Here is a 54,890-nt window from a genome sequence, read left to right as displayed (position 1 = left end):
CCGGCCTTTGCCGCATGTCGGGCGAACTTCGCTCCGGCATCATTCCCGAATGATTACGGACTGACCCTCCAGCCCTCCGGATACGGCGCATTCGGGTCCGCGCTGCGCTCGCTGTCCCATGAAGTGCCCTGGCCGCGATAAGGCGCGGACTTGTCCGGCACCGTCTCGAGCGCCGAGAACTCGCTGATCGGCTGATCCATCGGCCGCAGTTCGACGTACTGCTCCGGACGGTACTCGGGCCTTGCCCTCAATTCATCGGCGCCCGCGCTCAGACGCAGCTTGCCGTCCTCGTAACGCATGCGGTTGAGCGGCACGGTGATTTCCTTGTCGCCGACACCGAGAAAACCGCCTGCGGAAATCACCGCATGGATGTTTTCGTCCTGGCGGCTGCGGACGACCGTTTTCACCGAACCGATTTGTTCACCGCTCGCATCGACGACCTGGGTTCCCCGTAGTTGGCTCGGGGTCATCGACTGTACCTGTCCTGAAGCCCCCATCTGCGAGCGCATCTGGTGCTTGGTCTGGCCTTCAGTGTACGAGTCCGCAGCAGCCCCCATCGGGACCGCAACGAGCGCCGCAAGTGCGCCGGCCAGCAAAGACTTGCGATAGATCGAGCTCATATCATCCTCCTGCCTGGTGGCGTCCGTCTGACTGGTGTCTCGCCCGCATGTCCATCCGGACGAGCGTCGTATCGATCCCTGTTCCGCACCGAGCGCACCAAGTCCGGCCGATTCGGCTGCGGCCGGGGATCGAGATAAGCTTATGATCGATCGGCACCTTTCTAAGTTCCGAAGCACGCCCTCACGAGCAGCCAGTCCCGGCCCTGGGGCCCAGTAGCGGATCAGTTCCCCCATCGACTCCCGGCTGGAGACTGCGGAACGTGATCAAAATGAAACAGGCCGGGCGGCGTCCCGCCGATGCAACTACCCTGCCCCCGCGCGCCTCAGCCACGCCAGCCGCTGGTTGATCTTGTCGCGCCAGCCTGCGGCGAGACCGGGCGTCTGCGCGAGCCGTTCGAGATGCGAAAGGGATGGACGGTGTTCCTGCCACAGCAGCATCGCCTCACTCAGCGTCGGTGCGTCGAGGGCCGGAGACGACAAGTCGAGCATGTCGCCCGGTGACACTCGGCCCGGTTCGAGCACGCGCCAGTACCATCCCGTCAGGAGGCGTTCGGCAATGAAAGCCGCGATCCCTTCGCAGCCGAAACGTTCGTCGATTTTCCAGCATGGAGTGCGCGGCTGGCACACCTGCAGCCGGACCGTTCCCAGGCTCCAGATGTCTCCGATGCGAATATCGCGCTCGTCCAGCTCAAGGGAGGAGAGATTTTCGCCCAGCGCCCCCGGACGCAGGCTCTCCCTGGCTTCGGGGAAGCGGGCGGCAAGCTGTTCATAATGGCGAGCGGGGTAGAAATGGACCGCCTTGTCGGGACCGCCGTGAACCCTGCGATCGGCTTGCTGGTCGCCGATAAACCCATCGCGCGCCACTTCGGCGCTGCTCACCTGCGATTTGTACATGCCGGTCGGACGCCCCGACTCGGGCAGCGGCCGGATGCCGCCGATGAAGAGGGATACGTTGGCCATGGCTCAAGTCTCGGTGATGCGGCCATTTTAGCCCCGAAAGGCCCGCCCCCCGCTCCGGCACCAACGCGACGATGGTCACGCCCAGGTGACGGACACGTCTTACGCCACTCGAATGGAACGCTGCGCCAGCGCCTGCGCTTGCCGGGTGAATAACGCATTCCTGTCTGGAGGTAGCTGATGCCAAAAACACCAGCTATGATTTGTATAAATATACAGTCATCTTGATGGGCTGACACCCGCCGGCTCCCTCACTCCAACCTCCCGTCCTTCCGCAGACGCCCATGATTTCTCGCGCTGACCCCCTCACCACTCGCCAGACCGAGATTCTCGACTTCATTCGTCAGACCGTGGAGTGCGAAGGACGACCGCCGACCCGCGCCGAAATCTGCACCGCATTCGGCTTTCGCTCGCCGAACGCGGCCGAAACCCATCTGCGCACGCTCGCCGCGAAAGGCGCGATCGTCCTCGAGGAAGGTCGCGCGCGCGGCATCCGGCTCGTCGAGGCGCTGGGGCTGCCGCTGGTCGGGCACGTCGCGGCCGGCCGGCCGATGCTCGCGGTCGAGCACATCGAAGCCCGCTACCAGATCGACTCGGCGCTGTTCTCGCCGCGCGCCGACTACCTGCTGCGCGTGCGTGGCATGAGCATGCGCGACGCCGGAATCATCGACGGCGACCTGCTCGCGGTGCATCGCACACTGCAAGTGCGCGCCGGCCAAGTCGTCGTCGCCCGCCTCGAGGATGAGGTCACCGTGAAGACCTTCACCCGCGAAGGGCCGATCGTGCGCCTGCTGCCGGCCAATCCGGACTTCGAACCGATCGTCGTCGACACTCGCCATCAAGCGCTCGACATCGAAGGCATCGCCGTCGGCCTCGTGCGCAACGGCTCGCGGTGACGACTCCCTGCATCCCGGCTCAACCCGCAAAGCGATGTCGACCTCCCCTCTCGCGAGGCTCGCCGGGTTGCCGCCCGGTCTCGTCTGGCCGGCCGACCGGCTTGCCCGGCCGGCCGAAGCGGGCGTACCGACGGGCTTTGCCGCGCTCGACGCGCAGCTGCCCGGCGGCGGCTGGCCGCGCGGCGCGCTGATCGAGCTCCTCATTGACGCGTTCGGCATCGGAGAGCTCGCGCTGCTGCTGCCGGCGCTGCGCGCTGCTGCTGCCGAGCGCTGGATCGCGTGGATCGCGCCGCCGCATCTGCCGTACGCGCCGGCGCTCACCGCGGCCGGCGTGCGGCTCGACCGATTGTTGCTGCTCACGCCGTCCGATCCGGCCACGACCTTATGGACGATCCGGCAGGCGGTCGCGTCGGGCGGCTGCTCGGTCGTGGTCGCGTGGCTGCCGAACGCCCAGAGCGCCGCGCTGCGGCGCCTGCAGCTCGCCGCCGAAGCGTCCGCGACGTCGCTGTTCGTGTTTCGCCCGGGCAGCGCAGCGCATCGCGGACGCCGCGCTGCCGCTCGGCCTGACCACGACCCTTGCCGCCGCGCCGACGCCGCTGGCGGCACGCTGGTTCGCGCGGGCGCGCCCGGGGCACGCTCGTCCGCCCGTCGGAGGACTGGGCGCACGCGCTCGGCGCGCGCCTGCTCGGCGTGTTCGGACAGATCCGCCGCAACGACAAAGTCGTGCACCTGCTCGCACAACGCCTGGTGGATCACTCGGCACTGCTCGGGGCGCTCGATGCGCGCAGCCGGGATTTTCAATAAATCCCAGCCGAAAACCGACAAGAAGAGCCTCGATCAGGATCAGGCGCCAGAGAAGCGGAACAATCGCGCCGCGGACCATCCGTTGCAACCGGTGGCCAAGCGGCTCATTCTGATTTCTCCCCTGCAGGCGTGTGTTCGGCGCAAGTTCAGCAAGAATCGAAATTACCAACGCACCAAGCGCGATAATCTGAAGAATGGCGCGTGAAGCGTGCGCAAACTCCCACCGGTCCCGCAGGCGCCTACTTCGAGATGGTGCGGCGGTCGGATCGGAGCGGGTTGGCAGCGAAGTGCTGCTTTGACGAGTGTAGAAGTCTTTCGATTGCTGCACTTTGTCCATGGCGGTTCCAGTCCAGAGTTTCATGGGATGTCTCCGTCAACCCCTGCAATACCGGACGCCAGCGCGGTGCTCAGCCGCGTCGGGCCGCCTCGATGGCAGCGACGTCGATCTTGCGCATCGTCATCATGGCTTCGAAGGCACGCCTGGCCTCCTCGCCCCCCGCGGCCAGCGCCTCGGTCAATACACGCGGGGTAATCTGCCACGAAACGCCCCACCGGTCCTTGCACCAGCCGCAGGCGCTTTCTGCCCCGCCGTTGCCGACGATGGCGTTCCAGTAGCGGTCGGTCTCTTCCTGGTCGTCGGTAGCGATCTGGAATGAAAAGGCCTCGGTCTGCGGGAACCCCGGGCCACCGTTGAGGCCGAGGCAAGGGATGCCCGCAACCGTGAACGCCACTGTCAGTACGTCGCCGGCTTTGCCGGATGGGTAATCAGCGGGCGCGCGATGGACGGCAGTCACCCGGCTGTCGGGGAAGGTCGCGGCGTAGAAGCGGGCGGCCTCCTCGGCGTCCTTGTCGAACCAGAGGCAGATCGTGTTCTTGTGCATGGTTTCTCCTTTCGTATCGGAACCGCGGGTCCTGGACAGCCGGTTAAGGCTGCACTGCGGGTTGCAACACCGCCCACTTGATTGCCGAACGGGTCTTCGAGCAGACCCCAGTCGTCGCCCCAGAACTGGCGTTCGTAAGGGGCGCGTCAGGGCTCCAGCCACAGAGCCTTGTCGCTCTGCGGGTCGAACGGGGCGGAGAAGTGTTCGTGCACGACCCGCCATTCGCCGTGCTGCTTTCGATAGCAGGCGGTCATGCGCATCCAGCCGGACATCTCCTTGCCGTCCGGTCCGGTGCCGCCGCAGCGGTTGAGGCCGTGGACGAAGGCCAGATCGTCGCCCGCGGTGATCTGAAGGTCGTGGAGTTCGAAGATCATCGGGCCGGTGCACATCGTCAGACAGGTTTCCCAGTGCTTGCGGTAGGCGTCGGCGCCCTTGAACTGCAACTGGGCAATGGCGTCGAAGGCGACGATGTCCGGCGCGTAATGGGCGAAGATCCGGTCGATGTCCTTGGCGCGAACCGCGTGCGCCCAGTCTTCCAGTTGGCTGCGAAGCTCGGTTTCAGTGGGTGCGAGGGTGGATAGGGTGTCCATGACAGGTCTCCTTGGTATGGGTGAAACGGGTGGGTGTACCTGCTAGTCGATCGACGGGTGGTCAAATCGACATCGGTTTGCAGGTTCAGCGGGCGGATTCCGCCGCGACGAAACCCAGCGCCTGCAGCGTCTGCAGATCCTCCGCGACCGGTCGCACTTCGACGCAGCCGAACTTCGCCCCCGGAATGCGGGACGCCACCTGAATCGCCTCATTCAGGTCCCGGGCCTCGATGAGGTAGTAGCCGCCGAGTTGCTCCTTGGTCTCGATCCAGGGCCCGTCGGTGACCGAAACCCGGCCGTTGCGCACCCGGACCGTGCTGGCGGCATCGGGCGGTAGCAGCCGGTTGCAGCCGACGTAATGGCCGCTTTGCCGGATGGCGTCGGTAAACTCGCGGTACTCCTCGAAGTGCTTGTCCGCATCGGCGCGGGGCATCTGCTCCATCACCTTCTCGGCACAGATCAGGCACAGGTATTTCATCGCTTTGCTCCTTCGAGGGTCGTGTTCAAGTGCGGCTTCCGTACCCCTTGGTCGAATAACACGCCGCAAGATCGACATCACGCCCCCAGCTCCGCGAGCCGCCGCTCGAGGAAGCGACGCTCGGGTGCCTGTCGGGCCAGTGCAAGCGCGCGTCGGTAGGCCGCCCGCGACTCCTCGGTTCTGCCCAGACGTCGGCACAAATCGGCGCGGGCGGCGTGCGCGAGGTGGTAGTCGGCAAGCTCGCCGCGCGCGAGGATCGCATCGACCGCTGCCAGCCCGGCTGCTGGCCCGTCGTGCATCGCCACCGCCGCGGCGCGATTCAGCTCGACCACCGGCGACGGGTCGAGCCGCAGCAACACATCGTAGAGACCGACGATCTGCGCCCAGTCAGTCGCGGCGCCGGTGGGCGCCTCGGCATGCACCGCCGCGATTGACGCCTGCAGCGCATAGGGGCCGGCGCGACCCGAGACCAGTGCGCGCTCGACCAACTCCATGCCTTCGATGATCAGCGCCCGGTTCCACCGCGAGCGGTCCTGCTCGTCGAGCAGGACCAGATCGCCCTCCGCCGTCGTGCGCGTCTCACGGCGCGACTCCTGCAGCAGCATCAGCGCCAGCAGCCCGATCGACTCAGGCTCGGGGAGCAGTTGGGCGAGCAGCCGGCCGAGCCGGATCGCCTCGCCCGACAGCTCGGCGCGCGTCAACGAATCGCCGGCCGAAGCCGAGTAGCCCTCGTTGAACACCAGGTAGACCACGCGCAGCACGCTGTCGAGGCGGGCCGGCAGCTCCGCCTGCGGCGGCACTTCGTAGGGGATGCGCGCATCGCGGATCCTGGCCTTGGCACGCACGATGCGCTGCGCGAGCGCCGGCGGCGTGACGAGGAAGGCGCGCGCGATCTCCTCGGTGGTGAGGCCGCACACTTCGCGCAGCGTCAGCGCCACCTGCGCTTCGGGCGACAGCGCCGGGTGGCAGCAGGTGAAGATCAGCCGCAGGCGATCGTCCTCGACGCTGTCTTCGTCGGCGGCCTCCTCGCTCGCCGGGTCGGGCCGGTCGTCGAGGTCCTCGACGAAGTCGAAGCGTGCGCGCCGCCGCAGGCCGTCGATTGCCTTGAAGCGACCGGTCGACACCAGCCAGCTGCGCGGGTTAGCCGGCATGCCCTCCCGCGGCCACTGCTCGAGCGCGGCGCGAAAGGCATCGTGCAGCGCCTCCTCAGCGAGGTCGAAGTCGCCGAGCAGGCGAACCAGCGTCGCGAAGAGCCGGCGTGACTCGGTCCGGTAGATCACTTCCAGTTGCTCACGCACCGTCCCGGCCGCTCCGCCGGGCGCTACCGGCAAGAGCGGGTGCGATTCGTCCGGTGAATCCTTACGGTCGTCCATTCGCGCCTCCCGGGAGCGTTTCGGCATTCGGAGACTTTCGTGCATCAGACCGTTGGCAGTCCGGTATGCCCGCAAGCGGCCGGTTTCGAGCAACAGCATTGCCGCCCTGCAGTGGTGTCGATTTCAGAAGGCGACTGCTCCAGTTCACGGGGCTGACCGTGTGTGGAGCGGACTCAGGCACGGCGTGCGTCAATATAGGCATCATCGACACTGCCACCAAGGAACGCGCCGCGAGCGCGCTCGAAGCGATGGGGCTGTCGATTTCCGATGCCATCCGTCTGCTGATGTTGCGCATCGCTGACGAACACCGCCTGCCCTTCGATGTGAAAGTGCCTAACGCCACCACGCGCAAGGCCATTGCTGAACTGGAAACGGGCAAGGGCAAGAAGTTCGCCAGCGTGGACGACCTGCATGCGGACGATTGATCGCTCGTCTGCATTCAAGCGCGATTACAAGCGGGAGGCCAAGGGCCAGCATCGCACCACATTCGATCACGCGCTCAAATCGGTACTGATCGCGCTGGCGACCGATCAGCCCTTGGGTGCCCGTTACCGGGATCACGACCTGTCCGGCGATTGGGCGCGTAGGGCGAAAGCGAGCCGGTCGCGGCCTGCTGGCGCTTGAGCGCGTCGAACACGATCTGGCTCATCTGGATCTCGCGCTGACTGCCGTCGGTCTTGGTGTACCCCTCCTCACCGTTGACGACGGTCTCGCGCACGAGGATGAGGCGGTGCTCGGAGTCGACATACTTCCACTTGAGCCCGTCGGCCTCGCCCGTGCGCAGCCCGGTGAAGAAGCGCACCGTGAAGTAGTCGCGGAAGTCCGCGCGGACCGTCGCGAGGATCCGCTTCACGTCGTCGATCGAGAACGGATCGACGTCGGTGCGCTTGATGCGCAGCTGTTTGATGTTGTCGAAGGGCGTGCGAAAATCAAATCGGTCGGCCGCTTCGTTGAGGATCTGGCGCAGCGGATTCAACAGCTTGTTGATCCGGGCTGCTGAAAGCGTGGTCTGCTTGCCCCGTGCGGTCACTTTCCCGAGTTCGGCACGATAGGCAAGTACGTCAGCCTTGGTGATTCTGCCGACCGCCGGTGAGCACGGGTCAGTTTCCAAGGTGAGCCCTGCCCTATAAATTTTGCGGGCCAAATCCGGGCCAGGCTTGGGCCAAAAATCGGCCAAGAACAAAAATGGGCTAGGCAGACATGACCTAACCCATTGAATTTTTTGGCGCGCCCGAGACGATTCGAACGTCCGACCCCTGCCTTCGGAGGGCAGTACTCTATCCAGCTGAGCTACGGGCGCGGGGGCGATTACGAGTTTTTGCTCGTAATCAAGCGCGCTAGCTTATACCGGTTTTCCTGCGAAGTCCATGCCGGTCCCGGAGTCATCCCCGGGACGGTTCGAAGCTTCGACCGGAAACTCGGCGTCCGCGGAGAACCGCTGCAACCAGCGGGTGTTTGCAGGGTGCCGTCCTGCCGGAATCAAGGGGCCGGCGGGATGCGCAGCACCTGACCGGGGTAGATCTTGTCCGGGTGGGTCAGCATCGGCTTGTTGGCCTCGAAGATCACGTTGTAGTTGTTCGGGTTGCCGTAATACGTCTTCGCGATCGCCGACAGGGTATCGCCGCGCGCAACGGTGTGGAAACGGGCTTCGGGCGCGGCCTGAACGACCGACAGTTGGTCGTCGACCTTGCCGACGCCATGGACGTTACCGGCGGCAAGCAGGATCTTTTCCTTCGTTGCCTGGTCGGGCGCCGTGCCGGACACGGTGACGACGGAGGTCGCGGCATCGAATTTCACGCCGAGGTCGGAGGGAGCAAGGTTCATTGACATGATGTACTGCTTGATCGCTTCGGCCGCCTTGGCATTCGCGGCACTCGTATCTGCCGTTGCCGCAGGAGCGGCCGCGTTTGCCGGTGCTGCCGGGGCAGCCGCCTTGGCCTCGCCGTCACCGAAGAGTTTCTCGCCGGCATCCTTGATGAACGAAAAGAGTCCCATCCTTGCCTCCGTCTGGAAAAGTCACGTCGAACGCATCCAGCATAGACGAGACGGGCGCGAAGGTTTTTACGTTTGCATCACTGTTACAACCGCGGCGCTCCCGTGCGGCGCAGTGTTTCGGGCGGCCCAAATCATCCGACATCCGCAGCTTGGCCGATGTGCCCGGATATACTTCGCACCTGGCTCGTCCCCAACCCCAGACAGGAGCAAGCATGTCGAGACACCGAGTTCAGTTCGTGAGGCGCCCTGGCCGCCTGATGCTTTCCGCTGCCGCGGCGTTCGCCGTCGTCCAGCTCGCCGGCTGCGGCAAACAGGCCGCGCCCGATCCCGAAACGACCGCCACGCTGATCCAGCCGGTGGCAAAACTCGAACTCAAGGTTGCAAAGGTTGCGCCGGGGAGCCGCAGCGGCGAGCAGATCTACCAGAGCGTCTGCATGAGCTGCCACGCAGCCGGGTTGCTCGGCGCGCCGAAGACAGGTGACGCCGCCGCCTGGGCGCCGCGCATTGCGCAGGGGTTTGATACGTTGACGACGAATGCGATCAACGGACTCCGCGCGATGCCGCCCCGCGGCGGCGGCACGGACCTGACCGATACCGAGGTCCGCCGCGCGGTAGCTTACCTCGCGAACACCGCCGGCGCGGACTTCACCGAACCGCCGGCCGGGCAGTAATCACGCCGCTGCCGCGGTTTTAGCGGTTCGGTCCACCGCCGGGCCCGGCGCCCATACCCCCTCCGGAACCCATCCCGCGCGGGCCCATCCGGTCAGCAGGACCGAGGCGCTCACGGTCGCCGGGGCCGCCCGGTCCCATCCCGCCGCCGGCACCGCCACCGGGACCCATGCCGCCACCGGGGCCCATCATTCGTCCGCCGCGCATCGGCGGCTCTTCAGGCAACGTCACGCCGCGCTCCTTCGCTCGGCGAACCATCTGCTCGTGATGCTCGGCACGGATCTGCTCGCGCTCTTCCAGCGTTTTCGCGGCGCGCATGCGCTGGCGGTGCTCGGCGCGCTCTTGCGGCGTCATGATCTGGGAGCCGTAGATCGGCGTGTTGTCGTCGATCGCCGGCAGATCGCCTGCGGGTTGCGCGAGCGCGCCACCGGAAAACAGCACCGCCGCGAGCATCGCCAATAGCGTCCTGCGTTTCATCGTAACCTCCATCTCGTCGATAGGATCGGGAATGCCTCGCCGCCGGCGCCCCCCATGAACGTGTGACGACCGGGCCGGCCGCGACGGCAGGGTTCAATTCAATATAGACCCTCGTACTTGCATTCGTCATCGCGTTACATTCCGTTTTGCTGTTACGGGATCAGCTCCGCTCCAGCTTCGCGGGCAAGCCGTTGTGCGCCGGCGAGTGCGACACCGCCTCGATGACGAGGACGTCAGCCGCCGCGCCCTTCGAGCATCGCCATCAGGTTCGCGATGCGCGCGCGGCCCTCTTCCTTCGACACCGGCGCGTTCGACTTGCGGTCGTTCAGTTTCACGTCACCGCCCATCTCCTCGATGAAGCGCGACGGTTCGCAGGTGCGCACGTCCTTGCCGGCCTTGCGCCGCTCGCACCAGGTGATGTTGAGGCTCCGCTGCGCGCGCGTGATGCCGACGTACATCAGGCGGCGCTCCTCGTCGATCTTGTCCTCGTCGATGGAGGACTGATGCGGCAGCAGCCCTTCCTCGACGCCGACAAGGAACACGTGCTTGAACTCCAGCCCTTTTGACGCGTGCAATGTCGCGAGTTGCACGCCGTCGAACTCGCTGGCGTTCTTGTCGAGCATCGAGATCAGCGCGATGGTCTGCGTCAGCTCGATGAGGTTCTTGCCGTCCTCGTCGCCTTTCCTGCCGAGCCAGCCGACGAAGTCGCGCACGTTGCTCCATTTCGACTCCGCCTCGCGCGGGTCGAGATGCTCGAACAGCCAGGCCTCGTAGCGGATCGCCGCGAGCAGGTCCTCGAGCAGACGCGACGCCGGCTCGCGCGTCGCGCGATACTGCAGGCGGTTGATGAAATTGCCGAACTCCTGCACCTGCTCGAGCTGGCGCGCGTTCAGCGCCTGCGCCGCGCCTTCCTCGAACGTCGCGGCAAAGAGGCTGACGTGGCGCCGCCCGGCATAGCTGCCGAGCGCTTCGAGCGTGCCGGCGCCGATGCCGCGGCGCGGCGTCGTGATCGCACGGATGAACGCGAGGTCGTCGTCCTCGTTCATCAGCAGGCGCAGGTACGCGATCAGGTCGCGGATCTCCGCCTTGTCGAAGAACGACTGGCCGCCGGAGATCACGTACGGGATCTTCTGGTTCCGGAGCTGCTGCTCGATCAGCCGCGCCTGGTGGTTGCCGCGGTACAGCACGGCGTAGTCGGAAAACTTCGTGCGGTGCTCGAACTTGTGCGCGCTGATTTTCGACGCGACCCATTCGGCCTCGTGCTCGGCGTCGCGGCACGCGGTCACCGTGACCTGGTCGCCCGCGCCGTGCTCGGACCACAGCCGCTTTTCGAACAGCTTCTCGTTGTTCGCGATCAGCGTGTTCGCCGCGCTGAGGATCCGTTTCGACGAACGGTAGTTCTGTTCGAGCTTGATGACCTTGAGCTTCGGGTAGTCCTGCTGCAGGAGCTTCAGGTTCTCGACGTCGGCGCCGCGCCAAGCATAGATCGCCTGGTCGTCGTCGCCGACCGCGGTGAAGGCGCCGCGCACGCCGGCGAGGTGGCGCAACAGCGTGTATTGCGCCCGGTTCGTGTCCTGGTATTCGTCGACGAGGAGATAGCGCAGCCTGTTCTGCCAGCGCTCGCGCACCTCCGGGTGTTCGTCGAAGAGGCGCACCGGCAGGCTGATCAGGTCGTCGAAATCGACCGCCTGGTACGCGCGCAGCGTGCGCTCGTATTCGGCGTACAGCAGCGCCGCGGCCGACGCGAGCTCGTTGTCGGCGAGCTGCGCCGCCTGCTCCGGCGTCACCATCGCGTTCTTCCAGCCCGAGATCTGCCACTGCATCGCTTTCGAGCGCGCCTTGTCGGCGTCGCGCGTGATGTCGGCGACGATCTGCACCGTGTCGGAGGCGTCGAGGATCGAGAACTGCGGCTTGAGCCCGCAGTGCTTCGCTTCCTGGCGCACGATCTTCACGCCGAGCGCGTGGAAAGTGCACACCGTCAGCCCGCCAGGCACGCGCCCGCCCATCAGCCCGGCGACGCGCTCCTGCATCTCCTTCGCCGCCTTGTTGGTGAACGTGATCGCGGCGATGTTCACGGGATTCAGTCCGCATGCGTTGATCAGGTGCGCGATCTTGTGCGTGATGACGCGCGTCTTGCCGCTGCCGGCGCCGGCGAGCACGAGGCTCGGCCCGTCGAGGTAATGGATCGCGTCGCGCTGCGGAGCGTTCAGATGAGCGGACATGGGCGTCGAGCCGGAAGGACTGCGGGAAAAGGATGCCGCCGGCAGGCGGCATGCCGGCATTCTAGCCGATCAGCCCGGCGCCCCCGGCTCTGGCCCTGGCCCCCGGAGATGACAAGGGAGGCGAAAGCTTTCAGAATGGACCGCGTGATGATCTCCAACGACGGGATTCCCGTTTGATCGGAATATTCGCCGCTCTGGCAATCGCGATGCCGGGAATCGAAGCGATTTTGCAACCTTGCAGTGCCGTCCTGCGAATCCTGCCGGCCGGTATGGAAGTAACACGGAGAGCTCATTATGAATAATCCATCACCCCGAAAACGCCCCCTGTCGGAGGCCGAACTGCTCCGTATGTCGGCGGACGACTACATGAACGATGCGCAGCTCGAGTTCTTCCGCGAGCGGCTGCTCGCGCTGCAGGCGGAACTGCGCGAGAACAGCGAGGAAACCCGCACCCATCTGCGCGAAACGATCGCCACTCCCGACGAGGCTGACCGCGCGACCCAGGAAGAAGAGCAGGTGCTGGAGCAACGCATCCGTGACCGCGAATTGAAGCTGCTGCACAAGGTCGAAGCTGCGCTGCGACGTATCGAGGACGGCACTTACGGTTATTGCGAAGCGACCGGCGAACCGATCGGCGTCGGCCGCCTGCTCGCGCGGCCGACCGCGACGCTGAGCCTCGAGGAGCAGGAGCGGCACGAACGGACCGAGCGGTTGTTCCGCTGAGCGCGCCCACCGTCCGGTCTCATGCTGGAACGACACGGCGCGAACGGGGCCGCATGAGGGCGACCGCGTGGCGCTAGCGCCACGCCCGGCAGCTCAGACGACGCCCGCGCCGTGCGCCTGCTGGTCGGCCCAGTAGCTCGAGCGCACCATCGGGCCGCAGGCAGCGTTCTTGAAGCCCATCGCGAGCGCCTCGGTCTCGAACATCTTGAACGTGTCCGGATGCACATAGCGCAGCACCGGCAGGTGTCCGGTCGACGGTTGCAGATACTGGCCGATCGTCAGCATCTCGACGTCGTGCGCGCGCAGGTCGCGCAGCACGTCGAGGATCTCGTCGTCGGTCTCGCCGAGGCCGACCATCAGGCCGGACTTCGTCGGCACGTCGGGATGGCGCGCCTTGAATTCCTTCAGCAGCCGAAGCGAATACGCGTAGTCCGCGCCCGGGCGCGCCTGTTTGTAGAGCCGCGGCACCGTCTCGAGGTTGTGGTTCATGACGTCCGGCGGCGCCTGGTCGAAGATTTCGAGCGCGAGGTCGAGCCGGCCGCGGAAGTCCGGCACGAGCACTTCGATGCGTGTCTTCGGTGACGCCGCGCGCGTCTCGCGAATGCAGTCGACGAAGTGCTGCGCGCCGCCGTCACGCAGGTCGTCGCGGTCGACACTCGTGATGACCACATAGTTGAGCCGCATCGCGCCGATCGTCGCCGCGAGCTCCTGCGGTTCGTTCGCGTTGAGCGGCTCGGGCCGGCCGTGGCCGACGTCGCAGAACGGGCAGCGACGCGTGCAGATGTCGCCCATGATCATGAACGTCGCAGTGCCTTTGCCGAAGCATTCGTGGATGTTCGGGCACGACGCTTCCTCGCATACGGTGTGCAGCTTGTGCTCGCGCAGGCTCGACTTGATTTCGTTGAAACGCTCGGCTTCGTGGCCGGCACCGAGGCGGATGCGAATCCACTCGGGCTTCTTCAGGCGCTCGGCGGGAATGATCTTGATCGGGATGCGCGCGGTCTTTTCTGCGCCGCGCTGCTTGCGTGCCGTGCTGTCCATGCGGGTCTCTCGTGTCGTGACGGGTCGGGGCGGGTAAGCCGTTCAGGGTTCAGGCCGGCGGCCGGCCGGCGGGGTACACCGGTGGCAGCAGGCGCTGCAGAGCGGCGAGCAGGTGCTCGCCAACACTCGCTACATCGTCGGCGATGCCGAAGTCCTTCATCCGCACTGTGCGGAGGCCTTCGTAACCGCAGGGGTTGATCGAGGAAAACGGCGCCAGGTCGACGTCGACGTTCAGCGCCAGGCCGTGATAGCTGCGCCCGTTGCGCACGCGCAGCCCGAGCGCGCCGATCTTCGCGCCGTCGATATAGACGCCCGGCGCGCCGGCCTTGCGTTCGGCGCCGACGCCGTAGCCGGCGAGGCAGTCGATGACCGCCTGCTCCATGAGCGTCACCAGCTCGCGCACCTTGAGGCCGCAGCGGTGCAGGTCGATCAGCAGATACGCGACGAGCTGGCCGGGGCCGTGATACGTGATCTGCCCGCCGCGGTCGATTTTCACGAGCGGGATGCCGACGTCGCGCAGCAAGTGTTCCGGCCGGCCCGCCTGGCCGAGCGTGTAGACCGGCGGATGTTCGAGCAGCCAGATCTCGTCCGGCGTGTCGGCGTTGCGGGCATCGGTGAAGGCGCGCATCGCGTGCCAGGTGGGCTCGTAATCGACGCAGCCGAGGCGGCGGACGACCAGCGCCGGAAGGCGGGCAGGCTGGGGTGCCTGCGCGTGAACGCCCGCCAGCTCGCCGCCGACGATCATCTAGAGCACCACCTTGACGAGGGGATGCGCGGTCAGTTCGCGATACAGCGCGTCGAGCTGCGACTGCGACACCGCGCGGATCGTGCAGGTCAGCGCGAGGTAATTGCCTTTGCGCGACGGACGCATCTCGACCAGCCGGGCATCGAAATCCGGGGCGTGACGCAGCACCACCTCGACCACGGCCTGGGCGAATTCATCGACCCGCGCGCCCATGATCTTGATCGGGAAGTCGCACGGGAATTCGAGGAGAGTCGGTCGCGTTTCGTCAGCCACTGCGCATCACCGTGTTCTTGAAGTCCTGGTACCAGTCGTACATTCGGCGCGCGACGGGGCCGGGAGTTCCGTTCCCCACAGCCAGGCCGTCGAGCGTCGTGATCGCGAGCACTTCCTTTGTCGACGACGTCATCCACACTTCGTCGGCGGTCCGCACCTCGTCTTCGAGGATCTCGCGCACCTGATACGACAGGCCGTGTTGCGCCGCGAGCTCGAGCACGACGTCGTACGTGATGCCGGGCAGCATCAGATGGCTTTTCGGCGGTGCGAGCATCGTGCCATCCCTGACGATGACGATGTTCGACGCCGCCCCTTCGGTGAGGAAACCGTCGCGGAACAGCACCGTCTCGACACAGCCGCTGTCGATCGCGACCTGGCGCAGCAGGCAGTTCGCCAGCAGCGCCGTGCTCTTGAGGTCGCAGCGCAGCCAGCGGAAATCGGCCGCGCTGACGGCGGCGACCCCGCGCGCGAGTTGCGCTGTCGGTGGCGTGACGAGTTCGTCGCTCATCAGGAACACGGTCGGACGAATCGGCACCGGGAACGCGTGGTTGCGCCCGTCGCCGCAACCGCGCGACACCTGCAGATAGACCGACTGGTCGTCCCACGGGTTGCGCGCGACGATCTCGTTGATGATCGCGGACCATTCGGACGGCGCGTGCGGATTCGGCAGGCGGATCGCCTCGAGCGTATGGGCGAGCCGCTCGAGATGCTGCGCGAGGCGGAACGGCCGGCGCGAATATACCGGGATCACCTCGTAGCCGCCGTCACCGAACAGGAAACCGCGGTCGAGCGGCGAAATCCGCGCGTCGGCGAGCGGCTGGAACGTGCCGTTCAGAAAGCAGATGCTCATGGGCGTCTCCGCATCGGCGTTACACGCTCTGTTACAGGCTCTTGATCCACAGCAGCAGCGTATCCCACAGGCGGCCGAAGAAGCCGGCCACGGGCACGTCCTGCAGCGCGACGACCGCGTGTTCGCCGAGCGGCTTGCCGTCGAGAGTCAGGTGCAGCGTGCCGATCGGCTGGCCTTTCCGGATCGGTGCGATGACCGGCTGCTGGCTGACCAGCGAGGCCTCGATTTTTTCCGACTGCCCTTTCGGCAGCGACATCACGAAGTCGCCGAGGAAGCCGACCGCGACGTCGTCGGCCTGGCCTTTCCACACCTGGAAGCGCGACAGTTCCTGGTCGGCCGAATAGAGCTTGACGGTGTCGTGGAACTGGAAGCCGTAGTTCAGCAGTTTCAGCGACTCCTGCGCCCGGATGGTGTCCGAATCGGTGCCGAGCACGACCGAGATCAGCCGCCGCGGACCGCGCTGCGCCGACGAAATCAGGCAGTAGCCGGCGCTGCTGGTGTGCCCGGTCTTCAGGCCGTCGACGGTCGTGTCCAGCCATAGCAGGCGGTTGCGGTTGGGCTGGGTGATCTTGTTGTACGTGTACTCTTTCTGCGAGTAGTAGCGGTAATACTGGGGGAAATCGCGCACGATCGCCGAAGCGAGCAGGCCCAGGTCGCGCGCGGTCGTGTAGAGCTGCGGGTCGGGCAGGCCGGTCGAGTTCGTGAAGTGGGTGTTCTTCATGCCGAGACGCTGGGCCTCGGCGTTCATCATGTGCGCGAACGCTTCCTCGGAACCGGCGAGGAGCTCGGCCAGCGCGACGCACGCATCGTTGCCGGACTGGATGATCATGCCGGGGATCAGTTCGCCGACGGTCACGGGCCGGTTCGGTTCGATGAACATCCGCGAGCCTTCGCTGCGCCACGCTTTCTCCGATACCGGCACCACCTGATCGAGCGTGACCGTGCCGTTCTTCAACGCCGCGAACGTCAGGTAAGCGGTCATCAGCTTCGTCAGCGAAGCCGGTTCGATACGCGCATCCGGTTCCTGCGCCGCGAGCACCTGCCCGGTGGCGTGGTCCATCAGCAGCCAGGCTTTGGCCGCCAGCGTCGGCGCGGGGACATTCTGGGCTGAGGCGGGAAAGGCGAGCAACGCGAGAAGCAGGACAATGAATAAACGCATGAGGACCTGATGGAGAACCGGAACGTGAGGAAGGGACAGCGGAGCCTGCGATTATAGTGGGTCGAACGGGCAAAGCCGGCGCGGATCCAATGCCGCGCGGGTGATCATGTTTCAGCGTGTAACAACGAACGGGCGGATGTCCAGCGCTGCCGCGATGCGGCCGGCTTCGTCGCGGGCCTCGTCGGCGGACGCGAACGGCCCGAGCTGCACGCGATAGCGGCTGCCGTCTTCGTGGAGTTCGAGGCGGTCGGCGAGCGTTTCGAACTCGTCGCGCACCCGCGCGCGCAGCCCCTCGGCCTTCGCCGCCGAAGAGAACGTGCCGAGCTGAAGGAACACGCCGCGCCGCGCAGTCAATCCCTGAGTGGGCTGTGACGGTGTGCGCAGCGCGATCTCGTCCGGCAGGATTGCCTCGACCTCGACCGCGGCGCTGCCGGCATTCACGTAGCCGAGCCGGTGCGCACCGACATACGAGAGGTCGATGATGCGGTCCTTGTGGAACGGGCCGCGATCGTTGATGCGGACCACGATCGTGCGACCGTTCGCCGGGTTCGTCACGCGCGCATAGCTCGGGATCGGCAGCGTCGGGTGGGCCGCCGTCATCGCGTACATGTCGTAGGGCTCGCCGCTCGACGTCGGCTGGCCGTGAAAGCGCCGGCCGTACCAGCTCGCGCGCCCGCGCTGACGGAACGCGGTCAGCTCGGTCGCGGGGACGTACTCCTGGCCGAACACGCTGTATGGCCGGTTGGCGAAACGGTGCAGCGGCTCGAGGCGCGGTTCGGCGTCCGCGATGGCGTCGAGGTTCGCCGGGATGTCGCTGCCGGGGCCGTCGTCCTTGTAATAAGCACCGCGCCGCGCCGCCGCGCCGGCGCTGGCGGGCGCCTGCACCGTCGTGTCGCGCGACGGGGTCGAGCCGCAGCCCGACAACCCCAGCGCAAACGCCCCGGCAAGCGCCAGCCCCAGCGCCAGGGAGCGGACGCCGGCCGCAGTCATCGGATCGCAATCGTTCGAACGCACTCGAATTCCTTTTTTTCTTTCAACCTTGCTTTCAACTTTTTGCGAGTGTCCGGCTGCGCTGGATGCTCATGAGGATACCGATACCCAGGCACAAGGTCACCAATGCGGTGCCGCCGTAGCTGATGAACGGCAACGGTACCCCCACGACCGGCAGGATGCCGCTGACCATGCCCATGTTCACGAAAGCATAGGTGAAGAAGATCATCGTGATCGAACCGGCCAGCAGCCGGGTCGCCAGCGAAGGCGCCTGCGCCGCGATGACGAAGCCGCGCAGCAGCAGCAGCAGGTAGCTCGCCAGCAGCACCAGCGCGCCGAGCAGGCCGAATTCTTCGGCGAGCACCGAGAAGATGAAATCGGTGTGGCGCTCGGGGAGGAACGCGAGATGGGTCTGCGTGCCTTCGGTCCAGCCTTTGCCGAGGACGCCGCCGGAGCCGATCGCGATCGTCGACTGGATGATGTGAAAACCCCGGCCGAGCGGATCCTGCGTCGGATCGAGCAGCGTGCACACGCGATGCTTCTGGTAGTCGCGCAGCACCTGCCAGTCGACGCCGGGCTGGCACAGCTGGTCGCCGAAGCCGACGATCGCGCCGATGCCGACGATGCCGACCAGCGCGACCGGAACGATCAGCTTCCACGACAGGCCGGCGAAGAAGATCACGTAGAAGCCGGCGGCGGCGACGAGCAGGCTCGTGCCGAGGTCCGGCTGGACCAGGATCAGCGCGACGGGCACCGCCAGCAGCGCGCCGGCGACGACGAACTCGCGCAGCCGGATGTGCCCCTCGCGCTGCTGGAAATACCACGCCAGCATCAGCGGCATGGCGATCTTCATGATCTCGGACGGCTGGATGCGGGTGATGCCGATGTCGAGCCAGCGCGTCGCGCCTTTCGACGTCTCGCCGAACAGATCGACCGCGATCAGCAGCAGCACGCCCGCGGCGTAGAGCGGCAGCGCCAGCGACAGCAGCCGTTGCGGCGACAGGCGGGCAGCGAGCCACATCGCTGCGAGCGCCACCCCGGCATTGACGAGCAAGGATGCGATGCGCTCCGGCGAGGCGCTGTGCATCAGCACGAAGGCATAGCCGAGCAGCACCGCGAGCAGGCCGAACAGGATCGGGTCGATCGGCCGGATGGCGGCGACGAGCAGACGCAGCGGGCTGAAGCGCTGTTCGGTCACGGGCTCGGCTCCGCGTCGTGCTCCGCGTGCGGGTCGGCCTCGGTGTCCGCGGCCTCGGCGTCTTCGCGCGCGGGGGCGTCGAGACGCGCGCCGAGGAGGTGATAGTCGATGACCTGGCGCGCGATCGGCGCCGCCGACTGGGCGCCGAACCCGCCGTTCTCGACCAGCACCGCGAGCGCGATCGTCGGGTTGTCGGCCGGCGCGTATGCGATGAACCACGAGTGGTCGCGCAGCCGCTCGGTGACCCGGCCGGCGACGTATTTCGACCCTTTCAGTGAATACACCTGCGCGGTGCCGGTCTTGCCGCCGGCGCTGTACGGCGCACCGGTGAAGGCCCGCGCGCCGGTCCCGGATTTATTGACGTCGACCATCGCCTGGCGCACCGCGGCCAGATGCGCCGGCTTGATCGCGAGCTGCCGGATCGGCTCGGGCTGGATCGCGCGCCGCTCGCCGCTCGCCGTATCGATGACGTGGCGCACGACATGCGGGCGGAACACCTTGCCGCCGTTGACGATCGTGGCCAGCGCGTTCGCGAGCTGCACCGGGGTGTAGGCGTTGTACCCCTGGCCGATGCCGACCGAGATCGTCTCGCCGCCGTACCAGCGCTGCTGCTCGGGCTTCTTGAAACGGCTGCGCTTCCATGCCGGCGACGGCAGCACGCCTTCGGCTTCGCCGGGAATGTCGATGCCGGTGCGTGAACCGAAGCCGAGCGGCGCCATGAAGCCCGCGATCCCTTCGATGCCGAGATCGTTCGCGAGCTGGTAGTAATAGGTATTGCACGACACGACGATCGACTTGTGCAGGTCGACCGTGCCGTGGCCGCCGACCTTGTCGTCCATGAAGCGGTGCCCGGCGAAGCTGAAGTAGCCCGGATCGGCGATCGCCTGGTTCGCGGTGCGCTTGCCGGTCGTCAGCGCCGCGAGCGCCATGAAGGGCTTGAACGTCGAGCCGGGCGGATAGGCGCTGAAGATCGCGCGGTTGAGCAGCGGATGGTCCGGGGAGTCGTTGAGCTCGTTCCAGTCGGCCGTCGAGATGCCATCGACGAACAGGTTCGGGTCGAAAGTCGGTTTCGACGCGAGCGCCAGCACGCCACCGGTGCGCGGGTCGATCGCGACGAGGGCGCCGCGCCGGTCGCCGAACGCGGCCTCGGCGACTTTCTGCAGCTCGATGTCGAGCGTCAGCTCGAGATCGCTGCCCGACGTCGCCGGCGTGCGCGACATCACCCGCACGGCACGCCCGCCAGCGTTCACCTCGACCTGCTCGACGCCGGTCACGCCATGGAGTTGCGCCTCGTAGCTGAGCTCCAGCCCGCTCTTGCCGATGTGGTCCGAGCCGCGATAGTTCGCGGTGTCGCCGCGTTCCTCGATGCGGTCCTGGTCGCGCAGGTTGATCCGCCCGATGTAGCCGATGACGTGCGAAGCGACTTCGCCATGCGGGTAGTCGCGGAACAGGCGCGCCTGCACCTCGACGCCGGGAAAGCGGTAGCGCCGGGCGACGAAGCGCGCCACTTCGGCGTCGTCGAGGCGGGTGCGGATCGGCACGCTCTCGAAGTTGCGGCTCTCCTCGAGCAGCTTGCGGAAGCGCCGCCGGTCGCGCGCGTCGATCGTCACGATCTCGCTCAAGGCGTCGATCGTCTCGTCGAGGTCGGCGACCTGCGACGGCGTGATTTCGAGCGTGTAGGCGGCGAAGTTGCGCGCCAGCGTCACCCCGTTGCGGTCGAGGATCGCGCCGCGCGTCGGCACGATCGGCACGAGGCCGATGCGGTTATCTTCGGCGCGCGTGTGGAAGTATTCGTGGCGGACCACCTGGAGGTAATAGAAGCGCGCCGCGAGCAGGCCGAAGCACACCAGCGCGACGATGCCCGCGACCAGCACCCGGCGGCGGAAGCGCCCCAGTTCCTCCTCGGGAGTGCGGAATTCGGTCATCGTCAGATCGGCCGGTTATCGTCCCGGTCCACCGGCCGATACTGCGGCAGCAACAGCAGGAAGTGCAGCGGAATCCACAATGCGGCGCTCGTGAAGCTCGACAGGAAATACCCCCAGCCGGGAAATTCGGCACCGGCCACGAGCCGCACCAGCACCATGATGAGCTGCGTCAGGAAAAACAGCGGCAGGATGTGCAGCGCCTGCTGCAACGGCGGAAACCACAGCACGCGGCGCGCGACGGACGTCGCGAGGTAGGCGAGCACGACATAGGCGAGCGCGTGCTGCCCCATCGCCGCGCCCTGGCCGATATCGACCAGCACGCCGAACACGAAAGCCGTCCCCATGCCGACGCGCAGCGGCTCGCGGATGCACCAGAAGGCCAGCACCAGCGGCACCCAGTCGGGGACGCCGGGCAGCCGGCCGGTCGGGATGTACGCGAGCCCGAGCGCGACGAACAGGCTCAGGAACACGAACCAGTTCTTCGCCGGCTGCAGGATGCGGCTCGATCGATGGGTCGGCTGCACGACTATCCTTTCCGCTCCGTGCGGCGCAGCGGCGGGGAGTGCGGCTGCGGCTGCGGCCGCGGCGGCGGGGCTTCGGCACGTCCGAGCACCAGCACCTGTGTCGTGCGCTCGACCGCGGCGACCGGATCGCACAGGACGACGGCAAAAGTCTGCGACTCGCGATCGACGCTGACGACTTCGGCCACCGGCAGCCCGGCGAGGAAGAGGCCGTCGAGCCCCGACGTTTCCAGCCGGTCGCCGGCGCGCACATCGACTCCGGACAACGTGAAGCGCAGCTCCATGCGCCCTTGGCCCGCGCCGAACAGCACGCCGCGCAGGCCGTTGCGCGCGACCTGCACCGGCACGGCCTGGTCCTTGTCGGTCAGCAGCGTGACTTCGGCCTGCACCGGGTACACGCGCGTGACCTGCCCGATCATGCCCTGCGCGTTGACGACCGCCATCCCGGCCTCGACGCCGTGCTGGCTGCCGCGATCGAGGATCACCTTGCGCGAGAACGGGTCGGGCGCGTCGTAAAGGACTTCGGCGGCGACGCTGCGCACGCCCGGCGCCGGCGCCATCTGCAGCAGTTCCCGCAGCTGCGCGTTGTCGCGTTCGAGCTGCTCGAAGCGCAGCAGCCGTTGTGCCGCATCGAGCTGACTGCGCCGCAGCTCGGCGTTGTCCTGCTGCACTTCGACGAGCGTCGCGAAATAGACTGCCGCGTTACGGACGAAATCGACCGGTGCGGCCGCCGCCATCTGCAGCGGCCAGGTCGCAACCGAAAGCCCCTGGCGCACCACTTCGAGGTAACGGAACCGCAGATCCGCCACCAGCATCGCCAGGCACACCGAGACGAGCACGAGCAGCCGCACGAGCGGCGTCGGGCCTTGCTTGAAAACGGGCGGAGACTGATGGCCGGCCAGCGACATCGCGGCGACTAGGCGGGGCGAGCAGCGCGCGGCAGGCGCCGCGGCCCGGGGTTCGTCTTATTCCGAAGCGAAGATGGAACCAAGCTTGTCCATTTTCTCGAGCGCCATGCCGCAGCCGCGCGCGACGCACGTCAACGGCTCGTCGGCGACGATCACCGGCAGGCCGGTTTCTTCCATCAGCAGCCGGTCGAGGTCGCGCAGCAGCGCGCCGCCCCCGGTCAGCACCATGCCGCGGTCGGCGATGTCGGCGCCGAGTTCGGGCGGCGTCTGTTCGAGCGCGATCTTCACCGCGGAGACGATCTGGTTCAGCGGCTCGGTCAGCGCTTCGAGGATCTCGTTGCTGGAAATCGTGAAGCTGCGCGGGATGCCTTCGGCGAGGTTGCGGCCCTTGACTTCCATCTCGCGCACCTCGGAGCCCGGAAAAGCGGAGCCGATTCCCTTCTTGATGTTCTCCGCGGTCGTGTCGCCGATCAGCATGCCGTAGTTGCGGCGGATGTAATTGACGATCGAGTCGTCGAACTTGTCGCCGCCGACCCGCACCGAGCCGGCGTAGACCATGCCGCCAAGCGAGATCACGCCGACTTCGGTCGTGCCGCCGCCGATATCGACGACCATCGAGCCGGTCGCATCCGACACCGGCAGCCCCGCGCCGATCGCCGCCGCCATCGGCTCCTCGATCAGGTACACCTGGCTTGCGCCGGCAGCGAGCGCGGCGTCGCGGATCGCGCGCCGTTCGACCTGCGTCGAGCCGCATGGGACGCAGACGATGATGCGCGGGGAGGGCGAGAACATCCGCGAGTCGTGAACCTTCTTGATGAACTGCTTGATCATCTGCTCGGTCACGACGAAGTCGGCGATCACGCCATCTTTCATCGGCCGGATCGCGGTGATGTTGCCGGGAGTCTTGCCGAGCATCTGTTTCGCCGCGTGTCCGACTGCCTGGATCGTGCGCTTCGCGTTCGGGCCGCCTTCGGTGCGGATCGCGACCACCGAAGGTTCGTCGAGCACGATGCCTTTGCCCCGCACGTAGATCAGCGTGTTCGCAGTGCCGAGGTCGATCGCCAGATCGTTGGAAAAATAGGAGCGCAGGAAACCAAACATGGACAATTCCGAGACCAATGAAGACGGGCAGCTGTACCGGCCAGAACAGGCGGCAAACGAATATGATAACCTACAAACCTTTGTGACTTAAGCAGGTTTTGTTACCTCATGTCGCTCTCCACTGAACAGGTCCGGCGCATCGCCACGCTCGCCCGGATCGAACTCTCCGCCGCCGAAGCCGAAGCGACCCGCGGCAAGTTGAATGGCATTTTCGGCCTGATCGAGCAGATGCAGGCCGTCGACACCACCGGCGTCGAGCCGATGAGCCACCCGCAGGACGTCGCGCAGCGCCTGCGCCCCGACGTCGCGACCGAGCCCGATCGCCGCGACGCGTTCCAGCGCATCGCGCCGCAGACCGAAGCCGGACTGTATCTCGTTCCCAAGGTTATCGAGTAAGGAACAGCGGGCGCCCGGCAGCGGCACGGATCGCACGAATCATTTCCGTCCCGGCTGCGCGGCGCTCCCACGACATATGATCAACGCCAGCCTCACCGAACTGCGCGCCGCGCTCGACGCCGGAAAAATCTCGAGCGTCGAGCTCGCGACGCTCTTCCTCGACCGCATCGAGCGGCTCGATCCGAGCCTCAACGCCTTCATCACCGTCGACCGCGACGGCGCGCTCGAAGCCGCCCGCGCCGCCGATGCGCGCCTCGCCGCGGGCGACGCCGGGCCGCTGACCGGTATCCCGCTCGCGCACAAGGACGTGTTCTGCACCGAAGGCGTATTGACGACCTGCGGCTCGAAGATGCTCGCGAACTTCGTCAGCCCGTACGACGCGCACGTCGTCAGCCTGCTGAAAGCTGCCGGCGCGGTCAGCCTCGGCAAGACCAACATGGACGAGTTCGCGATGGGCTCGTCGAACGAGAACTCCCACTTCGGCCCGGCGAAAAACCCGTGGGACACGACGCGCATTCCGGGCGGCTCGTCCGGCGGCTCGGCAGCCGCGGTTGCCGCGCGTCTTGTGCCGATCGCGACCGGCACCGACACCGGCGGCTCAGTGCGCCAGCCGGCGGCACTGACCGGCGTCACTGGGATCAAGCCAACCTACGGCGTCGTCAGCCGCTACGGCATGATCGCGTACGCGAGTTCGCTCGACCAGGGCGGCGCCTTCGGCGCGTCCGCGGCCGATTGTGCGCAGCTCTTGACCGCGATGGCGGGTTTCGATCCGCGCGACTCGACGAGCCTCGAACGGCCTGCCGAAGACTATTCGCGCGAACTCGCCGCGCCGGCCGCCGGCCGCCCGCTCGCCGGCCTGCGCATCGGCCTGCCAAAGGAATTCTTCGGCGCCGGCATGGCCGACGATGTGCGCGCCGCGGTCGAGGCGGCGCTCGACGAATACCGCGCGCTCGGCGCGACGACCGTCGACGTGAGCCTGCCGAACGCGCAGCTCGCGATCCCCGCCTATTACGTCATTGCGCCGGCCGAAGCGTCGAGCAACCTGTCGCGCTTCGACGGCGTGCGCTACGGCCACCGCGCCGCCGAATACCGCGACCTCGCCGAGATGTATTCGAAGAGCCGCGCCGAAGGCTTCGGCGCCGAAGTCAAACGCCGCATCCTCGTCGGCACTTACGTGCTGTCGCACGGCTATTACGACGCGTACTACCTGCAGGCGCAAAAGCTGCGCCGCCTGATCGCGCAGGATTTCCAGGCTGCGCTCGCCGGCTGCGACATCATCGCCGGCCCGACGAGCCCGACGACCGCGTGGGCGATCGGCGAGAAGTCCGACGATCCGGTGCAGATGTACCTGTCGGACATCTACACGATCGCGGTGAACCTCGCCGGCCTGCCCGGCCTGTCGCACCCGTGCGGTTTCGGCGCGGGCGAGCTGCCGGTCGGCCTGCAGCTCGTCGGCGACTACTTTTCCGAGGCGCGCCTGCTGAACGCTGCGCACCGCTTCCAGCAGGCGAGCGACTGGCACCTGCGCCGGCCGGCGATCGCCGCCTGAACGAGAGTTTGACACCATGAGCAGAAACGACTGGGAAGTGGTCATCGGACTGGAAGTCCATGCCCAGCTGAACACCGCGTCGAAGATCTTTTCCGCCGCCTCGACCGCGTTCGGCGCCGAACCCAACGCACAGGCGAGCGCCGTCGACATCGCGCTGCCGGGCGTGCTGCCGGTCCTGAACGGCGGCGCGGTCGAGCGGGCGATCCGCTTCGGCGTCGCGATCGGCGCGACGGTCGCATCGAAAAGCGTTTTCGCGCGCAAGAACTACTTCTACCCGGATCTGCCGAAAGGCTACCAGATCAGCCAGTTCGAGCTGCCGGTCGTGCAGGGCGGCGCGATCACGATCCGCGTCGGCGACGGTGACAAAGCCTACGAGAAAACCGTGCAGCTCACGCGCGCGCATCTCGAGGAAGACGCCGGCAAGTCGCTGCACGAAGACTTCCACGGCATGAGCGGCATCGACCTGAACCGCGCCGGCACGCCGCTGCTCGAAATCGTCTCCGAACCGGACATGCGCTCATCGGCCGAGGCGGTCGCTTACGCGCGCGCGCTGCACGCGCTGGTGCGCTGGATCGACATCTGCGACGGCAACATGCAGGAAGGCTCGTTCCGCTGCGATGCGAACGTCTCGGTGCGCCGCCCCGGCGGGCCGCTCGGCACGCGGCGCGAGATCAAGAACCTGAACTCGTTCCGCTTCCTGCAGCAGGCGATCGATTTCGAAGTGCAGTGGCAGATCGACACGATCGAGGACGGCGGCAGGATCCAGCAGGCGACGGTGCTGTTCGACCCCGACACGGGCGAGACACGCATGATGCGCTCGAAGGAAGACGCGCACGATTACCGCTACTTCCCCGACCCCGACCTGCTGCCGCTGGTGATCTCGCCGGAATGGATCGCACGGGTGCGCAGCGAGATGCCGGAGTTGCCGGGCGCGATGAAGGCGCGGCTCGTCGCCGAATACGGTCTGTCCGCGTATGACGCCGCGAGCCTGACCGCATCGAAGGAAGTCGCCGCGTATTACCAGGCGATGCTCACCGCGGCCGACGCGAAACCGGGCAGCCAGCTGCCGAAGCTGTGTGCGAACTGGACCATGGGCGAGCTCGCCGCGCAACTCAACCGCGCCGAATGCGACATCGCCGACTCGCCGGTCGCGCCCGCGCAGCTCGCCGGCCTCGTGCAGCGCATCGCCGACGGCACGATTTCGAACAACATCGCACGCAAAGTGTTCGCCGCGCTGTGGAACGGCGAGGGCGGCACCGGCGCGGATGCCGCCGACCGCATCATCGCAGCGCAGGGCCTGCGCCAGACGAACGACAGCGGCGCGATCGAATCAATCATCGACGAAGTGCTCGCCGCGAACCAGAAGTCGGTCGACGAATTCCGCGCCGGCAAGGACAAGGCGTTCAACGCGCTGGTCGGCCAGGTCATGAAGGCGAGCCGGGGCAAGGCGAATCCCGCGCAGGTCAACGAGATGCTCAAGCGCAAGCTCGAAGCCTGAGCGGCGCAGACCCGCGCAGGGACAGGTCCGGCCCTGGGGGGAATGACCCTTCGCGCCGCTCGCTATAATGGCAGGTAGCGATCAGCGACCTGAGCAAAGGACCGGCGATGTGTCAGCTCCTCGGCATGAACTGCAACGTGCCCACGGACATCTGTTTCTCGTTCGCAGGCTTCCAGGCGCGCGGCGGCGTCACCGACCACCACCGTGACGGATGGGGCATCGCGTTTTTCGAAGGGCGCGGCGTGCGCGTTTTCCTCGACCCGCAGCCGAGCGCGAATTCCCCGGTTGCCGAACTCGTCCGCAACTACCCGATCCGCTCGCTCAACGTCATCGCCCATATCCGCAAGGCGACGCAAGGCCAGGTGCGCCTCGACAACACGCACCCGTTCCAGCGCGAACTGTGGGGGCGCTACTGGATCTTCGCGCACAACGGCAACCTGCTCGACTACGCGCCGGCGCTCACCGGGCGCTTCCTGCCGGTCGGCGGCACCGACTCCGAGGCCGCGTTCTGCCACATCCTGCAGTGCCTGGCGCAGCGGTTTCCGGACGGCCCGCCGAGCGCCATCGCGCTGCACGAGACGCTGCGCGAACTGACGATCGAAATCGGACAGCACGGCGAGTTCAACTACCTGCTGTCGGACGGCGAACACTTGTTCGCCCATTGCTCGTCACGGCTCGCGTTCATCGTGCGCAAAGCGCCATTCACGGTCGCCCACCTCGCGGATCAGGACATGACCGTCGACTTCAGCCGGCACACCACACCGAACGACCGCGTCGCGGTCATCGCGACCGTGCCGCTGACCGACAATGAAACCTGGCAGCAGATGACGCCGGGCTCGCTCGTGGCTTTTCGGCACGGCGCCCCCGTACCGCTCGGCGACACCCGCACCGTCGCCTCGCAACCGTCCCGCGCGACCGGAAGCAGGTAAATTTTGCTTCATCGCGGAATGTTGAAAGGCTAGAGTTGGCGTTTGCCAGATTCCGATGACTGCGGAGCCCCCAATGGACTGCACCTTGTGTCTTGCCGAAATGGAAACCCCGATCTGGCGCGACGGAAGCTGTCGCGTCATCCTCGTCGGTGATCCCGACTACCCCGGTTTCTGCCGCGTCGTGTGGCATGAACACGTCGCCGAAATGAGCGACCTCACCGCGCCGGCGCAGCGCCACCTGATGAATGTCGTGCTCGCGACCGAGACCGCGCTGCGCCAGCTGATGCGGCCGGACAAGATCAACCTCGCCAGCCTCGGCAATGTCGTGCCGCACCTTCACTGGCACGTCGTTCCGCGCTTCCGCGACGACAAGCATTTCCCGCAGCCGGTCTGGGGAATCCCGCAGCGCGAAGGGGCCCGACGCGAAGCCCCCGCGGTCGAGGCGCTGGCCGGCGCGATCGTTACCGCGCTGACCGAGCTGACCGCGGGCTGAAGCCGGCCCGCTCCCGCTCATCGCGACGACTATCGGCAACCCAAGGATCGCATGGCGCACGAATCTCCGGTCGACTACGGCAGTCCGGCCGAATGCCTCGATGTGCTCAAGCGCATGCGCCTGCTCGACATCGACGCGACGCAGCGCACGCTCGCGGACATCGTCGCCGGGCTGATCCGCGCGTTGCCGGCACCGAACCAGCACCTCGAGGTCCTCGAAGCGGTGCGGGCGCAGGTCGACTTCGTGCAGGCCGAGATGGCGAAGCGCTACGCCGCGCACCCGCTCCCTCCCGACAGCAGCGAAAACGCGACGCTCGCGCGGGTGGTTGCGCTGTGGCGCGGGATGGCGCGTTCCTACGCGCAGATAAGCCGCCAGGACGCGGCCGCCGGCACCCTCGACGACCAGCGCGCGCTGCTCGCGCAGCGGCGCGTGGATTACACCGGCAGGGCGCTGCTGGAGTACTTCCGGGCTCACCGGGCGCCGCCGCACGGCACGTGGGCCGAGTTGCACGACAGCTATTCGGTGGCGGAGGCGCGCGGCGTCGCCGGCATTCGCGTGCCGGATTCGCTCAACGAGGTGTGGAAAGCGCAAAGTGCGCTCGAAGCTTACGTCTCGGCGGTGCTCGTCGACCTCGCGAATCCGTTCGGCCGCGGCGAGCGGGAGTTCAAATGGGTACATCGCTGGGCGCAGCGCTTCGCCCCCTATTGCAGCCTCGACGCAGGGCCCGACACCGAACGGACGGGGGCCGCCGCGTTTGGCATCGATCTCGCCGGCGACCACGGGCCGCGCCCGCTGTGGTTGATGGCGCAACCAGGCGCAGGCGTGCGCCGCTTCGATGCCGGTCGGCTCGCCGGACAGATCCGGGCGGTGCTGACGCAATTCAGGCGGGGCGCCGCGCCGGCTTCGCTCGGCCTGGGCGCGGACTGTCCGGCCGATGCCGGTGCGGCGCTGCTGCTGTCCCTTTATCGCCCGTGGGGGCTGGCATCGGCCGCGCGACGCTTTCCGCGCCGCGGCGGCAAGGGCAGCGCGCAGCTGTGCGGCGACTGGCTGACGATCGGTTTCCACATCGGCGGCAGGATTTTCGAGCAGCCGGCCGGGAGCGCGACAGCCGGCAGCGTGGCACGCGATATTTCGCTGCTGACCTTCGGCGAGCGGGCGCCGGAGGCGGTCCGGGGGTGGTCGGAAAAGCAGCGCCAGCGCGTCGCCGCGACGCTCGGCTTCGTCTGCGGACACTGGGACATGGTCGATCATTCGGTGAACGGCTTTCGCCTGCAGCAATACCCGCATACCGAGCGTCTCGAGCATCACCAGCTCGTCGGTATCCGCCCCCCCGACGGTGAACGTTTCCTGCTCGGCCAGGTGACCTGGCTGATGTACCGGGAGGACGGCGTGATGGAGGCCGGTATCCACGTTCTGGCGGGGCTGCCGAAAGTCGTCGCCGCCCGCCTGTTCGGCCTGAACGTCAATGCGCATGTCGCCTACCAGCAGGCCTTCCTGCTGCCGGCGACGCCGGCGCTGAAGGCCCCGGCGTCGCTGGTGCTGCCCGGCGGGTGGTTCCAGGAGCAGCGCGTGATCGAGGTCCACGATGGCGAGGCGATGCAGTTGCGGCTGACCGGGCTGCTGGCGCGCGGCACGAATTTCGATCAGGTCAGTTTCGAACCGCTGACCGCTCCCGCGCGAGACGCGCCGCAGGAAACCGCGCACTGAAGCGGCTGCCCTTGCCATACTCGCTTTCGATAAGCAGCTGCGCGTCATGGCGCGACAGGATGTGCTTGACGATCGCGAGGCCGAGCCCGGTCCCGCCGGTTTCGCGCGAGCGTCCGCGGTCGACGCGGTAGAAGCGTTCCGTCAACCGCGGAAGATGGCGGGCTTGGATACCGATCCCGGTGTCTTCGACCGCGAATTCAGCCCCGCCGCCGATCCGCCGCCAGATCAGGCGAATCTGCCCGCCGTCCGACGTGTAGCGCACTGCATTGCTCGCGAGGTTCGCAAACGCCGAACGCAGCTCCTTCCCGCTGCCGAGCAGGACCGCGCCTTCGCTTTCTGGCGCGACGGCGAGACTGATGTCGTGGCGCCCGCCCGACAGCAATTCCGTGTCGCGGACGATGTCGGCGAGCAACGGGCCGACCGCGATTTTCTCTTCTGCCGCCGCCGGAGCGCCGGTCTCGAGCGCGGACAGCGTCAGCAGGTCTTCGATCAGGAACTGCATCCGGCACGATTGCTCGAACGCGAGCCGAAGATAACGCATCGCTTCGGCGGGCTCGAGGTCCTCGTGCCCGTCGATCAGTGTTTCGAGGAAGCCGATGACGACCGTCAGCGGCGTGCGCAATTCGTGCGAGACATTCGCAATGAAGTCGCGGCGCATGGTTTCGAGTTTTTCGAGCTGGCTGATGTCGCGCGACACGATCATTTTCTGCCCGTCGCCGAACGGCACGGCCTGCACCAGCAGCGTCAGGCCCGGCCGGCGACCCGAGCGGAGGACCACCGGCTCGGCGTCATTCCGCGTCCCGAGCAGGCGCACGAACTCGGGTTCGCGCACGAGGGTCGTGACCGGCGCGCCCTGGTCCCGCGAACCGTCGAGGCTGAAATGCTGCCCGGCCGTGGTGTTGATCCACTCGATCCGATCGCTGGCGGAAAGGTACATCACGCCGTCGGGCATCGCCTCGCTCGCTTCACGAAAACGCTCCAGCGCGACCGAGAGCTGCTCGCGCGCCTCGTCGCCGAGGCGCGCCCGCCGTGCGAGGCCGGCAAACGCGTACTGCCAGGTTCCCGTTCCGTGCGGCGGCGGCGTGCCGACCGGTTTCTGCGTCCATGCAGCGAGGCGGCAGAGATTGCGCACATGGTGCACATACAGCAGCAGCACGCTACCGCTCATCGTCAGCAGCCCGGCGAGCGGACCCGCGACGAGCCCGACGGCCAGCGCCGCGAGGGCGATGAGCGCAAGCGTACCGGCCGCAACGCTCCAGACGTAACGGGCAGAAAGGGTGATGGCGGGCTCCGGCAGGCGGTCAGAGGCCGGATTATTGCACGCTGCCGCCCTCGACCCGCAGCGAGAAACGGTAGCCGCTGCCGCGCACCGTCTGGATCAGCTGGTCGTGCCCGCTCGGCTCGAGCGCCGCACGCAGGCGCCGCACATGCACATCCACGGTGCGGTCCTCGACGAAGACATGGTCGCCCCACACCTTGTCGAGCAGCTGGGCGCGCGAATGCACGCGCTCGGGATGAGTCATGAGGAAATGCAGCAGGCGGAATTCAGTCGGGCCGAGCGCGACCGGCCTGTCCCCGCAGCCGACGCGGTGCGTCGCGGGGTCGAGCCGCAGGCCGCCCGCCTCGACCGCGTCCTCGGTGGTTTGCGGTGCGCGCCGGCGCAGCACGGCCGTGATCCGGGCTGCCAGCTCGCGCGGGCTGAACGGCTTGGTGATGTAGTCGTCGGCGCCGCTCTCGAGGCCGGCGACTTTGTCCTGCTCTTCGCCGCGCGCCGTCAGCATGATGATCGGGATCGCGCGGGTCCGTTCGTCGGCCCTGAGCCGGCGCGCGAGTTCGATGCCCGTCATGCCCGGCAGCATCCAGTCCAGCAACACCAGGTCGGGCAGCGCGTCGCGCAGGAGGCGCTGTGCCGCCTCCGCGTCGGATGCCCGCACGACGCGGTGGCCGGCACGGGTCAAGCTGGCGGCGATAAGCTCCTGAATGGCCGATTCGTCTTCCACTAGCAGAATGTTCGCAGGCATCGATGCATCACTCCATGTTGGCCGACGCAGTGTATTGCAGCCATTTGAATTTTTTGTGACAAGTCATCCCGGCGCAATCGAAGCGCGGCCCGCCGGGCGCCGCTCGGCCGCGCCGATTCGGGTATGATTGGACTCCCGACATCGCCCGACTCACCAGTCACCATGGCCGGACTCGACGACAAAACACCCACCCCCACCGCGCTCACCTTGCACCGCAAATCCCGCGTGCTCGAAATCGCGTTCGACGATGGCAGCGAGTTTTCGCTGCCGTTCGAGTATCTGAGGGTGTATTCCCCCTCGGCAGAGGTGCGCGGACACGGAGCCGGCCAGGAAGTGCTGCAGGTCGGCAAACGCGATGTCGACATCGTCGATCTCGAACCGGTCGGCAACTATGCCGTGAAACCGGTGTTCTCCGACGGACACGACAGCGGCCTGTATTCCTGGGACTACCTGTACTGGCTCGCGACGCAGCACGACACGCTGTGGCAGCAGTATCTCGACCGGCTCGCGCAGGAAGGCCGCAGCCGCGATCCCGCCGAAAATCCACCCGTCCCGCCCAAATCCGGCTGCGGCGGTCACAAGCACTGAGCATGAACGAAAAGACGACCCATTTCGGCTTCGAGACGGTGGCGGAAGGCGAAAAACACAAAAAAGTCGCCGAGGTGTTTTCCTCGGTCGCCCGCCGCTACGACGTGATGAACGATCTCATGTCCTTCGGCCTGCACCGGCTGTGGAAGGCATTCACGATCCAGATATCGGGAGTCGGCTGCGGCGACCGCGTGCTCGACGTCGCCGGCGGGACAGCAGACCTGTCGCTCGCATTCGCGAAACGGGTCGGCCGCGACGGCCAGGTGTGGCTCACCGACATCAATCACGCGATGCTGTCGCGCGGGCGCGACCGGGTGCTCGACCGCGGCTTCGCGCTGCCGGTCGCGCAATGCGACGCCGAGAAGCTGCCGTTCCCCGACAACTGGTTCGACTGCGTGACGGTTGCGTTCGGCCTACGCAACATGACCCACAAGGACGTCGCGCTCGCCGAGATGCGGCGCGTGCTGCGTCCGGGCGGCCGTCTCCTCGTGCTCGAATTCTCGAAAGTCTGGGCGCCGCTCGCGCCGGCCTACGATTTCTATTCGTTCAAGATCCTGCCCTGGATGGGCGACAAGGTCGCCCACGACGCGGACAGCTACCGTTACCTGGCCGAATCGATCCGGATGCACCCCTCGCAGGACGAACTGAAGGAGCTGATGGAACGAGTCGGCCTGAAGCGAGTCGATTACTTCAACCTGACCGGGGGCGTCGTCGCCCTGCACCGCGGCTACAAGCTCTGATTCCGCTGCGCGCGCCCGCTTCCTTTCCTGCGGGGCGAGCGGCCGGTTTCGCACCATGAACGGAGACATATCACCCATGAAAAACCTGCTTCTCGGCCTGATCGCGGTCATTTTCACCCTCGGTTTCGGCATCCCTGACGCCGACGCCAAGCGTCTCGGCGGGGGCGGCAGCTTCGGCATGCAGCGCCAGATGAGCCCGTCGGCGCCGCGCCAGCCGTCGGCCGCGCCGCAGCAGACGCCGCAGGGCGCGAATGCCGTGCCGCAGAAGCGGTCGTGGATGGGCCCGCTCGCCGGGCTGGCCGCCGGCCTCGGGCTGGCTGCGCTCTTCTCGCATCTGGGCCTCGGCGCCGAAATGGGCTCGTTCCTGATGATCGCGCTGCTGGCGCTCGCTGCCCTGATGCTGTTCCGCATGCTGTCGCGTCGCAATGCCGCAGCGCGCTCGGGCGGCGCGATGCAGTACGCCGGCGCTCCTGCCGGCGGGAGCTTCCCCGCTTCTGCGCCGGCAAGCTTCCCCGCTGCCAGCAGCGCGGTGGCGCCTGCGCCAGCGGGCAACATCCCCGCGAACTTCGATGCCGAAGCGTTCGTGCGGCAGGCCAAGGTCCAGTTCATCCGCCTGCAGGCCGCCAACGATGCCGGCAATCTCGAAGACATCCGCGAATTCACGTCACCCGAGATGTTTGCTGAAATCCGCATGCAGCTGACTGAACGCGCTCCGGGGACGCAGCGCACCGACGTCGTGGAGCTGAACGGCGAAGTCATCGAAGTCGTGGAGGAAGCGCAACGCTACGTCGTCAGCATCCGCTTCTCCGGCCTGCTGCGCGAAGAAGAAGGCGCGGCACCAGTGGCGTTCGACGAAGTGTGGCATCTGACCAAACCCAGGACCGGAAACGCCGGGTGGGTCGTCGCGGGCATCCAGCAGCTTTCCTGAATCCTCTACGGCGGACCCCGGAATGCCGGGGTCCCGCAGAAAACGATGTCAGTCGCACGCCGCGGTTTCCTCACCGCCATCAACCACCTGCTGGGCCCGGCGCCTTGGGCCCGGGAACGGCTTTCGCCCCATGCGGGCCGGCATGCGCTACTACATGCCGACCCGTTCGACATCATGTTCACGGTCCTGCCGGACGGTTTTCTCGCCGCGGCGGACGCAGCCACGACGCCTTCGATCACGCTTTCGCTTCCGCTCGGCGCGCTGCCCGGCCTCCTCACCGGAGATCCCGGGAAGGCAATGAGCGAAGTGCGGATCGACGGCAATGCCGAGTTCGCCGATGCGCTCGGCTTCGTGTTCCGCAACTTGCGCTGGGACGCCGAGGAAGACCTGTCGCGCGTGCTTGGCGACATCCTCGCCCACCGCGTCGTGCTCGGGGCGCAGGCCGTCAGGGACGGAGGTTTGAGGGCGTGCCAGGCGTTGGGCGGCAACGTCGCCGAATATCTCACCGAAGAGCAGCCGCTCCTCGTCACGCGTGCGGCACTCGAAGGGCATGGCGGAGAACTGGGGGCGCTGCGCGACGACCTGGCGCGCCTCGACAAGCGCGTTGAGCGGCTCTGCGCCTCCCGACAGTCCCCGTCGCGCCATGGTCAGCGGGCATCCGCCATGGCCGTTCCGCCGGACGGGCGCTAACTTCGCCGCAGGCAGGAAAGCACCCAAACAAAAAGGGCAGTCCTGACGGATCTGCCCTTTTTCTTTCGCCCAATGCCGGCGGCTTCGCCCGCCGTCCGGCTCAGTGGCCGCGCTTGCGCAGCTTCTGGATGGCCGCGATCTGTGCGATCGCTTCGGCGAGTTCCGCCTGTGCCTTGGCGTAATCGAGTTCGGTCGACTGATTTTTCAGCGCCTCTTCCGCGATGCGCTTGGCTTCGAGCGCTTTCGCCTCGTCCAGATCCTTGCCCCGGATCGCGGTGTCCGCGAGCACGGTGACCAGTCCCGGCTGCACTTCGAGAATGCCGCCGGCGACGAAAACGAGTTCCTCCTCCGCCTGGTCGGGACGCTTCACCCGTACCGCACCCGGCTTGATCCGGGTCATCAGCGGCATGTGGCCGGGCAGGATGCCGAGTTCACCCGCTTCACCCGGGAGCGCGACGAACTCCGCCAGGCCGGAAAAGATCTGCTCTTCCGCGCTGACGATGTCGACGTGGACCGTCATTGCCATAGTGATGTCCTTTTCAAGGCCGCACGACAGCGAGCTGCCGTGCGGCGGGCTCGATTACTGGAGCTTCTTGGCCTTCTCGATGGCCTCTTCGATACCGCCGACCATATAGAACGCCTGTTCGGGCATGTGGTCGCACTCGCCGTTCACGATCATCTTGAAGCCGTTGATCGTGTCCTTGAGCGACACGTACTTGCCCGGCGAGCCGGTGAACACTTCCGCGACGTGGAACGGCTGCGACAGGAAGCGCTGGATCTTGCGCGCCCGGGACACCGCGAGCTTGTCTTCCGGCGACAATTCGTCCATGCCCAGAATCGCGATGATGTCGCGCAGTTCCTTGTAGCGCTGCAGCGTCACCTGCACCTGGCGCGCGACGTTGTAGTGCTCTTCGCCGACCACCAGCGGGTCGAGCTGGCGCGACGTGGAGTCGAGCGGATCGACGGCCGGGTAGATACCCAGCGCGGCGATGTCACGCGACAGCACGACGGTCGAGTCGAGGTGGAGGAAGGTCGTCGCCGGGGACGGGTCGGTCAAGTCATCCGCCGGCACATACACGGCCTGGATCGACGTGATCGAGCCGACCTTGGTCGAGGTGATGCGCTCCTGCAGGCGGCCCATTTCTTCCGCTAGCGTCGGCTGATAGCCCACCGCGGACGGCATCCGGCCCAGCAGCGCGGACACTTCGGTACCGGCCAGCGTGTAGCGGTAGATGTTGTCCACGAAGAACAGGATGTCGCGGCCCTCGTCGCGGAAGCGCTCGGCCATCGTCAGGCCGGTCAGCGCGACGCGCAGACGGTTGCCCGGGGGCTCGTTCATCTGGCCGAACACCATCGCGACCTTGTCGAGAACGTTGGAGTCCTTCATCTCGTGGTAGAAGTCGTTCCCTTCACGGGTCCGCTCGCCCACGCCGGCGAACACCGACAGGCCCGAGTGCTGCTTGGCGATGTTGTTGATCAGTTCCATCATGTTCACGGTCTTGCCGACGCCGGCGCCGCCGAACAGGCCGACCTTGCCGCCCTTCGCGAACGGGCAGATCAGGTCGATGACCTTGATGCCGGTTTCGAGCAGCTCCACCGATGGCGACAGCTCGTCGAACTTCGGCGCCTTCGCGTGGATCGGGCGCAGCTCGTCAGCCTCGATCGGGCCCGCCTCGTCGATCGGGCGACCTAGCACGTCCATGATGCGGCCGAGGGTGCCGTGGCCGACGGGGATCGAGATCCCCTTGCCGGTGCTGGCGACTTTCATGCCACGGCGCAGGCCGTCGGACGAACCCATTGCAATCGTACGCACCACGCCGTCGCCGAGTTGCTGCTGCACCTCAAAGGTCAGCCCCTCTTCGGCGAACGAACCGACGGCGCTCTCGAGCTTGAGCGCGTCATACACCTTGGGCATCGCTTCGCGGGGGAACTGGATATCCACCACGGCGCCGATGCACTGAACGATCGTTCCTTGACTCATCGTCGTTTCCTTAAATCAGTTATGCGTTACACCGCGGCGGCGCCGCCGACGATCTCCGACAGCTCCTTCGTGATCGCTGCCTGGCGGGTCTTGTTGTAGACCAGCTGCAGTTCCCCGATCACGTTCTTCGCGTTGTCGGACGCGGCCTTCATCGCCACCATGCGCGCGCTCTGCTCCGAAGCCATGTTCTCGGCGACTGCCTGATAGACCAGCGCCTCGACGTAGCGCACCAGCATCTCGTCGATGACGACCTGCGGGTCGGGCTCGTACAGGTAGTCCCACGAACCTTCCGGCGTGCCGAGCTTCTCGCCGGTCAGCGGCAGCAGCTGCTCGAGCACCGGCTCCTGCTTCATCGTGTTGATGAAGCGCGTGTAAGCCACATAGACCGCGTCGAGCTCGCCGTTCTGGAACGCGTCGAGCATGATCTTGACCGGGCCGATCATCTTTTCGAGATGCGGCGTGTCACCGAGCTGAACGACGTGCGACACGACTTTCGCGCCCAGCCGCTGCATGAAGCCGAAACCCTTGTTGCCGATGCAGCAGGCCTGGATCTCGGTCGCGCCGGAGGCGTCCCAGCCCTTCATCGCGTTCAGCGCGACGCGCTGGATATTGGTGTTGAGACCGCCGCAAAGACCCTTGTCGGTGGTGACCAGAATCAGACCCACCCGCTTCACCTGGTCCTTCTGGACGAGGAAAGCGTGCTTGTAATCGGTCACATTGGCCTGGGACAGGTTCGCGGCGAGGCGGCGGATCTTCTCGGCATAGGGACGAGCGGCACGCATCCGGTCCTGCGCCTTGCGCATCTTGGATGCGGCCACCATTTCCATGGCCTTGGTGATCTTGCGCGTGTTTTGCACGCTCTTGATCTTGGTACGGATTTCCTTACCGCTAGCCATATTCCGTCTCCGTCCGCGGCCTTAGGCCCAGCTCTTCTTGAACTCGTCGATCACCGCGACCAGTTGCTTCTCGCCGTCGGCGTCGAGCTCCTTGGAGGTCATGATCTTGGTCACGAGAGCCGGATTCTTGGCCTTGACGTACTGCTGCAGCCCGGATTCGAACGCCAGCAGGCGCGGCACTTCGACGTCGTCGAAGTAGCCGTTATTCACCGCGTACAGCGTGATCGCCATGTCGGCGACCGACAGCGGCGCGTACTGCGGCTGCTTCATCAGTTCGGTGACGCGGCGGCCGCGCTCGAGCTGCTTGCGCGTCGCGTCGTCGAGGTCGGACGCGAACTGCGCGAACGCGGCGAGTTCGCGATACTGCGCGAGGTCGGTACGGATACCGCCGGAGAGCTTCTTGACGACCTTGGTCTGCGCGGCGCCGCCGACGCGCGACACCGAGATACCGGCGTTGATCGCGGGACGGATACCGGCGTTGAAGAGGTCGGTGTCGAGGAAGATCTGGCCGTCGGTGATCGAGATCACGTTCGTCGGAACGAACGCGGACACGTCGCCGGCCTGGGTTTCGATGATCGGCAGCGCCGTCAGCGAACCGGTCTTGCCCTTGACTTCGCCGTTCGTGAACTTCTCGACGTGATCGGCGGACACGCGCGACGCACGCTCGAGCAGACGCGAGTGCAGGTAGAACACGTCGCCGGGGTAGGCTTCGCGACCCGGCGGGCGGCGCAGCAGCAGCGAGATCTGGCGGTAGGCCCACGCCTGCTTGGTCAGATCGTCATAAATGATCAGCGCGTCCTGGCCGCGGTCGCGGAAGTATTCGCCCATCGTGCAGCCCGAGTACGGGGCGATGAACTGCATCGCGGCCGATTCGGAAGCCGTCGCGGCGACGACGATGGTGTATTCCATCGCGCCGTGCTCTTCGAGCTTGCGCACCACGTTCGCGATCGTCGAGGCCTTCTGGCCGATCGCGACGTAGACGCAGAACATGTCCTGGCCTTTCTGGTTGATGATCGCATCGACCGCGACGGCGGTCTTGCCGGTCTGGCGGTCGCCGATGATCAGCTCGCGCTGGCCACGTCCGATCGGCACCATCGCATCGACCGACTTCAGGCCGGTCTGCACCGGCTGCGACACCGATTGGCGCCAGATCACGCCCGGCGCGACTTTTTCGATCTTGTCGGTCAACTTGGCGTTGATCGGGCCCTTGCCGTCGATCGGCTGGCCGAGCGCGTTGACGACGCGGCCGATCAGTTCGGGGCCGACCGGCACTTCAAGAATGCGGCCGGTGGCCTTGACCGGATCGCCTTCGGTGATGTGTTCGTATTCACCCAGGACCACCGCACCGACCGAGTCGCGCTCGAGGTTCAGCGCGAGGCCGAAGGTATTGCCGGGGAACTCCAGCATTTCGCCCTGCATGACGTCGGCGAGACCGTGAACGCGCGTGATGCCGTCGGTAACCGACACCACGGTGCCTTCGTTGCGCGACGTGGCTGCGAGCTGCAGGTTCTGGATCCGGCTCTTAATCAGGTCACTGATTTCAGAGGGGTTGAGTTGCATGTATATGCTCCTAGTTCTTTAGCGCAGCGGCCATGTTCGCGAGCTTGCCGCGGACCGAGGCGTCGATCACTTCGTCGCCGATCGCGATGCGGACCCCGCCGATGAGTTCGGGGTCGAGGCTGACCTTGATGTTCAGCCTGGTCTTGAAACGCATCTCAAGATCGGCTTTCAGGTTCGCCAGCGTGGCATCGTCGAGCGGGAACGCGGAGGCGATTTCCGCCTCCTGGACGCCTTCGTGTTCGTTCTTGAGTTCAACGAACAGGTCACGGATCTCCGGAAGCACCTGCAGACGCTCGTTGTCGACGAGGACACGAACGAAATTCTGCAGCTCGGGAGTGAAGCCTTGTCCCGCAACGTCGATGAACAGCTGATACAGCTGGTCCGCGGACAGCTTGGGATTACTGATGCAGGCTTTCATCGACGCATCCGCGGCAGCGGCGGCGAGACGATCGAGTGCTTCCGACCAAGGCCCCAGCGCACCTGCCCCGCGAGCCAGCTCGAAGGCGGCATCCGCATAGGGGCGCGCGATGGTGACGTTCTCGGCCATGGCTTATTGCAGTTCCGTTTTCAGGTTGGCGAGCAGGTCGGCATGCACCTGCGCGTTGATTTCGCGACGCAGGATCTTCTCGGCGCCGGCGACAGCCAGATGGGCGACCTGGTCACGCAGTGCTTCCTTGGCGCGCTGGGCGGCCGTGCCGGCTTCGGCTTCGGCAGCTTCGCGAGCCTGGGCGATGATGCGGGCAGCTTCGGCACGGGCGTCGTCGAGGAATTTCGCCGCCTGCTTTTCGGCGGAGGTACGCACGTCGCCCGCGGATTCGCGAGCCTTGCGCAGTTCATCGACAACTTTCTTCTCGGCGAGCGAGAGGTCGGCCTTGGCCTTGTCCGCAGCTGCCAGCCCGTCTGCGATCTTCTTCGCGCGCTCGTCGAGCGCCTTCACGATGGGGGGCCACACGAACTTCATCGTGACCCACGCCAGAATGAAGAACACAACGAGCTGAGCGATCAGGGTTGCGTTCAAATTCACTGTTCTTGTCCCTCGGTTGTGGTCGGAGAGGCCGAAAGAGGCGAAATAAGCGAACCGATCAGACGAGCTGGAACGGGTTGGCGAACGCGAACATCATTGCGATACCGACGCCGATCAGGAACGCTGCGTCGATCAGACCAGCCAGCAGGAACATCTTGGTTTGCAGCGCGTTCATCAGCTCGGGCTGACGGGCGGAAGCTTCGAGGTACTTGGAGCCCATGATGCCGATACCGATACAAGCACCGATGGCGCCCATACCGATGATGAGGCCAGCAGCCAGAGCAACAAAACCCAGAACGTTTTCCATGACGACTCCTTGAGTAAAAGATTGATGAAGTTGAAAAAACCAGGTACTGCAATAAACCGTTAGTGGCTCTCGTGAGCCTGGCCGATATAGACCAGCGTCAGCATCATGAAGATGAAAGCCTGCAGCGCGACGATCAGGATGTGGAAGACCGCCCAGATCGAGCCGGCGACGATATGGCCGAGGAAACCGAACACCGTGGCGGTGCCGCCGAGCAGCGCGATCAGCATGAAAATCAGCTCGCCGGCATACATGTTGCCGAACAGCCGCATGCCGTGGGAGACGGTCTTGGCGAGGAACTCGATGATCTGCATCAGGAAGTTGACCGGCCACAGCAGCGGGTGGCTGCCGAACGGCGCAGTGAAGAGTTCATGCACCCAGCCCGAGAAACCCTTGATCTTGACGTTGTAGTAGAGGCAGATCAGCAGCACGCCGATCGACATGCCGAGCGTGCCGTTCAGGTCGGCGGTCGGCACGACGCGCAGATAGGCATGCTCGTTGCCGGAAATCATCGCCCACAGCCGCGGCAGCAGATCGACCGGCAGGAAGTCCATCGAGTTCATGAGGAAGATCCACAGGAACACCGTCAGCGCGACCGGTGCGACGAACTTGCGCGATTCGGCGCTGTGGATGATGCCCTTTGCCTGGTCGGCAACCATTTCGACGAGGATCTCGACGGCTGCCTGAAACCGCCCCGGAACGCCGGGAGTCGCCTTGCGGGCGGCGCGGATCAGGAAGAACAGCGTGATGACGCCGAGCGCGATCGAGAAGAACAGGGTGTCGAGGTTCCATACGCTCCAGTCGATCACTGCCTTCTGGGCGTGGCCGGTGGAGTTCATATGGGTCAGGTGGTGGACGATGTATTCGCCGGAGGTCGGTGCTTCGGTAGCCATGGTCAGGTCTTCACCAAAAATGCAAATAAATTCGCCTTCAGTGCCAGGATCAGGCCGATGAAGATGCCGCCCCAATGGACGTCTTCATAAAACTGCCCGACCAGCACCAACAATCCCACGATCGACGCGATCTTGAGGAACTCGCCGATAAAGAAAACGATCACATTCGCTCCGCCCTGCCGCTTCGAGGCCAGGTGCAGCCGGAGCGCGAAAACCGCATTCGGCAAAACGCAGGAAAGTCCCCCGAGGGCTGCGGAAATTCCGCCGCGCAGGCCGAAAAAAACGGCCGCGATGGCCGTAGCTGCGATCGTCGCGCCAAGCTGCAGGAAAACCATTTTGAACATGGGATCCGCCGAGGCGATGCGCAGCATGCGCAGACCGCTTCAAAAATTCCGGCAATACTAGGGGTTAACCGCAACGAAGTCAAACCGATATTGCATCTCGCGACCTGTGTCGCGTCAGGTCATGCATCTTATACAAGATATCGAATCCGGTCGCGAAAAATTGCGCGCAGCGTGGCCCGGCAAAGCCGTCAGCATTCCTGCGGCGACCGGGCCTCCGGCGCGGAACAGGCTGAAGATATCTTCATCTGCTGCCGGGCGGGGACGAAAATGCTACGCTACTCGGCGCCGCAATACCTCGCGGACGTTGCGAAGTGCGGAGGGTTACGGTCCGATGCGAAGAATCCCCTGTCCCGTGAGTCATGCGATGAACCCCAAGACGATGCGCTGCGGCGCCAGACGCCGTGAGCGAGCAGCCTGAAGACGCGCTCCGGCGCGTCGTCGAGCACGAACGCGAAGGGCGGCGCATTCCGGCAGCCTCCGCGACCACGTCGAGCAATGAGCACAAATCGTTCGAGATGCTCGACTTGCTGAAGATCCGCCTGAAGCGGACGTTCGACCTCTACAAGGCGGGCAGTCTCGACACCGGATTCGTTCCGCGCATCGAAAGCATTGCGCTGACGGTCCAGCAGGCCTGCACGCATGACTCCGACGCCGCGCTCGCGAACCTGCACCTCGACTACGAGACGTCGTATGCGGTGGTCCATCACCTGCAGGCAGCGATCCTGTGCGAGCTGATCGGCAGGAAAATGGGGGTCGGCGAGGCCTCGCGGCTGTCGCTCGTCAAGGCCGGCCTGACCTATGACGTCGGTCTGATCGACATCCAGGACACGCTCGACCGCCAGCTGACGCCGCTGACGTCGCTGCAGCGCGAGCGCATCGCGCGCCATCCCGTCGACAGCGAATGGATTCTGACGAGTCTCGGCGTGACCGACGCCGCCTGGCTCGACTCGGTCCGCCACCACCACGAGCGTCTGGACGGCAGCGGCTATCCCGATGGCCATTTCGACGACGCGATCAGGCTGCCGGCGCGCGTGCTGGCGATCGCCGACATCTATAGTGCGATGGTGCGCGACCGCCCGTACCGCAAGGCGATGGTGTCCGGCAAGGCGATGCGCAAGTTGATGCTCGACCAGGGCAAGCAGACCGACAACCGGCTGATCCAGATGATGATCAAGGAGATCGGCGTTTTTCCGCCGGGGGCGATCGTGCGGCTTGCGAACGGCGAGGTCGCGGTCGTGAAGAAGCGGACGGCAAACAGCGCCTGCCCGCTCGTCCACGCTTTTGTCAAGCCGGATGGCATGCCGATGCTGGGCACGATTCCCCGCGACACCTCGACGGCCGATTTCCACATCGAGGGGATGGTTCCGTTTTCGAACTACCGCGGCTCGATCGTCATCATCCGCAATCTGTGGAATCGCCCATGAGCCGGGCAAGCCGTGGCGCCGCAAACGGCAGGACCGGGCAGTCCGATACCGATGGCATTCCGCGCAAACCCGACCAAGGAGTCTTTCCATGACCCTCGCGTTAAATGACCCCGACCTCTTCCGCACCCGCTGCCTCGTCGGCGGCACGTGGGCCGATGCCGACAGCGGTGCGACGATCGCGATCCACAACCCGGCCAGCGGCGAGCAACTCGGCACGATCCCGAAGATGGGCGCCGCCGAGACGCGCCGCGCGATCGACGCGGCCAATCGCGCGTGGCCGGCGTGGCGGGCGCTGACTGCCGGCGCCCGCGCGAAGGTGCTGCGCAAGTGGTTCGACCTGATCGTCGCACACCAGGAAGATCTCGCGCTGCTGATGACCTCCGAGCAGGGCAAGCCGCTCGGTGAGGCGCGCGGCGAAGTGCTGTACGCGGCGTCCTTCGTCGAGTGGTTCGCCGAAGAGGGCAAGCGCATCTACGGCGACGTGATCCCCGGCCACCAGCCCGACAAGCGCATCGTCGTGACGAAAGAGCCGGTCGGCGTCTGTGCGGCGATCACGCCGTGGAACTTCCCGCTCGCGATGATCACGCGCAAGGCCGGGCCGGCGCTCGCCGCGGGCTGCACGATGGTGCTGAAGCCGGCGACGCAGACGCCCTATTCGGCGCTCGCGCTCACCGTCCTCGCCGAACGCGCCGGCGTGCCCGCAGGCGTGTTCAGCGTGCTGACGGGCTCCGCGACCGAGATTGGCGGCGAACTCACCGCCAACCCGGTGGTGCGCAAACTCACGTTCACCGGGTCGACCGAAGTGGGCATCAAGCTCGCCGCGCAATGCGCCCCGACGATCAAGAAGCTGTCGCTCGAACTCGGCGGCAACGCGCCGTTCATCGTCTTCGACGACGCCGACCTCGACGCCGCCGTCGAAGGCGCGCTGGCGTCGAAATACCGCAACACCGGCCAGACCTGCGTGTGCGCGAACCGGCTGCTGGTGCAGGACAGTGTGTATGACGCGTTCGCCGAAAAGCTCGCCGCCGCGGTCGCGAAGCTGAAAGTCGGCAACGGCCTCGATGAAGGCGTCACGCAAGGACCGCTGATCGACATGCAGGCGGTCGAGAAAGTCGAGGAGCACATCGCCGACGCGCTGGCGAAAGGCGCGCGCGTCGTCACCGGCGGCAGGCGCCACGCGCTCGGCCGCAGCTTCTTCGAACCGACGATCCTCGCCGACGTCACGCCGCAGATGAAAGTCGCGCGCGAGGAGACGTTCGGCCCGGTCGCGCCGCTGTTCCGCTTCAAGGACGAGGCCGAGGCGATCCGCATGGCGAACGACACCGAGTTCGGCCTCGCCGCCTATTTCTATGCAGCGGGAATGAACCGCGTGTGGCGCGTGTCCGGCGCGCTCGAATACGGCATCGTCGGCATCAACACCGGCATCATCTCGACCGAAGTCGCGCCGTTCGGCGGCATGAAGTCATCGGGCCTCGGCCGCGAAGGTTCGAAATACGGCATCGAGGACTACCTCGAGATCAAGTATCTGTGCATGGGTGGCGTGCAGTAAGGCCAGGCCGTGCCGGGGTCGATCGCGGGGAAGGGCCGCGCCCCGCTTTCCGTGCGGTCGCGAGAACGTTCCGGTGCCGCGCACCGAACGGCTCGCGAGCACACCGCTCACCCCAGTCCGGCCGCCACCCGGTATTGCGCCGCCGCCTCCAGCAGCCAGTCGCGGAACGCCGCAAGCGCGGTGGTTTCGGCCTTGCGCTCGGGAATGATCAGGTAGTACGCCTTGTCGCTGAGGTAGCCGTGGCGGAACGGGGTCACGAGGCGGCCGCTGTCGAGTTCTTCCTGGATCAGGAACGGCGGGATCAGCGCGACGCCCATGTCGTACATCGCGGCCTGCGCGAGCATCGTGAAGAGTTCGTGGCGCGCGCCGGTCAGGTCGTGCGCGACGCGCAGGCCGAGCGACTCGAACCACAGCCGCCACGCGTACGGGCGCGTCGTCTGCTGCAGCAGCGGCAGCGCAGCGATCTCGTCCGGCGTCAGCGCGGGTTTGCCGGCGAGCAGGCGCGGGCTGCAGACCGGCACCGGATTCTCGCGCATCAGGAAATGTCCTTCGGTGCCGGGCCAGCCGGCGTCGCCGAAATACAGCGCCGCGTCGAGCTCGGTCTCGGCGAACAGGAACGGGCGGCTGCGGTTCGTCAGATTCACCGTGACGCCCGGATGGCTGGCGAGGAAGCCGCCGAGCCGCGGCAGCAGCCAGCGCGTCGCGAACGTCGGCACGACCGCGAGCTCGATCGTCGCGCCGCGGCCGTGGTGCGCCATCACCGACAGTGTGTCGCGCTCGACCGCATCGAGCCGCGCCGTGATCTGCCGGCTGTACGACAGCCCGGCCTCGGTCAGCGTCACGCCGCGCTTCGTGCGCCGGAACAGGCGCAGGCCGAGAAATTCCTCGAGCCCGGCGATCTGGCGGCAGATCGCGCTCTGCGTCAGCGACAGCTCCTCGGCCGCGCGCGTGAAGCTTTCATGCCGCGCCGCGAGCTCGAAAGCCAGCAGCGCCGCGGTACTGGGGATCCTGCGTCGCATTCGCGAACCTCCTGAAAATGCACGATGTGCAAGCCAGACGCTTACGAGCGGGCGCCGGGTGACGCGGGAACGCCCGGAAGCACACGGTTTCATGGTTGCATCTTACCCGCGTCGGCGTTCTCGACAATTCACGGAGTGATTTTTCTGCACAACGTGTGACGGAATTTTCGGTTGTCCCGAACGTCGTCGATTCGCTACAGTGCAGGCACAGGCAAAGCGTGGCGCACCTTCGCATCGCGCCGGCGCATATTCGAACATCCGCAGCATTGAGGAGACTTTTTAAATGGCAACGAACCGCGTGACCTTCAATTGGGCAGATCCCCTGCACCTCGACGAGCAGCTGACCGAAACCGAGCGCCTGGTGCGCGACACCGCGCGGGCGTACAGCCAGGAACGCCTGCTGCCGCGCGTGCAGGAAGCTTTCCGCCATGAAAAGACCGACCGCGCGATCTTCAACGAGATGGGCGAACTGGGCCTGCTCGGCGCGACGATCCCCGAGGAGTACGGCGGCTCCGGCATGAACTACGTGTGCTACGGCCTGATCGCGCGTGAAGTCGAGCGCGTCGATTCCGGCTATCGCTCGATGATGAGCGTGCAGTCGTCGCTGGTGATGGTGCCGATCAACGAATTCGGCACCGAAGCACAGAAGCAGAAGTACCTGCCGAAGCTCGCGACCGGCGAATGGATCGGCTGCTTCGGCCTGACCGAGCCGAACCACGGCTCCGATCCCGGCAGCATGGCGACCCGCGCGAAGAAGGTCGATGGCGGCTACAGCCTGTCCGGCGCGAAGATGTGGATCACCAACAGCCCGATCGCCGACGTGTTCGTCGTCTGGGCCAAGGACGACGAAGGCCAGATCCGCGGCTTCGTCCTCGAAAAAGGCTGGAAAGGCCTGTCCGCTCCGGCGATCCACGGCAAGGTCGGCCTGCGCGCGTCGATCACCGGCGAAATCGTCATGGACGAAGTGTTCGTGCCGGAAGAGAACGCCTTCCCGACGGTGCGCGGCCTCAAGGGCCCGTTCACGTGCCTGAACTCGGCGCGCTTCGGCATCGCCTGGGGTGCGCTCGGCGCCGCCGAAGCGTGCTACGAGACCGCGCGCCAGTACACGCTCGACCGCAAGCAGTTCGGCCGCCCGCTCGCCGCGAACCAGCTGATCCAGAAGAAGCTCGCCGACATGCTGACCGAGATCACGCTCGGGCTGCAGGGCTGCCTGCGCCTGGGCCGCATGAAGGACGAAGGCACCGCCGCGGTCGAGATCACGTCGATCATGAAGCGCAATTCCTGCGGCAAGTCGCTCGACATCGCCCGCATGGCCCGCGACATGCTCGGCGGCAACGGCATCTCCGACGAGTTCTGCGTCGCGCGTCACCTCGTGAACCTCGAAGTCGTCAATACCTACGAGGGCACGCACGACGTGCATGCGCTGATCCTCGGCCGCGCGATCACCGACATCGCGGCGTTCTCGAACTGATCCACCCCATGTCGGGCGCCCTGTCGCATATCCGGGTGCTCGACCTGTCGAGGATTCTGGCCGGCCCGTGGGCCGGCCAGATCCTCGCCGACCTCGGCGCCGACGTCATCAAGGTCGAGCGTCCGGGCGAGGGCGACGACACCCGCCACTGGGGTCCGCCGTTCCTCAAGGACACGCACGGCAACGACACCGACGTTGCCGCGTATTTCCTGTGCGCGAACCGCAACAAGCGTTCGATCACGGTAGACATGACGAAGCCGGACGGCCGGCAATTGCTGCGCGATCTGGCCGGCAAGTGCGACGTCGTGCTGGAGAACTTCAAGCACGGCGGGCTCGCGCGCCACGGCCTCGACTACGCCTCGCTGAAGGTCGTCAATCCGCGCCTCGTGTATTGCTCGATCACCGGTTTCGGCCAGGACGGACCGTACGCGGCGCGCGCCGGCTACGACTTCCTGATCCAGGGCCTCGGCGGCCTGATGAGCCTGACCGGGCGGCCCGACGATGAGCCGGGCGGCGGTCCGATGAAAGTCGGCGTCGCGCTGACCGACATCCTGACCGGCCTGTACGCGGCCAACGCAGTCCAGGCGGCGCTGGCGTCGCGGGACAAGACCGGCGAAGGCCAGCACATCGACCTGGCGTTGCTCGACGTGCAGATCGCCTGCCTCGCGAACCAGGCGATGAATTACCTCACCACCGGCGTGTCACCTGGCCGGCTCGGCAACGCCCATCCCAACATCGTGCCGTACCAGGACTTCCCGACCGACGACGGCTACATGATCCTCGCCATCGGCAACGACGCGCAGTTCGCGCGCTTTTGCGAAGCGGCCGGCGACGCCTCGCTCGCGGCCGACGCCCGATTCGCCACCAACAAGGCCCGCGTCGGACACCGCGCGGTGCTGATTCCGCTGCTCAACAAGCTGACGATCCGGCGCACGACGGCCGACTGGATCGCGCGGCTCGAAGCGCTCGGCGTGCCCTGCGGACCGATCAACACGCTCGCCGACGTATTCGCCGACCCGCAGGTGCGCTCGCGCGGGCTGCGCGTCGACCTGCCGCACCCGCTCGCCGGCACCGTGCCGCAGGTCGCCAGCCCGATGCGCCTGTCGGCGACACCGGTCGAATACCGCCGCCCGCCGCCTCTCCTCGGCGAACATACCGACGAAATTCTCTCCTCGCTGCTGGCCCTGCCGGCCGAGCGCATCGCCCGCCTGAGGAATGACAACGTGATCTGAGCACGTCGTGACGCCCCGCGTCACGCCGCCGATTCGCCATCCGGCCCGACGGTTGACGGATCGTGCTGCCGCAGCGTCGCCCAATCGGGCTCTGGATTTCGCTTGTAGAATCCCGATCTGAGCGATCGAACTCGAGCAGGGGCGCCGGACCGGCCGGTGCGGAACCGATTTCAGGCGAGGATGAGTGGATGTACAACGCCTTTGTCGCGGCGGCCTTCGGCCTCGCGATGATGTTTCTTGCCGGCTGCAGCGAGGCGCCCCCGCTGCCGCTGAGCGTCGGCATCTATCCGTGGCTCGGCTACGACCCCTTCGTGTTCGCCTACGAGCGCCGCTACGTTGACCGCAGCCGCGTCAAGGTCGTCGAACTCGCGTCGAGTTCCCAGGCGTTGCGCACGCTCGACAACGGTCTGCTCGATGCGGCGGCCCTGACGCTCGACGAGGCGCTGCGGCTCGCGGACAAGGGCGCGGCGATCCGCATCGTCGCCGTACTCGCGATGTCGCACGGCGCCGACGCGGTCGTCGCGCGATCGCCGATCACCAGGCCGGCGCAGCTCAAGGGCAAGCGCATCGGCATCGAGGACAGCGCAGCCGGCAGGCTGGTGCTCGCGCGGATGATGGAGACGAGCCAGCTTCGATCGAACGACGTGCTGCTGCTGCGGCTCGAAGCTTCACAGCAGGAAGACGCGCTGCGCGACGGCTGGGTCGATGCGATCGTCACGTTCGAACCGATGAAGTCGCGCCTGCAGGGCGATGGCTACCAGGTGATATTCGACAGCAGCGCGATGTCTGAGGATCTCATCGATGTGCTGGTCGTGCGTGCGGACGTACTGGAACGTCGTCTCGAGGACATCGTGGACCTGCTGGCGGGCTGGCAACGGGGCGTCACCGCGCTGCACACGACCCCCGAGGCCTTCGCCGACCTGCTCGCCCCGAGCACCAGCCTCACCCCGGCGCAATACCGCGCGGCGCTCGACGGGCTAACGTTCGTGACCCTCGAGCAGAGCACGGAACTCCTCTCCGGCCAGCCGGCGCCGCTCGCCGCCCGTCACACCGGACTCGTAAAACTGATGGTCGATCTCGAGATGATCGACGGGCCGCCGGACTGGCGAACGCTGATCGTCGACACGGCGGCGCGCGCGGCCGTGAAACGGACGGAAAGCGGCCCATGACTTGGGGAGGCCTCACGCTCTTGCCCGGCCGCATCCTCGCGCCGCTGCTGCTGGCCGGGTTTGCGCTGCTCGGATCCGCACTGAATTACGTGATCAAGGTGCAGGAGTTCCGCCACCAGGTCGCCAGCGACCAGCGGCGGCGCCTCACCGAGATCCTGAACTTCGAACAGAACCGGCTCGAGATCCAGGCCGGACTGGGAAGCCGTTTCCACGTCAGCCGTATCGTCGCCAGCATGGGGCTTCGGTCGGCGATCACGAATGCGTTGCTGGTCGATGCCAACGGCCAGGTTGTCGGCACAATGTTTCGCGCGCGGCTCCACCGCCCCCTCACCGATGCGATCGCATCCGAGGCTCCGGCGGTTCGCGCCGGCCTGCTGGCGATCGCTTCGGGCCAGGGGAAGAGGATCGAGATCGTCCAGCCGCCCGGCGATTTCGCGCTGCTGGGCCGGGTTGCGATCCGTCCCGACATGACGCTGATCGTGCGCAGCGATCTGGGCATTCCGCTGGCGCTGCGCACCGCCGCGGGCCACCAGGAGCTCTGGCGGGAAACCGCGCTGATCCTGCTGTTTGCCGCGGCGCTCGCGATACTGCTGCATGTGCTGTGGTTCGGCCGCAGCGCCCGGCTCACCGCGGCGGTCGCCGCGATCGGGGAAGGGCGGTTCGATGCGCGCAGCGGCCTGACCGGGCACGACGAGTTGGGGCAGATCGGCCAGGCACTCGACCGCATGGCCGCCGATCTCAAGGCACGCCACGCCAACCTCGAGCAACTGTCCACCCTGATCAACCGTTCGCCGGTCGTCGCGATCGAGTGGCGCAAGGAACCCGGCCTGCCCGTCACCTATGTCAGCGACAGCGTCAGGCGATGGGGTTATACGCCGGAGGAGCTGCTGTCCGGCGCGGTCCGCTACCGCGACCTGATTCATCCGGAAGATCGCGCGCGCATCAGCGCCAACCTCGCCCGCCATCTCGCCGACGGTCCGGACGATTACCGCGGGGAACACCGCGTGCGCCATGTGAGCGGCCAGTGGATCTGGCTCGACAGCCGCACCTGGCTGATCCGCGACGCGGGCGGCAGGGTCACGCACATCCGCAGCGTGCTGCTCGACGTCACCTCGCTGAAGGAAACCGAGGAGGCGCTGTTACGCCTCAACGCGACGCTCGAAGCGCGCGTCGTCGAGCGCACCGCGCAGCTCGAGGCGGCCAACCGCGAGCTCGAATCGTTCTCGTACGCCGTCTCGCACGATCTCAAGGCACCGCTGCGCGGCATCGACGGCTACAGCCAGATCCTGCTCGAAGACTACCGCGACCGGCTCGACGACGAGGGGCGGCAGTTCCTTGCCAACATCCGCCGCGGCGTCGCGCAGATGCACGAACTGATCGAGGACCTGCTCGCGTATGCGCACATCGAGCGCCAGGCGCCCCAGCCCGAGCCGGTGTCGCTGCAGCAGCTCGTCGACGAGGTCCTCGACAGTTACGCCCACGAAATCGCCGCGCTCGGCGCGAAGATCGACGTCGACGTGCGCGGACCGGAACTCTCGATCGACCGCAGCGGGCTCGCGCTGGTGCTGCGCAATCTCGTCGGCAACGCGCTGAAGTTCAGCCGCAACGCGGCCCCACCGCACATCGGGATCAGCAGCCGCGAGGAAGCAGGCACGATGCTGCTGCGGGTTCGCGACAACGGCATCGGTTTCGACATGAAATACCATGACCGCATATTCGGCATATTCCAGCGACTGCACCGCGCCGAAGACTACCCCGGTACCGGCGTCGGCCTGGCGCTGGTGCGCAAGGCGATCGAACGCATGGGCGGGACCGTGCGGGCCGAAAGCGAGCCCGGCAAAGGCGCCATCTTCCTCGTGGAGTTTCCCCTATGACCACTGAAGCCGTTTCCGGCCCGATCCTCCTCGTCGAGGACAACAACGTCGACCTCGATCTCGCGCTGCGCGCCTTCGCGCGCCGCGACCGCTCCAGCTCGATCGCGATCGAGGTTGCACGCGACGGCGAAGAGGCGCTCGCCTTCCTGCCGCGCTGGGAAAGCGGCCACCCGACGCCCGCGGTGATCCTGCTCGACAACAAGCTGCCGCGCGTCAGCGGCCTCGAAGTGCTGCAAAAGCTCAAGACGCACGAGCGCTTCCGGCGCATCCCGGTGGTGATGCTGACCTCGTCGGCCGAAGACGAGGATGTCAGGACGGCTTACGATGCCGGCGTGAATTCCTACATCGTCAAACCGATCGATTTCGGCAAATTCATCGCGGTGGCCGAGCAGATCAAGCTGTACTGGTGCACCTTGAACCACAGCCAGAGGTGAAGACGATGCGCGTCCTCTACATCGAGGACTCCGAAGCGGATGCGGATCTCGCGCGGCGCAGGCTCGCGCAGCGGGCTCCCGATATCGCGCTGGAAGTGGTCACGACGCTGCAGCGCGGGCTGTCCCGCCTCGCCGCGCAACCGCCGCCGTTCGACGTCGTGCTGTCGGATCTCCATCTCCCCGACGGCAGCGGCCTCGAACTGCTTGCGCACGTGCGCATGAATCATCTGCCGGTCGCGGTGGTCGTCCTGACCGGCGCAGGCAACCACGAGGCAGCAATGGCGGCGTTGAAAGCCGGCGCGGATGCATACCAGGTCAAGCGCGACGACTATCTCGAACAGCTGCCCACCACGCTGCGCGGCGCACTGGCGCGATTTCGCGATCCGGCCGCGCGGCGCACCCGCCCGCTGCGCGTGCTGTATGGCGAACATGATGAACTCGAGGCGCTGCGAACCCAGCGCCACCTCGCGCACTATGCGCCACAGATCCGCCTGACCATTGCGGCGAGCGCCCCCGAAGTGCTGGCACGCCTGCCGGCCGGTCCCGACGCGGCGTCCGACTTCGACGTGCTGCTGTTCGATCATGCCGCCTGCAGCTTCGACGGCCTGGAACTCGCGCGCATCGTGCGGCACCAGCACCGCCTCGCCCTGCCGATCGTGCTGGTCTCCGCCCACGACGGCGAAGACCTCGTCGCGCGGACGATGGAACTGGGCGTCGATGATTTCATCGCGAAATACCCCGGCTACCTGCACGTGCTGCCGGCGACGCTGGAAAAAGTGCGCGAGCGCGCCGAACTGATCCACGAACGGGCCGAACTGCGGGCGACCACGGCCCATCTCGCGCACCTGCTGTCGGCGAGCCCGACGGTGCTCTACACGCTGCAGATCCGCGACGACGGCAAGGCGCAGGCAAGCTGGGTCAGCGACAACATCGTGTCGATCCTCGGCGTCCCCCCCGCGGATGCCCTTTCACCGGGCTGGTGGCTCGCGCACGTGCATCCGGACGACCGTGCGGCGTGGGTCGCGACCCAGACGGCGCTGCTGCGCGAAGGGCATCGCAGCTACGAATACCGCCTGCTCAGCGGCAAGGAGCAGGCGATCTGGATCCGCGACGACTCGCGCGTCCTGCGTGACGACAGCGGCGCGGCGGTCGAAGTGGTCGGCACCTGGACCGAGATCACGGCGCAGAAGCAGACCGAGCTGCTGCAAGCCGCGCGCAGCGCTGTGCTGAACCGGCTGGTCAGCGACGATCCGCTGCCGGTGATCCTTGACGATGTCGCGCGGCGGCTCGAAAGCCTGGCACCGGAAATGCGCGTCTCGATCCTGCTCCTCGACGAATCGGGTACCCGCCTCGTCCATGGCGCCGCGCCGAGCCTCCCCGCCTTTTACGTCGACGCGGTGGAAAACCTCGACGTGGCGGAAGGACAGGGGTCCTGCGGCACCGCGATGGCCCGCGGCGAACCGGTGTTCACCGAAGACGTGTTCGCCGATCCGGACTGGGACGCTTATCACGACTTCGCACGCAGGGCGAATTTTCGTGCCTGCTGGTCCTTCCCGTTCCGCGACGACGGCGGCAAGCTGCTCGGCGCCTTCGCTGTCTATTTCTACCGGCCGCGCCCCGTCGACCCGGCGATAGTCGAACTGATCGGCGAATTCTCGGCCCTGACGTCGCTCGCGGTGCGAAAATTCCGCGTCCTGGCAGCGTTGCGGCAGACGGCGGCGGTCATCGAGAGCACGCGTGACGGCGTGATGGTCACCGACCTGTCGCAGCGCATCGTCAGCGTCAATCGGGCGTGGTGTGAAATCACCGGCTTCTCCGAAGAGGAAGCGCTCGGGAAAACTCCCGGCATGCTCAAATCCGGCCTGCAGGACGACGGGTTCTACCGCCAGCTGTGGAACGCGGTGGCGCGCACCGGCCACTGGCAGGGCGAGATCTGGAACCGGCGCAAGAGCGGCGAGCTTTATCCGCAGTGGCTGAGCGTCAGCACCGTTTACGGCGAGGACCACAGCCCGGTCCGCTACGTCGGCGTGATGACCGACATCAGCCAGTTGAAGCAGTCCCAAGCCCAGCTCGAGCGCCTCGCGCATTACGACCCGCTGACCGACCTGCCGAACCGTCTGCTGGTGCAGTCACGCCTCGAACACGCGATCGAGCAGGCCGGCCGCCAGCAGCTCGGCCTCGGCGTGCTGTTCGTCGACCTGGACCGCTTCAAGAACATCAACGACAGCCTCGGCCACGCCAGCGGAGACGAGCTGCTGGTCGCAATCTCGTGGCGCCTGCGCACGCGGCTGCGACCGGAGGACACGCTGGCGCGCTGGGGCGGCGACGAGTTCCTCGTCATCATCGATAACCTCAGGAAACCCGACGAATCGGCCAGCGTCGCGCAGAACCTGATCGACCTGATGCGCGAACCGTTCTCGCTGCCCGACGGCGAGGTCGTGTATGTCGGCGCGAGCGTCGGCATCAGCCTCTATCCGCAGGACGGCACGAGCGCCGCCGAACTGATCCAGCACGCCGACGCCGCGCTGAACCAGGCCAAGGTGCAGGGACGCAACACCTTCCGCTTCTTCACCGAGGCGCTGAGCCAGGCGGCGCAGCGGCACGTGGACCTCGAGCGCCGCCTGCGCGTCGCGCTCGAGCAGCAGGCGTTCGTGGTCCATTACCAGCCGCAAATCGACATCTTCAGCGGCCGCGTGGTGGGCTGCGAAGCCCTGGTGCGCTGGCCCGATGCGGAAGAAGGCGCGGTGTCGCCGAACCGCTTCATCCCTTTCGCCGAGGAAA

The 54,890-nt window shown here is 66.4% G+C and carries 55 protein-coding genes, 1 tRNA gene and 2 pseudogenes (1 of these 58 only partly in view); 25 read left to right on the top strand and 33 right to left on the bottom strand.

Annotation, left to right across the window (positions count from 1 at the left end; genetic code table 11):
- Positions 1 to 53 precede the first annotated feature (53 nt).
- Together GO606_RS12105 and GO606_RS12100 are read right to left on the bottom strand one after the other, a co-directional pair.
- Positions 54 to 620 carry a PRC-barrel domain-containing protein gene (locus GO606_RS12105; RefSeq protein WP_169116835.1) on the bottom strand — a complete coding sequence of 189 codons (567 nt, stop codon included), beginning with the start codon at positions 618 to 620 and terminating at the stop codon, positions 54 to 56.
- 303 nt (positions 621 to 923) lie between these two features.
- The gene (locus tag GO606_RS12100; protein WP_169116836.1) at positions 924 to 1,580 is read right to left on the bottom strand and encodes an MOSC domain-containing protein; all 657 of its coding nucleotides are present in this window, start codon (positions 1,578 to 1,580) and stop codon (positions 924 to 926) included.
- A gap of 281 nt (positions 1,581 to 1,861) precedes the next feature.
- Here GO606_RS12100 and lexA point away from each other — a divergent pair, with 281 nt between their 5' ends.
- The 3 genes and pseudogenes from lexA to GO606_RS22120 all read left to right on the top strand — a co-directional run.
- Positions 1,862 to 2,473, top strand: coding sequence for a transcriptional repressor LexA (lexA, locus tag GO606_RS12095; protein ID WP_169116837.1), 612 nt, complete (start codon positions 1,862 to 1,864; stop codon positions 2,471 to 2,473).
- A gap of 34 nt (positions 2,474 to 2,507) precedes the next feature.
- Positions 2,508 to 2,975 (top strand): annotated as a pseudogene (imuA, locus tag GO606_RS22125) (translesion DNA synthesis-associated protein ImuA); the annotation flags it as partial.
- Positions 2,976 to 3,142: 167 nt separating this feature from the next.
- Positions 3,143 to 3,277: pseudogene (locus GO606_RS22120) on the top strand (error-prone DNA polymerase); the annotation flags it as partial.
- Positions 3,278 to 3,684: 407 nt separating this feature from the next.
- Here GO606_RS22120 and GO606_RS12085 read toward each other — a convergent pair.
- The 4 genes from GO606_RS12085 to GO606_RS12070 all read right to left on the bottom strand — a co-directional run bounded on the left by GO606_RS12085 (position 3,685) and on the right by GO606_RS12070 (position 6,599).
- Positions 3,685 to 4,158 (bottom strand): VOC family protein, encoded by a 474-nt coding sequence (locus tag GO606_RS12085; RefSeq protein WP_169116838.1) that lies wholly within the window; start codon positions 4,156 to 4,158, stop codon positions 3,685 to 3,687.
- A 146-nt stretch (positions 4,159 to 4,304) separates the two neighbouring features.
- Positions 4,305 to 4,748, bottom strand: coding sequence for a YybH family protein (locus GO606_RS12080; RefSeq protein WP_169116839.1), 444 nt, complete (start codon positions 4,746 to 4,748; stop codon positions 4,305 to 4,307).
- An 85-nt stretch (positions 4,749 to 4,833) separates the two neighbouring features.
- Positions 4,834 to 5,226: a YciI family protein gene (locus GO606_RS12075; protein ID WP_169116840.1), complete on the bottom strand. Its 393-nt coding sequence runs from the start codon at positions 5,224 to 5,226 to the stop codon at positions 4,834 to 4,836.
- A gap of 77 nt (positions 5,227 to 5,303) precedes the next feature.
- The gene (locus GO606_RS12070) at positions 5,304 to 6,599 is read right to left on the bottom strand and encodes an RNA polymerase sigma factor (RefSeq protein ID WP_169116841.1); all 1,296 of its coding nucleotides are present in this window, start codon (positions 6,597 to 6,599) and stop codon (positions 5,304 to 5,306) included.
- Positions 6,600 to 6,664: 65 nt separating this feature from the next.
- Between GO606_RS12070 and GO606_RS22115 the strand changes: the two genes are divergently transcribed.
- A complete protein-coding gene (locus tag GO606_RS22115; RefSeq protein WP_211166448.1) occupies positions 6,665 to 7,024 on the top strand; it encodes a type II toxin-antitoxin system RelB/DinJ family antitoxin in 360 nt (119 codons plus the stop codon).
- Entirely contained in the window at positions 7,011 to 7,223 is a 213-nt protein-coding gene (locus GO606_RS12060; protein WP_169116842.1) for a type II toxin-antitoxin system mRNA interferase toxin, RelE/StbE family, read from the top strand. Before GO606_RS22115 ends, GO606_RS12060 begins: the two co-directional genes overlap by 14 nt.
- Before the next feature lie 599 nt (positions 7,224 to 7,822).
- Here GO606_RS12060 and GO606_RS12050 read toward each other — a convergent pair.
- Both GO606_RS12050 and lysM read right to left on the bottom strand, forming a co-directional pair.
- Positions 7,823 to 7,899: transfer RNA gene (locus GO606_RS12050), tRNA-Arg, on the bottom strand.
- Between the two features lie 179 nt (positions 7,900 to 8,078).
- Complete coding sequence (gene lysM / locus GO606_RS12045; RefSeq protein WP_169116843.1) at positions 8,079 to 8,594, bottom strand: peptidoglycan-binding protein LysM; 516 nt, start codon at positions 8,592 to 8,594, stop codon at positions 8,079 to 8,081.
- A gap of 212 nt (positions 8,595 to 8,806) precedes the next feature.
- On the opposite strand from lysM, the gene GO606_RS12040 reads away from it, so the two are divergent.
- Positions 8,807 to 9,265: a c-type cytochrome gene (locus GO606_RS12040; protein WP_169116844.1), complete on the top strand. Its 459-nt coding sequence runs from the start codon at positions 8,807 to 8,809 to the stop codon at positions 9,263 to 9,265.
- Between the two features lie 19 nt (positions 9,266 to 9,284).
- Here GO606_RS12040 and GO606_RS12035 read toward each other — a convergent pair whose 3' ends face one another.
- Both GO606_RS12035 and GO606_RS12030 read right to left on the bottom strand, forming a co-directional pair.
- On the bottom strand, positions 9,285 to 9,740 hold the full coding sequence (locus GO606_RS12035; RefSeq protein ID WP_169116845.1) for a hypothetical protein: 456 nt from the start codon (positions 9,738 to 9,740) through the stop codon (positions 9,285 to 9,287).
- A 233-nt stretch (positions 9,741 to 9,973) separates the two neighbouring features.
- Positions 9,974 to 11,962, bottom strand: a complete 1,989-nt coding sequence (locus tag GO606_RS12030; protein WP_169116846.1) for a UvrD-helicase domain-containing protein — start codon at positions 11,960 to 11,962, stop codon at positions 9,974 to 9,976.
- Between the two features lie 294 nt (positions 11,963 to 12,256).
- On the opposite strand from GO606_RS12030, the gene dksA reads away from it, so the two are divergent.
- Positions 12,257 to 12,685 (top strand): RNA polymerase-binding protein DksA, encoded by a 429-nt coding sequence (gene dksA / locus GO606_RS12025; protein WP_169116847.1) that lies wholly within the window; start codon positions 12,257 to 12,259, stop codon positions 12,683 to 12,685.
- A gap of 93 nt (positions 12,686 to 12,778) precedes the next feature.
- Here dksA and lipA read toward each other — a convergent pair whose 3' ends face one another.
- The 11 genes from lipA to GO606_RS11970 all read right to left on the bottom strand — a co-directional run bounded on the left by lipA (position 12,779) and on the right by GO606_RS11970 (position 23,396).
- A complete protein-coding gene (gene lipA / locus GO606_RS12020; protein ID WP_169116848.1) occupies positions 12,779 to 13,726 on the bottom strand; it encodes a lipoyl synthase in 948 nt (315 codons plus the stop codon).
- A gap of 49 nt (positions 13,727 to 13,775) precedes the next feature.
- Complete coding sequence (gene lipB / locus GO606_RS12015) at positions 13,776 to 14,471, bottom strand: lipoyl(octanoyl) transferase LipB (RefSeq protein ID WP_281503919.1); 696 nt, start codon at positions 14,469 to 14,471, stop codon at positions 13,776 to 13,778.
- On the bottom strand, positions 14,472 to 14,744 hold the full coding sequence (locus tag GO606_RS12010; protein ID WP_011237557.1) for a YbeD family protein: 273 nt from the start codon (positions 14,742 to 14,744) through the stop codon (positions 14,472 to 14,474).
- Positions 14,737 to 15,594, bottom strand: coding sequence for a D-amino acid aminotransferase (locus tag GO606_RS12005; protein ID WP_169116849.1), 858 nt, complete (start codon positions 15,592 to 15,594; stop codon positions 14,737 to 14,739). Before GO606_RS12005 ends, GO606_RS12010 begins: the two co-directional genes overlap by 8 nt.
- Positions 15,595 to 15,625: 31 nt before the next feature.
- Positions 15,626 to 16,753: a D-alanyl-D-alanine carboxypeptidase family protein gene (locus GO606_RS12000; protein WP_169116850.1), complete on the bottom strand. Its 1,128-nt coding sequence runs from the start codon at positions 16,751 to 16,753 to the stop codon at positions 15,626 to 15,628.
- Between the two features lie 111 nt (positions 16,754 to 16,864).
- Positions 16,865 to 17,767 (bottom strand): septal ring lytic transglycosylase RlpA family protein, encoded by a 903-nt coding sequence (locus GO606_RS11995; protein ID WP_246979517.1) that lies wholly within the window; start codon positions 17,765 to 17,767, stop codon positions 16,865 to 16,867.
- 31 nt (positions 17,768 to 17,798) lie between these two features.
- Complete coding sequence (gene rodA / locus GO606_RS11990) at positions 17,799 to 18,941, bottom strand: rod shape-determining protein RodA (protein ID WP_169116851.1); 1,143 nt, start codon at positions 18,939 to 18,941, stop codon at positions 17,799 to 17,801.
- Entirely contained in the window at positions 18,938 to 20,866 is a 1,929-nt protein-coding gene (mrdA, locus tag GO606_RS11985) for a penicillin-binding protein 2 (RefSeq protein WP_169116852.1), read from the bottom strand. The genes rodA and mrdA overlap by 4 nt, the downstream gene beginning before the upstream one ends.
- 2 nt (positions 20,867 to 20,868) lie before the next feature.
- On the bottom strand, positions 20,869 to 21,390 hold the full coding sequence (gene mreD, locus GO606_RS11980) for a rod shape-determining protein MreD (RefSeq protein ID WP_169116853.1): 522 nt from the start codon (positions 21,388 to 21,390) through the stop codon (positions 20,869 to 20,871).
- A gap of 2 nt (positions 21,391 to 21,392) precedes the next feature.
- Positions 21,393 to 22,295 carry a rod shape-determining protein MreC gene (mreC, locus tag GO606_RS11975; protein WP_169116854.1) on the bottom strand — a complete coding sequence of 301 codons (903 nt, stop codon included), beginning with the start codon at positions 22,293 to 22,295 and terminating at the stop codon, positions 21,393 to 21,395.
- A 57-nt stretch (positions 22,296 to 22,352) separates the two neighbouring features.
- Positions 22,353 to 23,396 (bottom strand): rod shape-determining protein, encoded by a 1,044-nt coding sequence (locus GO606_RS11970; protein WP_011237549.1) that lies wholly within the window; start codon positions 23,394 to 23,396, stop codon positions 22,353 to 22,355.
- A gap of 108 nt (positions 23,397 to 23,504) precedes the next feature.
- On the opposite strand from GO606_RS11970, the gene gatC reads away from it, so the two are divergent.
- The 6 genes from gatC (at position 23,505) to GO606_RS11940 (ending at position 29,968) form a co-directional block, all read left to right on the top strand.
- Positions 23,505 to 23,792, top strand: a complete 288-nt coding sequence (gatC, locus tag GO606_RS11965) for an Asp-tRNA(Asn)/Glu-tRNA(Gln) amidotransferase subunit GatC (RefSeq protein WP_169116855.1) — start codon at positions 23,505 to 23,507, stop codon at positions 23,790 to 23,792.
- A gap of 76 nt (positions 23,793 to 23,868) precedes the next feature.
- Positions 23,869 to 25,341: an Asp-tRNA(Asn)/Glu-tRNA(Gln) amidotransferase subunit GatA gene (gene gatA / locus GO606_RS11960; protein ID WP_169116856.1), complete on the top strand. Its 1,473-nt coding sequence runs from the start codon at positions 23,869 to 23,871 to the stop codon at positions 25,339 to 25,341.
- 16 nt (positions 25,342 to 25,357) lie between these two features.
- On the top strand, positions 25,358 to 26,839 hold the full coding sequence (gene gatB / locus GO606_RS11955; RefSeq protein WP_169116857.1) for an Asp-tRNA(Asn)/Glu-tRNA(Gln) amidotransferase subunit GatB: 1,482 nt from the start codon (positions 25,358 to 25,360) through the stop codon (positions 26,837 to 26,839).
- 107 nt (positions 26,840 to 26,946) lie between these two features.
- Positions 26,947 to 27,768: a class II glutamine amidotransferase gene (locus GO606_RS11950; RefSeq protein ID WP_169116858.1), complete on the top strand. Its 822-nt coding sequence runs from the start codon at positions 26,947 to 26,949 to the stop codon at positions 27,766 to 27,768.
- Positions 27,769 to 27,841: 73 nt separating this feature from the next.
- Positions 27,842 to 28,261, top strand: a complete 420-nt coding sequence (locus GO606_RS11945) for an HIT family protein (protein WP_169116859.1) — start codon at positions 27,842 to 27,844, stop codon at positions 28,259 to 28,261.
- 51 nt (positions 28,262 to 28,312) lie between these two features.
- On the top strand, positions 28,313 to 29,968 hold the full coding sequence (locus GO606_RS11940) for a hypothetical protein (RefSeq protein ID WP_169116860.1): 1,656 nt from the start codon (positions 28,313 to 28,315) through the stop codon (positions 29,966 to 29,968).
- On the opposite strand, the gene phoR is transcribed toward GO606_RS11940, so the two are convergent.
- Both phoR and phoB read right to left on the bottom strand, forming a co-directional pair.
- Complete coding sequence (gene phoR / locus GO606_RS11935; protein WP_169116942.1) at positions 29,910 to 31,250, bottom strand: phosphate regulon sensor histidine kinase PhoR; 1,341 nt, start codon at positions 31,248 to 31,250, stop codon at positions 29,910 to 29,912. The two genes, GO606_RS11940 and phoR, sit on opposite strands and share 59 nt — an antisense overlap.
- Before the next feature lie 31 nt (positions 31,251 to 31,281).
- Positions 31,282 to 31,989: a phosphate regulon transcriptional regulator PhoB gene (phoB, locus tag GO606_RS11930; protein ID WP_169116861.1), complete on the bottom strand. Its 708-nt coding sequence runs from the start codon at positions 31,987 to 31,989 to the stop codon at positions 31,282 to 31,284.
- A gap of 162 nt (positions 31,990 to 32,151) precedes the next feature.
- Here phoB and GO606_RS11925 point away from each other — a divergent pair, with 162 nt between their 5' ends.
- From GO606_RS11925 to GO606_RS11910, 4 genes are all read left to right on the top strand, one after another.
- Entirely contained in the window at positions 32,152 to 32,577 is a 426-nt protein-coding gene (locus GO606_RS11925) for a gamma-butyrobetaine hydroxylase family protein (protein ID WP_169116862.1), read from the top strand.
- 2 nt (positions 32,578 to 32,579) lie between these two features.
- On the top strand, positions 32,580 to 33,317 hold the full coding sequence (gene ubiE, locus GO606_RS11920) for a bifunctional demethylmenaquinone methyltransferase/2-methoxy-6-polyprenyl-1,4-benzoquinol methylase UbiE (RefSeq protein WP_169116863.1): 738 nt from the start codon (positions 32,580 to 32,582) through the stop codon (positions 33,315 to 33,317).
- A gap of 76 nt (positions 33,318 to 33,393) precedes the next feature.
- Positions 33,394 to 34,245 carry a Tim44 domain-containing protein gene (locus tag GO606_RS11915; protein ID WP_169116864.1) on the top strand — a complete coding sequence of 284 codons (852 nt, stop codon included), beginning with the start codon at positions 33,394 to 33,396 and terminating at the stop codon, positions 34,243 to 34,245.
- A gap of 45 nt (positions 34,246 to 34,290) precedes the next feature.
- Positions 34,291 to 34,935 (top strand): ubiquinone biosynthesis accessory factor UbiJ, encoded by a 645-nt coding sequence (locus GO606_RS11910; protein WP_169116865.1) that lies wholly within the window; start codon positions 34,291 to 34,293, stop codon positions 34,933 to 34,935.
- A gap of 100 nt (positions 34,936 to 35,035) precedes the next feature.
- On the opposite strand, the gene GO606_RS11905 is transcribed toward GO606_RS11910, so the two are convergent.
- The 9 genes from GO606_RS11905 to GO606_RS11865 are packed head-to-tail and all read right to left on the bottom strand — an operon-like array spanning position 35,036 to position 41,937.
- Positions 35,036 to 35,461 (bottom strand): F0F1 ATP synthase subunit epsilon, encoded by a 426-nt coding sequence (locus GO606_RS11905; protein ID WP_169116866.1) that lies wholly within the window; start codon positions 35,459 to 35,461, stop codon positions 35,036 to 35,038.
- A 54-nt stretch (positions 35,462 to 35,515) separates the two neighbouring features.
- Entirely contained in the window at positions 35,516 to 36,916 is a 1,401-nt protein-coding gene (gene atpD / locus GO606_RS11900) for a F0F1 ATP synthase subunit beta (protein ID WP_169116867.1), read from the bottom strand.
- A gap of 26 nt (positions 36,917 to 36,942) precedes the next feature.
- Complete coding sequence (gene atpG / locus GO606_RS11895) at positions 36,943 to 37,812, bottom strand: F0F1 ATP synthase subunit gamma (RefSeq protein WP_169116868.1); 870 nt, start codon at positions 37,810 to 37,812, stop codon at positions 36,943 to 36,945.
- Between the two features lie 21 nt (positions 37,813 to 37,833).
- A complete protein-coding gene (gene atpA / locus GO606_RS11890; RefSeq protein WP_169116869.1) occupies positions 37,834 to 39,372 on the bottom strand; it encodes a F0F1 ATP synthase subunit alpha in 1,539 nt (512 codons plus the stop codon).
- Between the two features lie 10 nt (positions 39,373 to 39,382).
- Positions 39,383 to 39,919, bottom strand: a complete 537-nt coding sequence (locus GO606_RS11885) for a F0F1 ATP synthase subunit delta (RefSeq protein WP_169116870.1) — start codon at positions 39,917 to 39,919, stop codon at positions 39,383 to 39,385.
- 3 nt (positions 39,920 to 39,922) lie between these two features.
- Positions 39,923 to 40,396, bottom strand: a complete 474-nt coding sequence (locus tag GO606_RS11880; protein ID WP_053420603.1) for a F0F1 ATP synthase subunit B — start codon at positions 40,394 to 40,396, stop codon at positions 39,923 to 39,925.
- 58 nt (positions 40,397 to 40,454) lie between these two features.
- Positions 40,455 to 40,703, bottom strand: coding sequence for a F0F1 ATP synthase subunit C (gene atpE, locus GO606_RS11875; protein ID WP_169116871.1), 249 nt, complete (start codon positions 40,701 to 40,703; stop codon positions 40,455 to 40,457).
- Between the two features lie 59 nt (positions 40,704 to 40,762).
- A complete protein-coding gene (atpB, locus tag GO606_RS11870) occupies positions 40,763 to 41,593 on the bottom strand; it encodes a F0F1 ATP synthase subunit A (RefSeq protein ID WP_169116872.1) in 831 nt (276 codons plus the stop codon).
- 2 nt (positions 41,594 to 41,595) lie between these two features.
- Positions 41,596 to 41,937, bottom strand: coding sequence for an ATP synthase subunit I (locus tag GO606_RS11865; RefSeq protein ID WP_169116943.1), 342 nt, complete (start codon positions 41,935 to 41,937; stop codon positions 41,596 to 41,598).
- 401 nt (positions 41,938 to 42,338) lie between these two features.
- Between GO606_RS11865 and GO606_RS11860 the strand changes: the two genes are divergently transcribed.
- Positions 42,339 to 43,361 (top strand): HD-GYP domain-containing protein, encoded by a 1,023-nt coding sequence (locus GO606_RS11860; RefSeq protein ID WP_246979516.1) that lies wholly within the window; start codon positions 42,339 to 42,341, stop codon positions 43,359 to 43,361.
- A gap of 88 nt (positions 43,362 to 43,449) precedes the next feature.
- The gene (gabD, locus tag GO606_RS11855) at positions 43,450 to 44,910 is read left to right on the top strand and encodes an NADP-dependent succinate-semialdehyde dehydrogenase (protein WP_169116873.1); all 1,461 of its coding nucleotides are present in this window, start codon (positions 43,450 to 43,452) and stop codon (positions 44,908 to 44,910) included.
- Between the two features lie 107 nt (positions 44,911 to 45,017).
- On the opposite strand, the gene GO606_RS11850 is transcribed toward gabD, so the two are convergent.
- Complete coding sequence (locus GO606_RS11850; RefSeq protein ID WP_169116874.1) at positions 45,018 to 45,929, bottom strand: LysR family transcriptional regulator; 912 nt, start codon at positions 45,927 to 45,929, stop codon at positions 45,018 to 45,020.
- Positions 45,930 to 46,212: 283 nt separating this feature from the next.
- Between GO606_RS11850 and GO606_RS11845 the strand changes: the two genes are divergently transcribed.
- From GO606_RS11845 to GO606_RS11820, 6 genes are all read left to right on the top strand, one after another.
- The gene (locus GO606_RS11845) at positions 46,213 to 47,400 is read left to right on the top strand and encodes an acyl-CoA dehydrogenase (RefSeq protein WP_169116875.1); all 1,188 of its coding nucleotides are present in this window, start codon (positions 46,213 to 46,215) and stop codon (positions 47,398 to 47,400) included.
- Positions 47,401 to 47,408: 8 nt separating this feature from the next.
- Positions 47,409 to 48,632 (top strand): CaiB/BaiF CoA transferase family protein, encoded by a 1,224-nt coding sequence (locus tag GO606_RS11840; RefSeq protein ID WP_169116876.1) that lies wholly within the window; start codon positions 47,409 to 47,411, stop codon positions 48,630 to 48,632.
- Positions 48,633 to 48,820: 188 nt separating this feature from the next.
- Positions 48,821 to 49,801 (top strand): ABC transporter substrate-binding protein, encoded by a 981-nt coding sequence (locus GO606_RS11835; RefSeq protein WP_169116877.1) that lies wholly within the window; start codon positions 48,821 to 48,823, stop codon positions 49,799 to 49,801.
- Positions 49,798 to 51,675 (top strand): ATP-binding protein, encoded by a 1,878-nt coding sequence (locus tag GO606_RS11830; RefSeq protein ID WP_169116878.1) that lies wholly within the window; start codon positions 49,798 to 49,800, stop codon positions 51,673 to 51,675. The genes GO606_RS11835 and GO606_RS11830 overlap by 4 nt, the downstream gene beginning before the upstream one ends.
- On the top strand, positions 51,672 to 52,109 hold the full coding sequence (locus GO606_RS11825; protein ID WP_169116879.1) for a response regulator: 438 nt from the start codon (positions 51,672 to 51,674) through the stop codon (positions 52,107 to 52,109). Before GO606_RS11830 ends, GO606_RS11825 begins: the two co-directional genes overlap by 4 nt.
- A 5-nt stretch (positions 52,110 to 52,114) precedes the next feature.
- Positions 52,115 to 54,890 carry the 5' portion of an EAL domain-containing protein gene (locus GO606_RS11820; protein WP_169116880.1) on the top strand. Its footprint extends 590 nt past the window's final position, so the window shows 2,776 of its 3,366 coding nt (coding positions 1–2,776); the start codon lies at positions 52,115 to 52,117; its stop codon lies beyond the right edge, outside the window.

This window comes from Aromatoleum anaerobium (genome assembly GCF_012910705.2).
In the GTDB taxonomy this organism is placed as follows: Bacteria; Pseudomonadota; Gammaproteobacteria; order Burkholderiales; family Rhodocyclaceae; genus Aromatoleum; species Aromatoleum anaerobium.
Note: the sequence above shows the minus strand (reverse complement) of the source record. Positions and strands in the feature narration are given on the sequence as shown.

What these genes read in the sequence shown, in the direction of transcription:
- atpG (WP_169116868.1), bottom strand. Translation starts at nt 37,812, where the DNA reads ATGGCTAGCGGTAAGGAAATCCGTACCAAGATCAAGAGCGTGCAAAAC.
- mrdA (WP_169116852.1), bottom strand. Translation starts at nt 20,866, where the DNA reads ATGACCGAATTCCGCACTCCCGAGGAGGAACTGGGGCGCTTCCGCCGC.
- GO606_RS11950 (WP_169116858.1), top strand. Translation starts at nt 26,947, where the DNA reads ATGTGTCAGCTCCTCGGCATGAACTGCAACGTGCCCACGGACATCTGT.
- ubiE (WP_169116863.1), top strand. Translation starts at nt 32,580, where the DNA reads ATGAACGAAAAGACGACCCATTTCGGCTTCGAGACGGTGGCGGAAGGC.
- GO606_RS12000 (WP_169116850.1), bottom strand. Translation starts at nt 16,753, where the DNA reads ATGCGTTTATTCATTGTCCTGCTTCTCGCGTTGCTCGCCTTTCCCGCC.
- lipB (WP_281503919.1), bottom strand. Translation starts at nt 14,471, where the DNA reads ATGATCGTCGGCGGCGAGCTGGCGGGCGTTCACGCGCAGGCACCCCAG.
- GO606_RS22115 (WP_211166448.1), top strand. Translation starts at nt 6,665, where the DNA reads ATGCCCGCAAGCGGCCGGTTTCGAGCAACAGCATTGCCGCCCTGCAGT.
- GO606_RS11915 (WP_169116864.1), top strand. Translation starts at nt 33,394, where the DNA reads ATGAAAAACCTGCTTCTCGGCCTGATCGCGGTCATTTTCACCCTCGGT.
- lipA (WP_169116848.1), bottom strand. Translation starts at nt 13,726, where the DNA reads ATGGACAGCACGGCACGCAAGCAGCGCGGCGCAGAAAAGACCGCGCGC.
- GO606_RS11885 (WP_169116870.1), bottom strand. Translation starts at nt 39,919, where the DNA reads ATGGCCGAGAACGTCACCATCGCGCGCCCCTATGCGGATGCCGCCTTC.
- lysM (WP_169116843.1), bottom strand. Translation starts at nt 8,594, where the DNA reads ATGGGACTCTTTTCGTTCATCAAGGATGCCGGCGAGAAACTCTTCGGT.
- GO606_RS11850 (WP_169116874.1), bottom strand. Translation starts at nt 45,929, where the DNA reads ATGCGACGCAGGATCCCCAGTACCGCGGCGCTGCTGGCTTTCGAGCTC.
- GO606_RS12105 (WP_169116835.1), bottom strand. Translation starts at nt 620, where the DNA reads ATGAGCTCGATCTATCGCAAGTCTTTGCTGGCCGGCGCACTTGCGGCG.
- GO606_RS12030 (WP_169116846.1), bottom strand. Translation starts at nt 11,962, where the DNA reads ATGTCCGCTCATCTGAACGCTCCGCAGCGCGACGCGATCCATTACCTC.
- GO606_RS11970 (WP_011237549.1), bottom strand. Translation starts at nt 23,396, where the DNA reads ATGTTTGGTTTCCTGCGCTCCTATTTTTCCAACGATCTGGCGATCGAC.
- GO606_RS11840 (WP_169116876.1), top strand. Translation starts at nt 47,409, where the DNA reads ATGTCGGGCGCCCTGTCGCATATCCGGGTGCTCGACCTGTCGAGGATT.
- GO606_RS11905 (WP_169116866.1), bottom strand. Translation starts at nt 35,461, where the DNA reads ATGGCAATGACGGTCCACGTCGACATCGTCAGCGCGGAAGAGCAGATC.
- GO606_RS12060 (WP_169116842.1), top strand. Translation starts at nt 7,011, where the DNA reads ATGCGGACGATTGATCGCTCGTCTGCATTCAAGCGCGATTACAAGCGG.
- GO606_RS11865 (WP_169116943.1), bottom strand. Translation starts at nt 41,937, where the DNA reads ATGTTCAAAATGGTTTTCCTGCAGCTTGGCGCGACGATCGCAGCTACG.
- gatA (WP_169116856.1), top strand. Translation starts at nt 23,869, where the DNA reads ATGATCAACGCCAGCCTCACCGAACTGCGCGCCGCGCTCGACGCCGGA.
- atpE (WP_169116871.1), bottom strand. Translation starts at nt 40,703, where the DNA reads ATGGAAAACGTTCTGGGTTTTGTTGCTCTGGCTGCTGGCCTCATCATC.
- dksA (WP_169116847.1), top strand. Translation starts at nt 12,257, where the DNA reads ATGAATAATCCATCACCCCGAAAACGCCCCCTGTCGGAGGCCGAACTG.
- gatB (WP_169116857.1), top strand. Translation starts at nt 25,358, where the DNA reads ATGAGCAGAAACGACTGGGAAGTGGTCATCGGACTGGAAGTCCATGCC.
- gatC (WP_169116855.1), top strand. Translation starts at nt 23,505, where the DNA reads ATGTCGCTCTCCACTGAACAGGTCCGGCGCATCGCCACGCTCGCCCGG.
- GO606_RS11925 (WP_169116862.1), top strand. Translation starts at nt 32,152, where the DNA reads ATGGCCGGACTCGACGACAAAACACCCACCCCCACCGCGCTCACCTTG.
- mreC (WP_169116854.1), bottom strand. Translation starts at nt 22,295, where the DNA reads ATGTCGCTGGCCGGCCATCAGTCTCCGCCCGTTTTCAAGCAAGGCCCG.
- GO606_RS11825 (WP_169116879.1), top strand. Translation starts at nt 51,672, where the DNA reads ATGACCACTGAAGCCGTTTCCGGCCCGATCCTCCTCGTCGAGGACAAC.
- GO606_RS11845 (WP_169116875.1), top strand. Translation starts at nt 46,213, where the DNA reads ATGGCAACGAACCGCGTGACCTTCAATTGGGCAGATCCCCTGCACCTC.
- GO606_RS12080 (WP_169116839.1), bottom strand. Translation starts at nt 4,748, where the DNA reads ATGGACACCCTATCCACCCTCGCACCCACTGAAACCGAGCTTCGCAGC.
- GO606_RS12070 (WP_169116841.1), bottom strand. Translation starts at nt 6,599, where the DNA reads ATGGACGACCGTAAGGATTCACCGGACGAATCGCACCCGCTCTTGCCG.
- GO606_RS11910 (WP_169116865.1), top strand. Translation starts at nt 34,291, where the DNA reads ATGTCAGTCGCACGCCGCGGTTTCCTCACCGCCATCAACCACCTGCTG.
- GO606_RS12085 (WP_169116838.1), bottom strand. Translation starts at nt 4,158, where the DNA reads ATGCACAAGAACACGATCTGCCTCTGGTTCGACAAGGACGCCGAGGAG.
- GO606_RS12100 (WP_169116836.1), bottom strand. Translation starts at nt 1,580, where the DNA reads ATGGCCAACGTATCCCTCTTCATCGGCGGCATCCGGCCGCTGCCCGAG.
- GO606_RS12040 (WP_169116844.1), top strand. Translation starts at nt 8,807, where the DNA reads ATGTCGAGACACCGAGTTCAGTTCGTGAGGCGCCCTGGCCGCCTGATG.
- GO606_RS11945 (WP_169116859.1), top strand. Translation starts at nt 27,842, where the DNA reads ATGGACTGCACCTTGTGTCTTGCCGAAATGGAAACCCCGATCTGGCGC.
- GO606_RS11940 (WP_169116860.1), top strand. Translation starts at nt 28,313, where the DNA reads ATGGCGCACGAATCTCCGGTCGACTACGGCAGTCCGGCCGAATGCCTC.
- phoB (WP_169116861.1), bottom strand. Translation starts at nt 31,989, where the DNA reads ATGCCTGCGAACATTCTGCTAGTGGAAGACGAATCGGCCATTCAGGAG.
- atpB (WP_169116872.1), bottom strand. Translation starts at nt 41,593, where the DNA reads ATGGCTACCGAAGCACCGACCTCCGGCGAATACATCGTCCACCACCTG.
- atpA (WP_169116869.1), bottom strand. Translation starts at nt 39,372, where the DNA reads ATGCAACTCAACCCCTCTGAAATCAGTGACCTGATTAAGAGCCGGATC.
- GO606_RS12075 (WP_169116840.1), bottom strand. Translation starts at nt 5,226, where the DNA reads ATGAAATACCTGTGCCTGATCTGTGCCGAGAAGGTGATGGAGCAGATG.
- atpD (WP_169116867.1), bottom strand. Translation starts at nt 36,916, where the DNA reads ATGAGTCAAGGAACGATCGTTCAGTGCATCGGCGCCGTGGTGGATATC.
- GO606_RS11835 (WP_169116877.1), top strand. Translation starts at nt 48,821, where the DNA reads ATGTACAACGCCTTTGTCGCGGCGGCCTTCGGCCTCGCGATGATGTTT.
- gabD (WP_169116873.1), top strand. Translation starts at nt 43,450, where the DNA reads ATGACCCTCGCGTTAAATGACCCCGACCTCTTCCGCACCCGCTGCCTC.
- GO606_RS12035 (WP_169116845.1), bottom strand. Translation starts at nt 9,740, where the DNA reads ATGAAACGCAGGACGCTATTGGCGATGCTCGCGGCGGTGCTGTTTTCC.
- lexA (WP_169116837.1), top strand. Translation starts at nt 1,862, where the DNA reads ATGATTTCTCGCGCTGACCCCCTCACCACTCGCCAGACCGAGATTCTC.
- GO606_RS11830 (WP_169116878.1), top strand. Translation starts at nt 49,798, where the DNA reads ATGACTTGGGGAGGCCTCACGCTCTTGCCCGGCCGCATCCTCGCGCCG.
- GO606_RS12005 (WP_169116849.1), bottom strand. Translation starts at nt 15,594, where the DNA reads ATGAGCATCTGCTTTCTGAACGGCACGTTCCAGCCGCTCGCCGACGCG.